The organism is Lutaonella thermophila (genome assembly GCF_055387725.1).
In genome coordinates, this window is record NZ_AP043783.1 from 518,889 (window position 1) to 576,559 (window position 57,671).

Genomic DNA, 57,671 nt, shown 5'->3' on the forward strand with positions numbered 1-57,671 from the left:
CAAGCCAAAACCGTACAAAACCAGCTAGAACGCTTAGGGTACGCTACACAACTTGTTCCCGTTAAATCTGATGGTGATTTAGAGCTTAACAAGCCATTATATGAGTTAGGTATAACAGGCATTTTTACTAAAACACTAGATATAGCAATGCTAAACGGTACTGTAGATATAGCCGTGCACTCTATGAAAGATGTTCCTACTAAGCTACCTAAAGGTATTGTACAAGCTGCCGTTTTAGAACGAGCCTCTAATCAAGATATTTTAGTTTTAAAAGAGCATCAAAATATTCCCGAGAACGCTGTCATTGCAACCGGTAGTTTACGCAGAAAAGCGCAATGGCTTAACAAGTACCCAAACCATCAAGTTGTAAATTTAAGAGGTAACGTAAACACCAGACTACAAAAACTAAGCAATAGTAATTGGCTTGGTGCTATTTTTGCAAAAGCAGGATTAGAGCGCATTAATATTTTACCAAAAAATTATGTAGCGTTAGACTGGATGATTCCTGCTCCGGCGCAAGGTGCTATGATGGTTGTAGCACTAGAAAAAGATTCTTATTGTTTAGAAGCGCTTAGTAAATTAAACCATATAAATACCGCTATTTGTACCCAAGTAGAGCGTGATTTTTTACGAACTTTAGAAGGTGGTTGTACTGCTCCCATTGGTGCAGAAGCCACCATAAAAAACAACATGCTTTACTTTAAAGGAATATTATTAAGTGTTGATGGTAAAAAGAAAGTAACTATAAACAAACACACACCGTTACAGGCTTATACAAACTTTGGCAAACAATGTGCAGAAGAAGTTTTAGCAAATGGAGGAAATGAAATTATGAACGAATTACAAAACCAATAGCCATGAATGTTCTGTCTACTAAAATATTAACCCCGCTTCAAAAAAATTTATTAAAAAACAAAAATATTACGCTTACTACTTACGATGCCATAAATGTATCGTTACTACCGTTTGTACTTTCAGATAAGTACGAAAATATTATTATAACCAGTAAAAATGGTGCCTTAGCCTATTTAAAAGCATACGCAAAACAATACTTAACAACACCTTACAATATTTTTTGTGTGGGGCAGAAAACTAAAGAGCTACTAGAAAAAAACAATCAAAAAATTGTAGCGTATGCTAATTATGCCGAAGAGTTGGCTAAAATTATTGTAAATAATCACAGTGATAAATCATTTTTATTACTATGTGGTAATATGAGGCGACCAGAGTTGCCAGACACCTTACAAAAACATAATATTAGTTTTAAAGAGCAACAAGTGTATACCACCAAATTACATCCTAAAACTTTTAAACAGCATTTTGATGTTGTGCTATTTTACAGCCCCAGCGGAGTTCAAAGTTATACCTCTTGCAATAACCTAAACAATACCATGGCTGTATGTATAGGCACAACAACTGCTAACGAAGCAAAAAAACATACACAACATATAGCAATTGCAGCAGAACCTACCATAGAAGATGTACTAATAGAAGCTGCCAAACAAGTTAAAAAATGATAAAGAACGATTTATTTTTAAGAGCTTTAAAAGGAGAAACTGTAAACAGACCTCCGGTTTGGATGATGCGTCAGGCGGGCAGATATTTACCCGAATTCATGGCCCTTAGAGAAAAGTATGATTTTTTTACTCGTTGCCAAACACCAGAATTGGCCAGCGAAATTACAGTACAACCTTTAAGACGCTTTGATCTTGATGCTGCAATTTTGTTTAGCGATATTTTAGTAATCCCACAAGCCATGAATATAGAGGTGCAAATGAAACCTAACTTTGGCCCCTATATTCCTAACCCAATAGACAGTGAAAAAGCTTTAGAAACCGTTATAGAGCCCGATGTAAACGATGCTCTGAACTATGTAATGCAAGCCATTAAGGCAACTAAAGAGCTTTTAAACAACAGTGTTCCGCTTATTGGATTTGCCGGTTCTCCATGGACAATCTTATGTTATGTAGTACAAGGGCAAGGAAGTAAAACGTTTGATAAAGCTAAGGCTTTCTGTTTTACACACCCTGAGTTAGCACACGAGCTTTTACAAAAAATAACCAATACTACCATTGCCTACTTAAAAGCAAAGGTTAAAGCAGGTGTTAATGCAGTTCAAATATTTGATTCGTGGGGAGGAATGTTATCGCCCACAGATTACCAAGAGTTTTCATGGCAATACATCAATCAAATTATAGAGGCTTTAAAAGATGATGTCCCGGTGATTGCTTTTGCAAAAGGCTGCTGGTTTGCTTTACCGGAAATGGCAAAATCTAATGCTTCGGCCTTAGGAGTAGATTGGACATGCTCTCCAAAAAATGCCCGTTACTTAACAGGAGGCAACATCACGCTTCAAGGAAATTTTGATCCTGCCAGACTTTTATCTCCTCCGGATACTATTAAAAAAATGGTGCATACTATGATTGATGAATTCGGAAAAGATAAATACATTGTAAACCTTGGGCACGGTATTCTGCCTAACATTCCGGTAGATCATGCTAAGGCTTTTGTAGATGCAGTAGTATCATATAATGCTTAGAGAAGAATGGGAGTAAAAAACCTGATTTTCTCGTTACAATTTACACATTTGTTAAAGCTTGCCGGTGTTTTTTTAAAACATCCGCTTAAAATGTACCCTACAATAAAAGCAACTTTAGATTGCTTGCGCATTGCTAACAAATTGTACCCCAAAAAACACCACATTAATACAAAAGCCAATGCATTTAGGCATGCCCTCTGGAATATGCTTATAACTAAAGAGTGTCTTACCAAAAAAAATGATTTGAATAAGGCACTTGATTGGGCAAAAAAAATAACAGATTGGCACGAAACATTTTCGCCCAATAATGCTTTAGAAAGGGCTATGGATTTGCATAACAATGCCATAGGAAGAGCTATTATAAAAAAAATGATTTTAGAAAACTGGCCCTTAAGTGAATACAATTTTATTACCATATTACAACAAGAGTTAGAAAACAGTAAATTGGTAACAAGCATACAAGAAATAGAAGCAGCAAAAAACCAATTGTTATATTTAATAGAAGACCATGAAAAATAAGTTTTACAACTACATACAACAGCTTCAAGACACCATAACAACTGCTTTAGAAAAGGTAGATGGCAAAGCTGCTTTTAAAGAAGATTTATGGGAGCGTGCAGAAGGAGGTGGGGGCCGTACACGTGTAATACAAAACGGAGCTGTTTTTGAAAAAGGCGGTGTAAATATTTCGGCTGTTCATGGTGAACTTCCGGAGTCATTGCAAAAACATTTTAACGTTTCTCATGGTAATTTTTTTGCTTGTGGGCTGAGCTTGGTTTTACATCCGGTTAGCCCTATGGTGCCCACTGTTCATGCTAATTGGCGTTATTTTGAGTTGTATGATGATAAAGGAGAGCTTGTAGACCAGTGGTTTGGTGGCGGACAAGACTTAACTCCGTATTATCTTTTTGAAGAAGATGTAATTCATTTTCATCAAACTTGTAAAACTGCTTGCGATAAGCATAATGCATCATTTTACAATACCTACAAAAAAAGGTGCGATCAGTATTTTTATAACACACATCGTAATGAAGCTCGTGGTGTAGGAGGATTGTTTTTTGATTATTGCAGACCTACTTCAGATTTTTCTATAGAGCAATGGTACAGTTTTGTAACAGAAGTAGGTAATAGTTTTTTAAATGCCTACTTGCCAATTGTAGAGCGCCGAAAAAATATTCCTTATAATCAAGACCACAGAAATTGGCAAGAAATTAGAAGAGGCAGATATGTAGAGTTTAACCTTGTTCATGATAAAGGAACTTTATTTGGTCTTAAAACTAATGGCCGAATAGAAAGTATTCTTATGAGCCTTCCACCACACGTACAGTGGGTGTACAATTATGAGCCTGCACCAAACACAGAAGAAGCAAAGCTTTTAGCAGTATTAAAACAACCTAAAGATTGGGTTTAAAAAAAGAAAACTATGTATCCGTTACTCAGAAACAGAAGACTTAGAACCAATAACGCTATTAGAAATTTAGTTAGAGAAACCTCTATAACACCACACGATTTTTTAGTGCCTTTATTTGTAGTAGAAGGCAAAAATGTAAAAGAAGAAATCCCTTCTATGCCCAACTATTACAGGCTAAGCCTTGATTTATTAGAAACCGAGGTGAAAGAGCTTTACAAAATGGACTTACAATCTGTTTTACTTTTTGTTAAAGTACCGGATGTATTGAAAGATAATACCGGAAAAGAAGCGCTAAATCCAAACGGATTAATGCAAAAGGCTATAAAAACCGTTAAAAATGCTTGTCCGGATATGCTGGTTATGACCGATGTTGCCTTAGACCCTTATTCTTCGTTTGGGCATGACGGCATTATTTCTAACGGTAAAATTAGCAATGACGAAACTGTTTCTGTACTGGCAAAAATGAGTTTATCGCATGCGCAAGCAGGTGCAGATTTTGTTGCTCCGAGTGATATGATGGATGGCAGAATTTTAGCTATACGCAATACTTTAGAAGAAAATGGTTTTCACGATACCGGAATAATGAGTTACAGCACTAAATACGCTTCAGCTTTTTATGGTCCGTTTCGCGATGCCTTAGATTCTGCTCCGGTTGAAGCCCAAAATATCCCGAAAGACAAAAAAACCTATCAAATGGATCCGGCTAACAGAACCGAAGCCATAAAAGAAACCATTATGGATATAGAAGAAGGAGCCGATATTGTAATGGTAAAACCCGGGCTCTGCTATTTAGATATTGTTAGAGAAATAAAAGATACTGTATCTGTTCCGGTTGCTGTTTATCAAGTAAGCGGAGAATATGCTATGGTTAAAGCAGCTGCAGAGAAGGGTTGGTTAGACCATGATGCTGTTATGTTAGAACAAGTTACGGCAATTAAACGTGCAGGAGCAGATATAATAGCCTCTTATTTTGCTAAAGATATTGTTAATTTGATTTCGTAGTTTTATAGAATACTTCTGTTATTCTATGAGTTTACTACATAAATATGTTCTTGTTAGTTTTATAACCGGTCTTTTAGCATTTACAGCTTTTTCACAAGAAAACAATTTAAAGTACACCACTTTAAACCAAGTCGGCTTAGACACCGTATTTATTTACAAAAAGGTAGATTCACTTATAACCTTAGGAATAAAAGAAAAAGCATTCCCCGGAGCTCAATTACTTGTTGCTTACAAAGGGGAAGTAGTTTTTTTTGAAACTTATGGTTATCATACCTACGATAGCATTAGGCCTGTTTTAAAAACAGATTTGTACGACTTAGCTTCTGTTACCAAAATTTTGGGTCCGTTACCTGCTTTAATGAAACTATATGAAGAGGGAAAACTTAACTTAGATGTTCCGTTTAGTACCTATTGGCCTTCCTGGAAACACAAAAAAAACAAAAAGCAGTTAACACTAAGAGAAATTCTGGCGCATCAGGCTGGGCTTGAACCGTATATTGTTTTTGCAAAAAAAGTTAAACCCAGAAAAAGATTAAAAAAACGTTTTGTTAGGCCTTATAAACATAAAAACTTCTCAATACAAGCCTATACTAACTTATTTGTAAGCAAACGCTTTAACAAAAAAATTTACAGGAAAATAAAACGCTCTAAGGTTAGCAAAAACAAAGAATACAAATATTCTGGTTTGAGCTTTTTAATATACCCTAAGCTAATAGAGAATCTTACCGGAAAATCTTACGAAAATTATATAACCGAAAATTTCTATAAGCCTTTAGGGTGTAATACATTAGTTTACAATCCGGCACAGAAAGGGCTGTTAAAACATGTTGTTCCTACAGAAATAGACACTCTTTTTAGAAATACTCTTGTAAAAGGTTGGGTGCACGATGAAAATGCAGCACTTATGGGCGGCTTATCTGGTAATGCAGGATTGTTTGGCAATGCACAAGATGTGGCTAAAATTATGATTATGTACGTTCAATATGGCAAGTATAATACCAAACGGTATTTAAAAGAGCAAACCGTTAAAGAATTTACCAAAATACAGTTTCCGGAAAATAAGAACAGAAGAGGTTTAGGCTTTGATAAGCCTCTAATTAATAATGATACATTGCCTTTGCAAAAAGCCTACCCTGCACCAGAGGTTAGTCCGGAAAGTTTTGGCCATGCAGGTTTTACAGGGACTTTTGTTTGGGCAGACCCAAAATACCAATTGGTATTTGTGCTCTTGTCTAATAGGGTTTACCCGTACAGATCACACAGAAAATTATACGAGTTAAATTTGCGTCCGGCTTTACAGCAGGTATTTTACAAAGCCTTATTACATACAAGTAATTAGTAAATAATTGCTACATTTAAACCAATTAAAAATTTGCTATGGGTTTATTGGTGTTTTATGCATTAATTTCGATTCTCTTTTCTTTCATATGCTCTATTTTAGAGGCTGTATTGTTGAGTGTTACACCTACTTTTATAAATGTTAAAAAGCAAGAAGGGAAATCGTATGCAAACGCTTTAGAATTGCTTAAAAAAGATGTAGACAAGCCTTTAATCGCTATCTTAACACTTAACACTATTGCGCATACCGTTGGTGCTATCTTAGTGGGGGTGCAAGCCGAAAAGGTTTTTGGCAATGGTAATAATGCCATTATGATTGTCTCGTCGGTTATGACTTTTTTAATTTTAGTAGTTTCAGAAATTATCCCAAAAACAATTGGTGCTACCTACTGGAAACAACTAGCTCGATCAGCTACCATTTTACTTAATGGTTTAATTTTCTTTTTTAAATGGACCGGCATTATTTGGATAATGCAATGGTTTACAAAACTCTTTGGTAAAGCACATCACGGAAGCGTGTTAAGTCGTGAAGACTTTTCGGCAATGGCTGAAATAGCAGAAGAAGAAGGTGTTTTTCAAGGATCTGAGAGTACCGTAATTAAAAACTTGCTAAAATTTGATGAGATTTTAGCAAAAGATGTTATGACTCCCAGAACCGTAATTAAAATGGCTCCGGAAAATCAAACAATTCAAGAGTTTTTTGATAAAAACCAAACTTTGCGATTTTCTAGAATCCCCATTTACCAAGATGTAAGAGACAACATTACCGGTTTGGTTTTAAAAAACGAAGTATTACAAGAAATTATAAACGGTAATGGTAAAAAACCCTTATCTGAAATTAAACGCAACGTAATTTTAGTTCCAAGAAGCTTACCAATTCCTAAACTGTTTGAGCAACTTGTAGAAACTAAAAACCATATGGCATTAGTTGTAGATGAGTTTGGCGCCATTAGTGGTTTGGTAACTATGGAAGATGTTATTGAAACTCTTTTAGGTTTAGAAATAATGGATGAAAGTGATAATGTAGAAGATATGCAAGCTCTCGCACGTAAAAGATGGGAAGATAGAGCAAAACGCCTTGGCCTTTTAGACGAGTAAGCATCATGGAAGAGGCCTACATACATACACCATTAGGAATTGCTAAATTAATTGGCAATAAAGATGGTTTACAAAGTATTACCATTTTAAACAGTGCTTCTAGAACTGTGGTAACAGATGTTATACCCGATGTTTTAACCGATGCCGTTTACCAATTAAATGAGTATTTTTTGGGTACACGAAAAACATTTTCTTTAAATCTTAATCCGCAAGGCACAAGTTTCCAACAAAAAGTTTGGCAAGAATTACAAAATATACCGTTTGGTACAACCATTTCGTATCTTACCCTTTCTAAGCGCTTAGGAGATCCTAAAGCAATTAGAGCAGTGGCTGCAGCAAATGGTAAAAACCCGTTATGGATTGTTATACCATGCCATAGGGTAATTGGCAGTAATGGAGACCTAACAGGTTATGCAGGAGGCATTTGGCGTAAAAAATGGCTGTTAGAACACGAAAGTCCGCATAAACAACAAACACTATTTTAAAAATTTAACTATATTTAAGTGCTTTCTTACAAATTAAGCTATGTTACAAAAACTTAACCTAGAGCACATTTTATTTATAGATATAGAAACGGTTCCTGAAAGCAAAGAGTTTGCAGCACTAACCGATGAAAAAAAACTTTTGTGGGAACAGAAAACAGCCTACCAACGTAAAGAAGATTATACCCCGGAAGAATTTTACGAACGTGCCGGGATTTGGGCAGAATTTGGTAAAATTATCTGTATTTCGGCCGGTTTTTTTGTGTTAAAAGGCGATCAAAGACAATTTAGAGTTACATCGTTTCACGGTGACGAGAAAACGATTTTGTTAGAATTTAAAAACCTCATTGAGAGCTATTTTAATAAACCATACCATTTGCTTTGCGCTCATAATGGTAAGGAGTTTGACTTCCCTTTTATTGCTCGACGAATGATTATAAATGGAGTGCCTTTACCCGGTAAACTAAATTTATTTGGTAAAAAACCATGGGATGTGCCACATTTAGATACACTTGAGTTATGGAAATTTGGTGATTACAAACATTATACTTCATTAAAACTACTTACTAATGTACTTAACATTCCGTCGCCCAAAGAAGATATAGATGGTAGTATGGTTAGAGATACCTTTTACGAAAACGAAGACTTAGATGCAATTATACAATATTGTGAGCGCGATGTGATTGCTGTTGCTCAAATATTTTTGCGCTTTAGAGGAGAAGATATTTTAGATAATTCTGAAATTTTAAGCGTGTAGTATTAAAAAGTATTTCGGTGTAATTGTACGTATACCGGAAAATGATCACTATAACCACCTAAATATTTTTTCCCTACATAGGTTCTAAACGGATTACCTTTGTATTTGCCTTTCCATTCAGATAAAAAACGCTTATCAAAAATATCAGCATGTGCAAAAGAAAGTTTGCCGGATTTGTTTTGTAAAAAATTATCGGTAAACATTATCTGATCAAACAAATTCCAATTCCCTTTATGGTTTAGACTACCGCGTTTGTAGGGGTTTAAAATGGTTTGCATTGGGTTAAACAAACCTGCATCATTTACCAATGTTTGTATGCTTTCAGAAAAAGGATCATCGTTAAAATCGCCCATAACAATAATATGAGCATTCGTCTCTTTCTCTTTTATGTTGTTAACAATATCTACAACCTTCTTAGCAGCCGTAACCCTTTTATATGATGTGGCTTCTGCTCCTTGTCTTCTTGATGGCCAATGGTTAACCAAAATGTGTAACATTGCTCCGTTTAACCAGCCCGACACTTCTAAAATATCTCTCGTATAATCGCGCTCTCCTTCTTCATTATACACCAAAACCGTATGTACCTCTGTGGTGTTTACCTTAAAATGTTTTTTACAATACAGTAGTGCTGTATCTATACCTCGCTCATCAGGAGAGTTAAAGTGCACCCATCCAAAATTATGTTTTCGTAAGGCTTTAGAGGCAACCAAATCGGCTATAACACGTTTATTTTCTACTTCGGCTATACCTACCAAAGAGGGTGGTTTTTTTGCACTATCAAAAGCAATATTAGCAATGGCCTTACCCAGTTTATGTATTTTCTTTTCGTACCTTTTTTTATTCCATTTCTTTTTACCGGAAGGCGTAAAATCATCGTCTAAAATAGTTGGGTCGTCTTCTGTGTCAAATAAATTCTCGAGATTGTAAAAAGCAACCGTAAAAATTTTATTATCTAACTGAACTACAGGTTTGGGTTTGTTAAAAAACGATAAATTCATGAAGTAGTTTGTGTGGATTACGTTAAAAATACAAAACCAAAAACAAAATCTTATTTTTTACCTTTGCAATTAATTTATTACTATGCTTGAGAAGAAGACGATAGATTATGAAAAAGCAGTGTTAATTGGGGTTATAAACAAAGAGCAAAGTCAAGAAAAGGTAAACGAATATTTAGATGAGCTTGAGTTTTTAACCTATACTGCCGGTGGTGAAGTTATAAAGCGATTTATACAACGTGTAGATACTCCCAACCCTAAAACCTATCTTGGTTCTGGTAAAATGAAAGAGGTAGAGACCTTTGTTAAAGAGCATAATGTAGGAACGGTTATTTTTGATGATGAGCTTTCTCCGGCGCAACAAAACAATATAGAAAAACTGCTTCGTTGTAAAATTTTAGACAGAACCGGACTTATTTTAGACATTTTTGCACAACGAGCACAAACCAGCTATGCAAGAACACAAGTAGAGCTTGCTCAATACGAATATTTATTACCAAGACTTACAGGACTTTGGACTCACCTTGAGCGCCAACGTGGTGGTATAGGAATGCGTGGTCCCGGTGAAACAGAAATAGAAACAGACCGCCGTATTGTTAGAGACCGCATTGCTTTGCTTAAAAAGAAACTTCAGAAAATAGATAAGCAAATGGAAACCCAGCGAGGCAATAGGGGCTCATTGGTACGTGTGGCGCTTGTTGGATATACCAACGTAGGGAAATCTACCCTAATGAACGTAATTAGTAAAAGCCACGTTTTTGCAGAAAACAAGCTCTTTGCAACATTAGATACCACTGTTAGAAAAGTGGTGATTGGCAACCTTCCCTTTTTGTTAAGTGATACGGTTGGATTTATTAGAAAACTCCCTACACAACTGGTTGAAAGTTTTAAAAGCACGTTAGATGAGGTTAGAGAAGCCGATTTATTGCTTCATGTGGTAGATATATCTCATCCTAATTTTGAAGAACATATAGAGTCTGTAAATAATATTTTAGCAGAAATAAACAGCATTAACAAGCCTACTATAATGGTGTTTAATAAAATAGACCAGCACACACATGATGAAATAGATGAAGACGATTTAGTTACCGAAAAAACCAAACGTCATTTTACGTTAAAAGACTGGAAACAAACCTGGATGAATAAACTGGGCGATAATGTATTGTTTATTTCGGCACTTAACAAAGAAAACTTAGAGCAGTTTAGAAACAGAGTTTATAAAGAAGTTAGAAAAATACATGTAACAAGATTTCCTTACAATAATTTTCTCTATCCAGAGATTATTACAGAGGAAGAAGAAACCAACGAATAAAAAAAAGCCCTCAAACTATTTTGAGGGCTTTTTTTAATGTGCTATGCTTTTATCTATAAATTAAAATTTACCCCTACTCCTAAAATTTCGCGTGTTTGAAACCCTTTAAACGCATTATCATCATAAATTGTTTGGAAGGTTAGATTAGTAGAAAGATATTTATTTATAGCCATCACTATATTTAAGGTATAATCTATATCTACATTTTGAGGGTCTTCTAAATAATTAGTGTATAAATTTAATATATTCTCCATAGTTACATTAGGCATTAAAGGCAACTTGTAATACGCATTTACGGCAGCACCCAGCTCAAAACGCATTGTTTTATTTGCCTTTACGCCAAAATACCTGTTGTCTGCATCTAATTGATTTCTTGGATCGTTTGGGTCTGTAAATTCACCATGCACAAAAATAAAACGTGAAGTTGCCGGTGCTAAGTTTATTTTAAGATTGTCGTTTTTTTTCCAGAGCATACCAGGACCGGCTTGTAAATAGGCCGGAGAGAAAAAGTGTGAAAATTGTTCGCCGGTTTCACTATCAAACCCTGAATCCATTTGGGTTTTAAAATTTAAAAAAGCCGAGTAAAACCAATTACCGTTTGCTTTTTTTCCGGCTAAAGAGTTAACCTCTAACCTATCGTCTGTTTTTTGCAAATCGCGACCTTCAACTTTTGTTATTCCGTACGATGCTATTAGTTTATTATCCCACGTCCAATCGTCTTTAACATAATTAAAATCATAATTAACCGATAGGTTTCCGGCAATATTATCTTCTCCGCCTGCTACCCAATTAGAGAAGGCAGACTGGTTAAATAAAAAGGTGACGGTTCCGCCCTTTTTCCATCCTTCTTTACTTTCTTCGGTTGTATCTTGTGCATATGTCAAAACAGAAAAACTTACTGCTAAAGCAAAAAATAATTTCTTCATAATGTGTTACTTAGGTTTTAGTTAAAGGTACGTAATTAATAAAACAACAAAGGGTTCTTTGCACTAGAACCCTTTATGCTTATTAGATGTAATTGTTATTTTTTTCGTTTAAATAAAGGTACAGATGAGCATGCTTCGCCATACATAACACTTTTTGCAACTTCTTGAATTTTTGCTGTGAGCATTACATAAGCATTTTGTGGTACGGGTTTGTTGCTACAACCTTTAATGATAATAGGTTTATTTATGTATTCAGAAACATCTAAATTGGCAATAACGTCTTGGTAAATAGCTGTTTCTAATTGCTCTAAATCTCCTATAATTACTCTTTTGGCATAAGGCGCTAATTTTGTTGTTATTAGCATGTAGGCCCAAGCAGGAATAATGGCTTCTGTAGAGCACGTTAAAGCCACGAAGGCATCTTTATACTGCTCCCAATTATGTTGCTCTACGGCTGCTCTGAACTCTTTTTCTCTTAAAACCAGGCCTTCAAACAACCAAGGTTTAATATCAAGTAAAATACGGCTACCTTCCGGATAAAATTCTTCCAGATTAACCGTAATTAATGGGCTTTTAGCAACTCTATTTACAATTTCGTCTGCCATATATTCTAAAGTAAACCAAGTTCAAGTTTTGCTTCTTCGCTCATAAGGTCTTGGCTCCAAGGAGGATCAAAAGTTATTTCTACTTCTACGTTTTTTACCTTATCTATGGTTCGCACTTTTTCTTCGACCTCTACCGGTAAGGTTTCTGCAACCGGGCAGTTTGGCGACGTTAGTGTCATAAGTATTTTAACGTCGTAATCTTCGTTTACAAACACATCATAAATTAACCCCAGTTCGTAAATGTCTACCGGAATTTCTGGATCGTATATAGTTTTTAAAACTCTAACTATTTTTTCTCCTAGCTCTTGTGTATTTATTGTGGTTTCGCTCATTTTTATTCAAATAATTGTTTTTGCTTAGTTTTCTTTTACTTGAGTTTGATACGCAATGGCATACAATTTTAACTGCTTAATCATACTTACCAAACCATTAGCTCTGGTTGGTGAAAGGTGTTCTTTAAGACCAATTTCATCTATAAAAGACGTATCGGCCTCAATGATATCTTGAGGTCTTTGGTTTGAAAATACTCTAATTAAAATAGCAATTATACCTTTTGTAAGTATGGCATCACTATCTGCCGTAAACACTACTTTATCGTCTTTAAGTTCTGCGTGAACCCATACTTTACTCTGGCAACCTTTAATTAAATTATCGTCGGTTTTATATTGTTCTTCAATTAATGGAAGAGATTTTCCGAGCTCTATTATATACTCATAGCGCTGCATCCAATCATCAAACATAGAAAATTCATCAACAATCTCTTCTTGAATTTCTTGTATTGTCATACCTAAATTTTTTTTGCAAAAATACAACAACTGTTATTGGTTATCAATACTTTCTGCTAATGATAGTATTTGATTTACCAATGGTTGTAAAACTTTAGGCGGATTACCGTGATCAAAATTATTTGATATGTAAGTATTGCCATTTTTTACAATAGTTATATGTGCCGATGCAGCTCCGTCATAACTATTTTTATTAGAAGGAGCTTTTATTGTTGCTATTTCTTTAAGTTTAATAGCGTTTATTGTATTTCTTAGAGCTTTCCAATCTTTCTTTGAGCATTTTCTTTGTACAGCAGTTGCACTTCTGTTCGGAATAACCTCAATTGTTTTTTGAGTGATGTTTATTTGATAATTAATCTCTCTCGAAACAGCCGTGTAAGTTATTTTACTTACGTCTTCTTGTGAGCAGGTTTTCACCGAAAACAACAAACAAAAACTAAGTAATACAAATTTCATTTTTACAGTTTACAGTAAAAGTATACAAAAAAGACGCCAAAAAGGCGTCTTATGCATTTTAGTTAGCTTTTATTTAACTAAGCATCTGTTTTGCTTGTTTTACTGCATCAACAAAAGCATCTACTTCTTCTATTATATTGTAAAAAGCAAAGCTTGCCCTTACAGTACCTGGAATTTTATAAAAATCCATTATGGGTTGTGCACAATGATGGCCGGTTCTAACGGCAATTCCTAATTTATCTACTATACTACCAATATCGTACGGATGTATTCCTTGTATATTAAACGACAATACTGAGGTTTTTTTACTTAAATCTTTCGGACCGTAAATTTCTACCCCTTCTATTTCTAAAAGACGTTTGGTAGCGTATTCTAACAATTCTTGCTCGTAATTTGCAATAGCATCAAAGCCTATGCTATTCATATAATCTATAGCTGCACCAAAAGCAATGCCTCCACAAATATTGGGTGTTCCGGCTTCAAACTTATGAGGCAAATCGGCGTACGTGGTTTTCTCAAAAGTAACCTCAGCAATCATTTCTCCACCTCCTTGATAGGGGGGTAGTTTTTTTAACCAATTTTCTTTTCCATACAAAATACCCACGCCGGTAGGCCCACACATTTTATGCGCAGAAGCCACATAAAAATCTACATCTAATGCTTGTACATCTGGTTTTAAATGCGGACAAGCCTGTGCGCCATCTATTAAAACAGCAGCTCCAACGGCATGAGCGCTATCTATAATTTCTTTTATAGGATTTATAGTGCCTAACGCATTAGAAATATGGTTGCAAAAAACCAATTTTGTTTTTGGGCTAAGTATTTTTTTATACGTATCTAAATCTAACTCCCCTTCTGTTGTCATAGGGATTACTTGTAGTTTAGCGCCGGTTTTTTGGCAAAGCATTTGCCATGGTACAATATTAGAATGGTGTTCTAAAGCAGATACTATTACTTGGTCGCCTTCTTTTAAAAATTCTGCAAAGCCCGATGCAACTAAATTTATTCCGTGAGTTGTACCACTGGTAAAAATTATTTCGTGTGATTTTGCAGCATTAAAATGATGCTGAATTTTTTGGCGTGCTTCCTCGTAAGCATCTGTTGCTTCTTGGCTTAGCGTATGCACTCCTCTATGAATATTAGCGTTATAATAACTGTAATAATGCACAATAGCATCTATTACAACTTGTGGGGTTTGCGAGGTAGCAGCATTATCTAAGTACACCAACGGCTTACCGTTAACTTTTCGGTTTAAAATAGGAAAATCTGCTCGTATTTTTTGTACATTAAACATCTTACAAATTTAAAGTTACAAAGGTACTAACTATTTGTATTTTGATATCTTTATAAAGACAACAATCTTAATTTATGAAATTACTTAAACGCTTACTCCTTGTTCTCTTCTTGGCATTTATTGGTATTGTAATTTATAATTATCCGCGCTTAAATATTATTTCGGGTTATTCGGCTAAAAATATGGCTTCTTCTGTTTTTATTGCCGGAAGAACACCTGATTTTACTGATGCTAACGACAATAATTTTTCTCCCGTTAATATTGCAAAAGACGAAGTTAATTTTGAAGAACAATACGCAACCGCTTCGGTTTACGGTTTTATGAAACGAAAAGCCATTTACAGAGATGGTTTAGGTTGTGTATTAATTAATGATGATTTTGATGTTAATGCTCCTTATTTAAAACCCGTTAGAAATCAACAAGTTGCAGATAGTTTACCATATCCGTACGGAACACTTGCCCAAAAAGACACTGTTTTTGCTGCTATAGATTATAATAAGCTTACAGCTGCAGTAGCAGATGCTTTTACAGATAACCATATAAAAAAAACACGGGCTGTTTTAGTTTTTTACGGTGATTACCTAATTGCCGAAAAATATGCAGAGGGTTACAATAAAGATTCTAAATTTTTGGGGTGGTCTATGACCAAGAGTGTTTTAGCCACACTGTACGGCGTATTACAACATCAAGGAAAACTCTCTGTAGATGAAACTGCTCCTATTGCAAAATGGCAAGACGATAGCCGTAAAAACATTACCCTGCACAACTTACTGCAAATGAATAGCGGTTTAGAATGGGACGAAGATTACAATACCATTTCTGATGTTTCTAAAATGCTTTTTTTGGCTGAAGATATGACGCAAATTCAAGCCGAAAAGCCGGCTGAATATGCTCCTAATCAACATTGGAATTACTCTTCCGGCACCACAAATTTATTATCGGGTATTTTGAGAAAGCAATTTAAAACGCATCAAGAATATTTAAACTTTCCGTACAAAGCTCTTATAGATAGAATTGGAATGCACAGCATGATTTTAGAGGCAGACATGGCCGGTAATTATGTTGGCTCATCGTATAGCTGGGCTACCGCAAGAGACTGGGCTAAATTTGGGTTGTTATACTTACACAAAGGCAACTGGAACTGCGATCAAGTTTTTGCTAAAGAATGGGTAGATTACATAACTACACCCGCTCCAAATTCGGGTGGGCAATACGGAGCACATTTTTGGTTAAATAAAGGTCCGCAAAACCATATGCCGTTAGTGCCAAACGATGCTTTTATGGCTAACGGATACCAAGGACAGCGTATTACTATAATCCCTTCTAAAAATTTATTGATTGTTAGGTTTGGTCTGGTAGAATATCCTGATTTTGACTTCAATACTTTTTTAGGAAATATTGTTGCTGCTGTTAAAAACTAAGTAAACTGTATAAGAAAAACTTATTTACTTAGCATTGTATTGCTAATTACTTCTTATGCAGTACAAAAAAACACTTCTGCAGAAGATTATAAAAATAATAAACCAATACTTCTCTTATTTTACCGGAGATGAAAAAGCAATTAATAAAAAGTTATATAATTATTATAAAAATAAACAAAGCTATTCTGATATTGTAGCTAATAATCTTACTCAACATGAATTTATGTCTCAATGTAGAATTTTTTTCATAATCGCTTGCCACATGGGATAATCATTCACATTCTAACGAATATTATAAAATATTATCTTGGGGAGGGTTAGAATCTTCTCCTAATTACAATAATTTACCAAATAAAACCGAAATACAAAATGCAATACGAAACGAAAGATTTGGGCGTAATAATGCTAAGGGTATCAAGTGTAATTAGTTTTATTATATTATTTTTATTTTTTTTTACAAGTTGTCTGCCTACTCAAAATTTAGTTGAAAAAAATAGTGGTAGCATAGATATAATTAAACTAAAAACTAAACGAGGTGGACAACATCTTTTAGTAAACTGCTTTGATTTTGAAACTAAAAAAAATATTCCCGCAACAGTAATTACAAACGGTATTTTTTTAAACTCCCTAAGTTTCCTTGTTTATCCTGGAACTTATTCCATTGAAGGTATTTATCCTATGAAAAAAAGTATAAAAAAAACCATCCAAATTAAAAAGGGAGATTCTATTGTAGTTAATTTATATTTCAAAGATTTAAAAGAGGGTATTCACTAACAAGAATTAATTTTATAAATTATTATATCTCTGAATGAAATCAAAAAAATTAAAAAGTTTGCCGGAGATTATATCTTAAAAACAGATAAAAAGGATTTAACAATCAACACACAAATTATTGAATCAAATTCACTCGCTAAATTAGATGCTGAATTGAAAAAACTAAACGTAGAATGGAACTGAATACATTTATTTTATGTAAAAAAGATGATAAATGAAATGTTGTTTATACATACTATGATTAGTTGTATTAATACTACAAAAAACCAAACAAAAAAAAGCAGCTTAAAAAGCTGCTTTTTGTTCTTTTTATAAATCGGCAAAGCCTAAACTAACGCCCAGTTTCATGGCAATTAGTTTATTAATTCGCGCTTTAATTTCGGGTATTTTAACGCTTTCTAAAACATTGTTTGCAAACGCATACATAAGTAATGCTTTAGCCTCTTTTTCGGGTATTCCACGAGCACGTAAATAAAACAGTGCCTCGCTATCTAATTGCCCTACGGTACACCCGTGCGAGCATTTTACATCGTCTGCAAAAATTTCTAATTGCGGTTTAGTATTAATGGTAGATTTATCGCCAATTAAAATATTATTGTTTTGCTGGAAAGCATTTGTTTTTTGCGCTTCTTTTTCAACTATAATTTTACCATTAAACACTCCGGTGCTTTTATCGGCATAAATACCTTTATAGTCTTGGTGGCTTTCACAATTAGGTTCTTTATGATGCACTAAGGTATAGTGATCTATATGTTGTTTATCGCCAATAATTGTGATGCCTTTTAAAGTAGACTCAACATGTTGATCGTTCTGATAAAAATTTAAATTATTACGCACTAAGTTTCCGCCAAAAGAAAACGTGTGAACGCTTGCATGGCTATCGCGTTGTTGCGATATGTAGGTATTGTCTATTAACGAAGCCGAAAGCGTATCGTTTTGAATTTTGTAATAATCAACAATAGCCTTTTTGTTAGCAAAAATCTCTGTTACAGAGTTGGTTAACACCGGATTATTAGTTAAGCTTTGATGGCGCTCTATTATTTGTACATGCGCATTCTCACCAACTACTATTAAATTTCTGGGCTGTAACATTAAAGCCGATTCTGTTCCGGTAGCAAAGTGTATAATTTGTATTGGCTTGCTAACTACTTTCCCTTTAGGTATATAAATGTATGCTCCTTCTCTGCTAAATGCAGTGTTTAACGACGTTAAACTATCGTCTTTTTTGGCTGCTTTGTTAAAGTAAGCATCTATTATTACTTTATATTTTGGTTTGGTGAGTGCCGCACTCATTAAGCACACATCTATACCTTCGTGTGTAGTTTCAGAGAGGTAAGAACTATATACACCGTCTATAAATACAATTTTATACGAATCTATATCGTGAATAAAGTATTTTTTTACCTCTTTAAACTCTAAGGCTGTTTCTTGCTTTGGAAAAACACTATAATTATTTTTTAAGATGCTGTTAAGCGATGTGTATTTCCAGGCTTCTTCTTTTTTAGTAGGAAAGCCTTTGCTTTCAAAAAACTTTATGGCTTCGGTTCTAATATCATGTACAGGAGAATCTACATCTACCTGATCTTCAAAAGCCATAAAAGATGATATTAATTTATCTTTTAAATCCATTTCGTAACGTTTCGTAATTGGCTAAATATTAACTATTAACCTCTTCTTTAATCCAATCGTACCCTTTTTCTTCGAGCTCCATGGCCAATTCTTTACTGCCGGATTTTACAATTCTACCGTTGTGTAAAACGTGTACAAAATCCGGAACAATATAATCTAACAAGCGTTGGTAGTGTGTAATTACAACCACCGCATTGTCTTTGCTTCGTAATTTATTAACTCCGTTTGCAACAACTTTTAAAGCGTCTATGTCTAATCCTGAGTCTGTTTCATCTAAAATGGCTAATTTAGGTTCTAACATAGCCATCTGAAAAATCTCGTTACGCTTTTTCTCTCCCCCTGAGAATCCTTCGTTAAGTGAACGCGATAAGAATTTACGGTCTATTTCAAGCATGTCGGCTTTTTCACGTATTTTCTTAAGCATTTCGTTTGCAGGCATCTCTTCTAAACCTTGCGCTTTACGAGTTTCGTTTATCGCTGTTTTAATAAAATTAGTAACGGTAACCCCCGGAATTTCTACCGGATATTGAAATGACAAGAAAATACCTTTATGCGCTCTTTCTTCTGGAGCTAGCTCTGTAATATCTTCTTCGTTAAAAATAATTTCGCCTTTAACTACTTCATACTCTTCGTTCCCGGCAATCACACTAGAGAGTGTACTTTTTCCAGACCCGTTTGGCCCCATAATAGCATGTACCTCGCCCGGTTTAACCTCAAGGTTAATCCCTTTTAGTATCTCTCTTTCTTCTACTGCTGCGTGTAAATTGTTAATTTTTAACATCTTGTATGTGTTGTGTATTTACTGTTTTATTAATTCTTGTAATTTTTTAAAATCTTCCGGTGAATGCTGTATAATTACATGTGCATTCGTTTTTTGGGCAAACTCCTCAAAAAGCTCCATACTTTCTTTGGTTTGCTCAATATTATAATTAAAGCTTGGCGCTACTTTATTATCTCTGTTTTCTTTAAAATGATATAAATCTCCCGTTAACAAAATTGGGCGTTCTTTACCTATGTCTATAAATAACACTTGATGCCCAATGGTATGCCCCGGCATGTATTTTATAACCACTTTGCCATCACCAAACACATCGTAATCACCATCTAGTTTTATTACCTTTTTAAGATTTTTAACTGCATTGTAGCTATCCGGAGCTTGTGTTTTTGCGTCATCTGATGTTATAAAATCGTACTCATTTTTTTGAACCAGCCATGTTGCATTTGTAAAGTTGGCTGCTGCTCCAACATGATCAAAATGCGTATGCGAAAGTGCCAAGTAATCTACATCGTCTAAGCGCAATCCTATTGATTGTAATTGGTTTACTAAAGAGTCTTTTCTTGAAACTGTAAAATACCCACCTTTGTCTGTAAATGGCTCGGGCATACCTACTAAGTTTTCAGGCAATCCGGTGTCCCAAACTAATATTCCTTTGGGATGTTTAACCACATAAAAAGCATTTGCAAATGTTTTTTGTTGCCCTTGGTACAGTTGCCCTTCTTCAGAAAAAATTTCTAGCTTGTTGGCAATAACCGTCCCGCCATCCAGCACATATAGTGTAACTGTTTGGTTATTATTAATGCTCTTTTCTTGCTTTTTTTGCTCCTTACAGGCCAAAAAAGTGAAAGCCAGTAAGAAAACCACAACTTTTTTCATGTTGTTTTCGTTTATCCTACAGAACCTTCCAGCGAAATTTCTAATAGTTTTTGCGCTTCTACAGCAAACTCCATAGGAAGTTTGTTTAATACCTCTTTACTAAATCCATTTACAATTAATGCAATAGCCTTCTCGGTATCTATCCCTCTTTGGTTACAGTAAAATATTTGGTCTTCACCAATTTTACTCGTTGTTGCTTCGTGCTCTACTTGAGCTGTTTTATTTTTTGCTTCTATATACGGAAAAGTATGTGCTCCGCATTCGTTGCCCATTAAAAGCGAATCGCATTGCGAAAAGTTTCTGGCATTTTCTGCACGTGCATTAATTTGTACTAATCCGCGATAACTGTTTTGAGACTTACCTGCCGAGATACCTTTAGAAATAATGGTTGATTTGGTGTTTTTACCCAAATGAATCATTTTGGTTCCGGTATCTGCCTGCTGGTGGTTGTTTGTTACTGCAATAGAGTAGAACTCTCCAATAGAGTTATCTCCTTTTAATATACATGAAGGATATTTCCAGGTAATAGCAGAACCTGTTTCTACCTGAGTCCAAGAGATTTTTGCATTTTTCTCGCACAGTCCTCTTTTAGTTACAAAGTTAAAAACGCCTCCTTTGCCTTCTTTATCTCCCGGGAACCAGTTCTGAACAGTAGAGTATTTTATCTCTGCTCCTTCTAGGGCAATAAGCTCTACAACTGCAGCGTGTAACTGGTTTTCGTCTCTTTGTGGTGCTGTACACCCTTCTAAGTAACTCACATAACTACCTTCGTCTGCAATTACCAATGTACGCTCAAACTGTCCAGTTCCTGCTTGGTTAATTCTAAAATAGGTTGAAAGTTCCATAGGGCATTTTACACCCTTTGGAATATAACAGAACGAACCATCTGAAAATACAGCTGAGTTTAATGCTGCATAAAAATTATCTTTTCGTGGTACAACTGTACCAATGTATTTTTTTACAAGTTCTGGGTGCTCCTGAATGGCTTCGGACATAGAGCAGAAAATAATTCCTTTTTCTGCTAAGGTTTTTTTAAAGGTTGTTGCTACAGAAACTGAGTCCATAACCACATCTACAGCAACCCCGGCTAATTTTTTTTGCTCTTCTAAAGAAATTCCGAGCTTGTTAAACGTTTCTATTAACTCAGGATCAACCTCATCTAAACTATTGTATTTAGGTTTCTTTTTAGGTGCCGAGTAATAGGATATGTCTTGAAAGTTAGGCTTTTGGTATGTAACGTTAGCCCACTCCGGCTCTTCCATTTTAGTCCACGCTCTAAACGCTTCTAAGCGCCATTCGGTCATCCATTCCGGTTCGTTTTTCTTTGCCGAAATTGCACGCACAATATCTTCGTTAAGGCCTTTAGGTAAGGTATCGGCCTCAATATCTGTATAAAACCCGTACTGGTATTCTTTGGTTTCTAACTCTTTCTTTAATTCTTCTTCTGTATAGGCCATAAACTTGGTTTTAAATTGGCTTGAGCCAAGTATTATAACGAAAAACTTTCACCGCAACCGCAAGTGCGTTGCGCATTTGGGTTGTTAAAAACAAACCCTTTACCATTTAATCCTCCCGAGTATTCTAAGGTTGTACCAACTAAATACAAAAAGCTTTTTTTATCTACCACTATTCGTACTTGGTTATCTTCAAAAACCTTATCGTCATCAGAATAGGTGTTGTCAAACTTTAATTCGTACGAAAGCCCACTGCATCCTCCGCTTTTAACACCTACGCGCACAAAGTCTTTAGTAGCATCAAAACCTTCTTCGGTCATGAGCTCTACTACTTTTTTGCGAGCTGTATCTGAAACTTTTATCATCTTTTTAATTAAATTAAATCTAATTAACTGCAAAAATACTACATAGAATGCTAATTACCACACTCTGCAGTATTATTATACCCAATAGATTAATAAGTTTTGATTATTGTAGGTGTGTTGTATTACTTTAATTTAACAATTAAAGCATCTTTTTTGCCCTTATTGGTTTGTGAATGATTATCGGTGCTTTCTGTTGTGCCAACAAAAAGTACTTTGTTTGTTTGAGTTTGAATACTGTGAAAACCAAAGTCTAAACTACTCCCTCCAAATGATTTTTCCCAGACTAAATTACCATTGGCATCTGTTTGTATAAGCCAGGCGTCATTTTCTCCAAAAAATTCTTCTCTGTTTGTGGTGCTTTTAGAGTTCCCTGAAATTAAAAACCCTCCGTTTCTGGTAATTGAAACTCCTCTGGCATCATCAAAATCTGAACCTCCAATAGTTTTCTCCCACAATAACTCTCCTTTATCGTTTATTTTAATCATCCAAATATCAGAGCCTCCATTATTGCTTTTTACTTGCTTATCTGAACTAAACGTATTACCAACAATTACATAGGCATTATCTGGTGTTGCTGTCATGGCATAAGCAATATCTATTTGGCTGCCTCCAAAAGATTGCTCCCAGACTTTGTTCCCCTCTGCATTTACTTTTACTACCCAAAAATCGTAGCTTCCTTTACTGTTAGAGATATCAAAATCTTCGCTTTCAGAAAACCCTGCAATAACAAATCCTCCGTCGGGTGCGGCAGCAACAGCATGAGCTCTATCGTTATTGCTGCCTCCAAAGTATCGTCGCCATTCTAAATTTCCGTTGGCATCTACTTTTGTACCCCAAAACTCCCCAACGCCATGTGCAGTAATGTTACTTGATTTGCCTTCCGAACCTAAACCTCCGGATGCTGTTACATCTAAAAAACCAACAAAAAAGAATCCGCCATCTTGCGTTTGTAATAAATCGTACGCATGATCATGACCTGCAAATCCATAACTTTTTTCCCATTGTAAATTGCCTGCCGCATCTAATTTTAGCAACCAATTATCATGAAACCCTTCATTGTTAGAGGCATCACCATCACTACTCATGCTATAGCCAACTACTGCAAACCCTCCATCTGAAGTTTCTACAATAGCTTGCCCTTTATCATCACCACTACCTCCGTATGTTTTGCTCCAAATAATATTGCCTTGAGCATCTATTTTGGTTACCCAAAAATCATTTACAACTACATCTTTATCTTTTATATCTCCATCTGTGCTACTGGTGTAACCTACAATAGCGTAGCCACCATCTGAGGTTTCTATTATTTTCTGCGCCACATCGTCTTCACTACCTCCAAGTAGTAAAATCCAATCTATTTCTCCTGCAAAGGGTTGTATAAAAGGTAAATTATCGTCTTTATCTGAACACGAAAAGAGAGTTATAACAAAAGTTATGATTGCTAAGATATTTTTGCGCATGCGTTAATCTTTCTTTTTTATGATAAAAAGACCGCTATTGATATCACTTACTACTATGTTTCCGCTACTAAAAAAAGGATACACGCTCCAAACACCATTAAAATTAGATAAATCATCTTGCGGGTAGGTATCAAAAAAGCCTATTTCGGTTATATTATTAATGTCAGAAACATCTATCATTCTAACGCCGGCTGTGTAGTTTGCCAAATAAAAAGTATTGCCGTTTATGTAACCGTTGTGATCTATAGCATTGGTAGGGCCTAAATACGTGTTGTGTAGTTGAGGATTGTTTAAATCTGAAAAATCAAAAACAAGTGTTCTGCTTCTAAAGCCATCACTAATTTCATCAAACTCGTCTCCTAATAAAAAGTATCTGTGGTCTGGTGTAAACCAGCCTTGGTGGGTGTACCCTACGTTACCATATGTTAACGTGGTTATAGTTTGCGGATTACTTTTGTCAGTTACGTCTACAATTACAACTTGACTCTCGTTTGCTCCTACAAAAATTTCTCTTCCCTGATACGATGTGTCCGGTCCGTTATAGGTTATAACTTGAGCATCATGTGTGTACCCTAACGCTCCAAAACCACCTTCTGCTGTTGGGTTTAGCGGGTCTTGAATATTTATAAAATGTACTCCACCGTTATAGGCATCGTTAGTGTCTGTGCCCACAACATAAGCGTACCCTGTGTCTTCGTTAATAACTATATTATGTGCATTACCAAAACCGGTATAGTGAGTAGCTGCTGTAAAAGTAACCGGCGGATTTGTAACATTATTAAGTTGCGACAAATTAAAAACTTGCATTCCGTGTCCGGGAGCTTCACTTACAATAAAAGCATGGTTGTTGTATACTTTTATATCTCTCCAACCACTATTGCTGGTTGCTGTAGGTAGTTTTCCTAAATAAACCGGATTGAAAGGGTCTGAAATATCTACAAATACGGTTCCGTTATTAACTCCCATAATAGCATATTCTTTCCCATTAGCAGGGTCAGTCCAACCCCAAGAATCATTCCCTCCAGTTGCATTAAACTCATTTAATGTTATGTGAGATTGTAAATTATAATCATTGCAAGGATAGTTTTCTGCAAAACCATTTTCGCAAACTATAGCTTGATCATCTGTTGGATCTGGGTCTGGGTCCGGGTCTGGGTTTTCTGTGCCTTGTTGCATTGGGGCATCATCATTACTTGAACACGAAATTATAAGCACCGGTAAGCATACTAACAGGATTGTTAAAAAAAGAGGTTTCTTCATCTTTTACATTTATCTTATAAAGGTACATATTATATAAACGAACAGCTTTTTAATTTAATATAAAGGCTTTTAAAATAACCTATTATTTAACAGAAGCGTGTATTTTTGCAGCATGATAGAAGATAAAAACCAAAAACGAACTTCGTTGTCTGAGTTAGGTGAATTTGGATTAATAGAACACCTTACAAAACATTTTGAACTCAAACAAAAATCTACTATAAAAGGTGTTGGGGACGATGCTGCAGTAATTGACCACAAGAGTAAGCAAACACTTGTTTCTACAGATTTGTTAATAGAGGGCGTGCATTTTGATTTAAGCTATATGCCTCTTAAACATTTGGGTTATAAATCTGTAATGGTTAACCTGTCTGATATTTATGCCATGAACGGCAATCCAACCCAAATTACGGTTTCTATTGCTGTTTCTAACCGTTTTCCGTTAGAAGCTATAGAAGAACTTTACAGTGGTATACAACTGGCTTGCAAACTTTATGATGTAGATTTAGTGGGTGGTGATACTACCTCATCTAATAAAGGATTACTTATTAGCATAACCGCCATAGGAGAAGCTAATAAAACCAATATTGTTTACAGAAACGGTGCTAAACCTAATGATTTATTAGTGGTTACCGGAGATATTGCCGGGGCTTACATGGGATTGCAAGTGCTTGAGCGCGAAAAAGAAGTTTTTAAAGTTAATCCTAACAATCAGCCCGATTTAACTCCTTACGATTATATTATTGAAAGACAGCTTAAACCGGAAGCCCGAAAAGACATTGTTAAGCTATTAAAAGATTTAAAGGTAAAGCCGACGGCTATGATAGATATTAGCGACGGGCTATCGTCTGAAATATTGCATATCTGTAAACAATCTAATGTTGGATGCAGGTTGTATGAAGACAAAATACCTTTAGACCCACAAGTTATAAGAACTTGCGAGGAGTTTAACTTAGATAGCACCACAATTGCATTAAGTGGCGGAGAAGACTACGAGTTATTATTTACAATAGCACAAGACGATTACAACAAGATAAAAGGCAATCCAAACCTAACGGTTATTGGCCATATGACACCTCCTGAAGAAGGTGAAAATTTGGTAACAAGAGCCAATACCTTAGTGCCTCTTAAAGCAAGAGGTTGGAATGCATTACAAGACTAGGCAACTAAGCTGCCGTGTGTTGGTGTGCCATTTTTTTTTGGTAAATCATTGCCAACGTTTCGTTAATTTCTTTTAAACGAGGTGTTAGCTTAGAGAGGTTACCACTAACATCTGTGGTAGCTTGCTCGTGGCAATGTAAACATTTATACTCTTTAATGTGAGAAGTAACTCGTTTAGTTACTACATAACGATGGCCAAATAACATGCAATACCATTTGCCCATCTTTAAACCGGAAGTTTTTTGGGGTGATTTCATAGCAAAAATTTAGGTTTAAAAGATTCATAATTAAGATTGGGTATTACTAATGTATTGATTTTTGTGTAACCATCAAACTTTCAGCCGGTTAAGTCGATTAACTACAGCTTACTCCTTTAAAACATCAATAAACAATAACTTTAGTGTACATTACATAACTTATTTTGTTACAGATTATTGCGCTTTTATTGTGCTGTTTATCGATTTTTATAAACTATTTTTCGATTATCACATTTAAAATTTGGTTAACTTACGCCCAGATTTTTTTAGATGAAGAAAACTAAAGAAACTTTTGTAGCCGGATTTGCACTTTTTGCCATGTTTTTTGGCGCCGGAAACCTTATTTTACCTCCGTATCTTGGTTTTCAGGCTGGCGAAGATTGGAGTTGGGTAGTAGTAGGTTTTGCAATTACAGCAGTAATAATTCCGATGCTTGGAATTTTTGCGCATGCAAAACTACAAGGCACTATGTTTGACTTTGCTAAGAAAGTTTCTCCGCTCTTTAGTCTTTTTTACTGTGTAATAGTTTACCTTATATCTGTTGCTTTACCGGCTCCCCGAACTGCATCGGTTACACACGAAATGGCAATAGCTCCCTTTTTCCCCGAAGTTAGTTCTTGGGTAACCAGCTTGGTATATTTTTCGTTAGTTTTTGTTTTTGTTATAAACCGCTCTAAAGTTCTTACGCTAATTGGCAAATACTTAACCCCTTTAATTGTTCTTATTTTAATTGCAATAATTTTTAAAGCAATTAATATGCCTCACGATGCAATGGCAAAATCGTTGTTTGACGATGCTGTTGTTGCAGGTTTGTTAGAAGGATACCAAACTTTTGATGCAATTGGCTCTATTGTAGTTGGAGCAGTTATTATAGTTTCTTTAAATATTGATGGTAGGTATAACTACCTTCAAAAAAAACAATTAATAAGAAACTCAGGCATTATTGCTGCTTGTGGGTTATTATTAATGTATGTTGGCTTAGTATTATGCGGAGCGCTTTTTAGTGCAGAATTTTTAGAAGACACCACCAGAACGCAACTACTATCAAGACTTAGCTTTGCTACACTTGGTGCTTTAGCCAACAGTTTTTTAAGTATTTTAATAGCATTGGCTTGTTTTACAACAGCAGTTGGTATAATTACGGGTACTGCAGATTTTATGAAAAGCATTTTTAATAATTCTAAAAAAGCTTATCTCATAACAGCAATTATAGCTTGTGTTTTAGGTGTTTTGGTTGGGCAGTTTAATGTACATTATATTATAGATATTGCATTGCCTGCACTAATGTTTATTTACCCAATTACTATTGTTTTAATCTTGTTAAACATTTTACCTTCCGGATATAAAACTAAGCTGGTTTTTAGAACTGTTATTTTGGTAACTTTTTTATTTAGTATCCCAGACTTTTTAAACTTTTTATTACCGGCGGGCTCATTAAATAGCATAATTAATCATATCCCTTTTTCGCAATTTAATTTAGGGTGGGTTTTTCCTGCATTAACAGCTTTTATAGTGGTAATGCTAATAGAAAAAAATAAAAAACCAGTCGGTTAAGACTGGTTCATTAATTCTTCGATTTCGTCGGCTTCAATCGGAATGTTTTTCATGAGATTTAGTGGTTCTCCTGATTCTTGAATAACCACATCATCTTCAAGCCTAATTCCAAATCCTTCTTCCGGAATATAAATACCGGGCTCTACCGTAAACACCATATTAGGTTTCATGGGTTCGTGTAGTAATCCGTAGTCGTGAGTATCTAACCCAATATGATGGCTAGTGCCATGCATAAAGTATTTTTTATAGGCAGGCCAATCCGGATTTTCGTTTTGTACATCTGCTTTATCTAACAAACCTAATCCTAACAGCTCTGACGTCATTATTTTACCAACCTCAACATGATACTCTTCCCATAGAGTTCCCGGCACTAACATTTTGGTAGCTTCATTTTTAACTCTGTTAACAGCATTATACACTTCTTTTTGGCGTTTGGTAAAACGTCCTGAAACGGGAATGGTTCTACTCATATCTGATGAGTAATTAGCATATTCTGCCCCAACATCCATTAGTAAAAGATCGCCTTCTTTACACTGTTGATTGTTTTGAATATAGTGCAAGACATTGGCATTTTTACCCGATGCAATTATTGGAGTGTAAGCAAATCCTCTTGATCTGTTTCTTAAAAACTCGTGCATGTATTCGGCTTCAATTTCGTACTCCCACACACCCGGTTTAACAAAATTAAGTACACGCCTAAAACCTTTTTCGGTTATGCTGCAAGCATGTTGCATTATAGCTAGCTCAATCGGATCTTTTACGGCGCGTAATCTTTGTAAAATAGGATTACTCTTAGCAACGCCATGTGCCGGATATTTTTCTTTTAACCATTTTGTAAAACGGTCTTCTCTGGTTTCGGTCTGTACGTTTGCCCTGTAATGTTCATTTGTGTTAATGTAAACCGTGTCACACTGGGTCATCATTTCAAAAAGTACTTTCTCTAAATCTTGAAGCCAGTACACCGTTTTTATACCTGAAATCTCAAAAGCTTTCTCTTTAGTAAGTTTTTCTCCTTCCCAAACAGCTACATGCTCATTAGTTTCTCTTAAAAATAATACCTCTCTGTGTTTTTCTTTAGGGCAATCCGGAAATAACACCAATATACTCTCTTCTTGGTCTACACCACTCAAATAAAAAATATCGCGATGCTGCTGAAAAGGCATTGTGCTATCTGCACTAATTGGGTAAATATCGTTACTATTAAATACCGCCAGACTGTTTGGCTTCATCTGAGCCATAAAGTTTTTACGGTTTTTTATAAACAAGTTGCTATCAATTGGATCGTACTTCATGGTTATGATTTAAATTTTCCCAAAAATATAACTTTACAAGCGCTACTCAAAAAATACAAAGCTCCCATATGTTAAACTTGAATTAATTTTTTTGACGTTTTTTTAACAATTGATACCTTCACAGAAGCTAACTCAACACATTCTTAAATTATGAAAACGCGTCTTTTAGTTGCTTTTTTAAGCACTACTCTTTGGCTTTATGCACAACAACCTGCCTCACCGGCTCAAGAAGTTATAAAAGCTGTTTCTAACAAGCTTGAATTAGAGCAAAACTCACTTGTAAAAAACATTCCGTTTAAAAATATTGGTCCGAGTATAATGAGTGGCCGTGTGGTAGATTTTGCTGTTAACCCAGATAATCCAACCGAGTTTTACGTAGGTTATGCTTCTGGAGGTGTTTGGCATACTAATAATAATGGCACCAGCTTTACCCCGATATTAGATAATGCTCCTACACAAAATGTTGGAGATATAGCGGTAGATTGGAAAAACAATACCATTTGGGTGGGTACCGGAGAAAATAATTCGTCCAGATCATCGTATTCGGGAATAGGTATTTTAAAATCAACAGACGGTGGTAAAACTTGGCAAAATATGGGCTTGTTTGATTCGCACCATATTGGCGAAATTCTTATAAACCCTAATAACCCGGATGAAGTTGTAATTGGAGTTATCGGACATTTATACTCACCTAATGCAGAACGCGGAATTTTTAAAACTACCGATGGTGGTAAAACCTGGAAACAAACACTCTTTATTAATAAAGATACCGGAGTTATAGATGTAGCACATGTTCCGGGAAATTTTAATGTTATGTATGCTGCTGCATGGGAGCGCGAACGTAAAGCATGGAATTTTACCGGCAACGGTAGTAATTCTGGAATTTACAAAAGCACCGATGCCGGAGAAACTTGGGAGCTGCTCTCTACTCCCGAAAGCGGTTTCCCTACCGGTGAAGGTGTGGGCAGAATTGGTTTAGCCGTTTTTGATAATAATACTATTTATGCAGTTCATGACAGCCAGTTTTTACGCGAAAAATCTGCTAAAAAATCCGATAGCAACGAACTTATTAGTAAAGACGATTTTAAAAGCATGAGTGTAGATGCTTTTTTAGAATTAGACGACAAAAAGCTTAATAACTACTTAAAAAACAACGGCTTTCAAGAAAAATACCGTGCTGCCAACGTAAAGCAAATGGTTAGAAGCGGGGCGGTAAAACCTGCAGATTTAGCTAAATATTTAGAAGATGCCAACGCAATGCTTTTTGATACTCCTGTTGTTGGAGCTCAAGTTTTTAGGAGTGATGATGGCGGCAAAACCTGGAGTAAAACTCACGAAGGCTATTTAGACGATCTGTATTATTCTTATGGATATTATTTTGGAGAGATAAGAGTAGATCCGCAGAATAAAGATGCCATTTATGTATTGGGAGTTCCTTTAATTGCATCTAAAGATGGCGGTAAAACATTTACCTCAATAGGCAAAGAGAATGTGCATGCAGACCATCAGGCACTTTGGGTAAACCCAAAACAATCCGGACACTTAATTAATGGTAACGATGGCGGGGTTAATATTACCTATGATGATGGTAAAACATGGATTAAAAACAACTCTCCTTCTGTTGGACAATTTTATGCAATAAACGTAGATAACCAAAAGCCTTATCATGTGTATGGCGGTCTGCAAGACAACGGTGTTTGGGTAGGCGCAAATAATGCCAGAGAAGATAGAGCATGGCATCAACAAGGAAAATATCCTTGGGAAATGATAATGGGTGGAGACGGAATGCAAGTTCAAATAGATGCCAGAAACCACAATATTGTTTATACTGGATTTCAGTTTGGAAATTACTTCAGAATTAATCGTGAAACGGGAGAACGAAAGTACATTCAGCCAAAACATGAATTAGGAGAAAGTCCGTACCGATTTAACTGGCAAACGCCTATTTTGTTATCATCACACAATCAAGACATTTTATATTTAGGCAGTAATAAATTGCATCGTTCATTAGATAAAGGAGATACTTGGACAGCCATTTCTCCGGATTTAACTACCGGTGGAAAAAAAGGAAATGTAGCATACGGAACACTCACAACAATCTCTGAATCTCCTTTTCAGTTTGGATTTATTTATGTTGGTAGTGACGATGGTTTGGTTCATGTAACTAAAGACGGTGGTGCTACGTGGACTAAAATTTCTGATGCTTTCCCAAAAGATTTATGGGTAAGTAGAGTAATTGCATCAACCCACAAAAAAGAAAGAGTTTACGTTACGCTTAACGGCTACCGTTGGGACGATTTTACTCCGTATGTTTATATGAGTGAAGATTATGGTAACACCTGGAAAAACATAAGCAGTAACTTACCGCTATCTCCGGTAAATGTTATAAAAGAAGATCCACAGAACGAAAATATTTTATATCTGGGTACAGATAACGGTCTGTATGTATCGTTCAACAATGGTGCATCATGGGAAGCTTTCAGCAAAAACCTGCCTCGAGTAGCCGTACACGATTTGGTAATACAACCCGATGCCAAAGATTTAGTTGTAGGCACGCACGGCAGAAGCATTTACAAAACTAACATTAGTACATTACAACAATACCATGATATTAAAAACAAACCGTTACATGTTTTTAACTTAGAAAACGTAAGACACTCAACCCGATGGGGTAGCTCTTGGAGCCAATGGGGAGAACCTTTTGAGCCCGAATTAAATATTGCTTATTATACCAACCAGGCAGGTGAATATACTGTTACGATAACCGATGAAAGCAACAACATAACTGTTGCTTCTTTTACAGTTACTGCAGATAAAGGGTTTAATTTTAAAACATATCATTTAACTGCTATAGATTCTGGAGTAAGTGCTTACAATAAAAAACAACCAAAAAACAAGCTTAAAAAAGCCAAAAACGGTAACTATTACTTGCCAAAGGGTAAATACACTATTACTGTTAGTGGTAATGGTAGTAAAGCGCAGAGTGGCTTTGAGATTAAGTAAGCTAGCTTTTTGCTTTACAATATTATAAGTTTTTTCTTTATTTTTGTTTTTTAACTTATAAAATAATACCCTATGAAACTTAAAAGAAAAACCTTACTTAATTGCTTTTTTGTTTTGTCTTTACTGATTGTTGGTTGTAGCGATAATACCGAAGACAATTTTGAGAACATAAATGAGGTCACTGCAAAAAAAGTGCTTTCAAAAGTAGAGGCTTCTGATTATGAAGACGGTGGTATATACACAGCTAGTGTAAATTATGATTCAGAGGGAAAAATTACTAGTGCTAGCGATTTTGATGGAGATGTTGCTTTTTTTAATTACGATCAATCTGAAGATTTAACATCTATTTCATCAGAACACAGCACCAGAATAATGGCAGATTTATACAAAGCTCCTTTTGATGCTTCTAATGTTGGTGCGGTTCTTGATTATGACAACAATGGCAACCCCACCGAAATAATGTTCTACGATGAAAAATATAGCGATGAATATCCATACGAAGAAACAACAGTTGTATATTATGCTGAGTTAAGTTATGATAACAAACCTAATGCCTTTTTTTATACACTGCAGTCAACAGGGTTAATAGATGTGTTAGATAAAATACAGATAAACTTTAATATAAATCCACAAAATGAAGATTTAGTAAAAGCTAAAATGCTTTTACCTGTTAACAATCTTAAGTCTTTAATTGTAAAAGACCCCGAAACAAATCAAACTGTTTATGAGGTTCAAGTAGAATATGAATATGACAGTGATAATTTTCCAACAGTTGCAAATATTATTGCTTTAGATGCTTCAGGAGTAGCTACCTCGACTGTTAAATTCTACTACAAAACTATAGAATAAAGGCCTTGAATGAAAAAAACTTAAAGCGCAAAGAATCAACTCTTTGCGCTTTTTTCTTTAAATCCATTCTAAATATGCTTAAAAAAATTGCAAAGTTTGTGCAAAATGCAGTTGTACCTTACTTTTGCACTGTTTAACTAACTACAACATAATGAGCAGAATTCTAAATTCTTCGATTGGTAGAAAGTTTGCCATGGCACTTTCGGCATTCTTTTTAATGATTTTCTTGTTACAACATTTTGCCATTAACGTTACCTCGGTGTTTAGTGCCCAGACTTTTAATGAGCTTTCTCATTTTATGGGAACTAACTGGCTAGTACAATTTGTGCTTCAACCTATTTTGATTTTCGGGGTTGTTTTTCACTTTGTAATGGGCTTTATTTTAGAGATTAAAAACCGTAAGGCCCGTAATGTAAAATACGTTAAAAACAATGGTGCAGCTAATTCAACCTGGATGAGCCGAAACATGATTTGGAGTGGTTTGGCGATTTTAGGATTTATGGCGTTGCACTTTTACGATTTCTGGTTTCCTGAAATTCATACAAAATTTATTGAAGGTGATTGGTCTGGCTTAAATCATGACGGTAGCGGTTATCGTTATTTTGAAGAATTGCAACACAAATTTGTAAGTCCGGTTAGAGTGGGGCTCTACGTACTTGCTTTTGTGTTTTTAGCGCTTCATTTGCTACACGGATTTAATTCGGCTTTTCAATCTGTTGGTGCTAACAATAAATACACCAAAGGATTAAAAGGTTTTGGCAAAGCCTATGCTATACTTATTCCGTTAGGATTTGTAATTATAGCATTGTACCATCATTTTAATCACATTTCTTAATCTTCAACGAGCATGGCTACATTAGATTCTAAAATACCAAAAGGACCACTTGCTGAAAAGTGGACTAATCATAAAAACAATATTAATTTGGTAAGCCCTGCCAACAAACGTTTAATAGACGTTATTGTTGTTGGTACAGGTCTTGCCGGAGCTTCTGCTGCAGCTACTTTAGCAGAGCTTGGTTATAATGTTAAAGCTTTTTGCTTTCAAGATTCACCCAGAAGAGCACACTCTATTGCTGCTCAAGGAGGTATAAATGCAGCTAAAAATTATCAAGGAGACGGAGACTCTACATACCGATTATTTTACGATACCATTAAAGGTGGTGACTACCGCTCAAGAGAAGCAAATGTTTACCGCTTAGCAGAAGTTTCTGCTAATATTATAGACCAATGTGTTGCACAAGGAGTACCTTTTGCACGTGAATATGGCGGATTGTTAGATAACCGTTCTTTTGGAGGGGTTTTAGTTTCACGTACTTTTTATGCTAAAGGACAAACCGGCCAGCAATTATTGCTCGGAGCTTATTCTGCTATGAACCGCCAAATTGGTCGTGGTAAAATAAAAATGTATAACCGCCACGAAATGTTAGATGTGGTAATTGTAGACGGTAAAGCTCGAGGAATTATTGCCAGAAACTTAGTTACCGGAGAAATTGAGCGCCATGCTGCACATGCTGTAGTATTGGGTACCGGTGGTTACGGTAATATTTTCTTCTTATCTACAAACGCTATGGGTAGCAATGTTACAGCTGCCTGGAAAGCACATAAAAAAGGTGCTTATTTTGCAAACCCTTGCTTTACTCAAATTCACCCAACTTGTATTCCGGTTTCGGGCGATCATCAATCTAAACTAACCTTAATGTCAGAATCGTTACGTAACGATGGAAGAATTTGGGTTCCTAAAAAGAAAGAAGATGTAATTGCTGTTAGAGAAGGTAGATTAAAACCAACCGATATTCCTGAAGAAGACAGAGATTATTACTTAGAGCGCAGATATCCGGCTTTCGGTAACTTAGTGCCACGTGATGTTGCCTCTAGAGCTGCTAAAGAGCGTTGTGATGCCGGTTATGGTGTTAATGCAACCGGAGAAGCTGTTTTCTTAGATTTTGCATCAGCTATAGAGCGCTACGGTAAAGAACAAGCAAGAGTTAAAGGATTAGATGTAAACGATAAAGCACTTGTTAAAAAATTAGGGCAAGAGGTAATTAAAAGCAAGTATGGTAACCTCTTCCAGATGTACGAAAAAATTGTAGATCAGAACCCTTACGAGACTCCTATGATGATTTACCCTGCTGTTCATTACACTATGGGTGGTTTATGGGTAGATTACAACTTAATGACAACTGTACCGGGGCTTTATGCAATTGGTGAAGCTAATTTCTCAGATCACGGTGCAAACCGTCTAGGAGCATCGGCTTTAATGCAAGGTCTTGCAGATGGTTACTTTGTGTTACCTTATACTATTGGAGATTACTTAGCTAACGATATTAGAACCGGACCAATTTCTACAGATTCTCCTGAATTTGAAGAAGCAGAAAAAGCCGTGAAAGAGCAAATAAATTTCTTTGTTAATAATAACGGTAAGCATTCTGTAGATTATTTCCACAAGAAACTCGGAAAAGTAATGTGGAACAAAGTTGGAATGGCCAGAAACAAACAAGGTCTTGAAGAGGCTATGGACGAGATTAGAGCCATTAGAGAAGAATTCTGGAGAGATGTAAAAGTTCCGGGAGGTGCTAACGAATTTAACGAAGAATTGGCAAAAGCAGGAAGAGTAGCCGATTTCTTAGAGTTAGGAGAACTATTTGCTAAAGACGCTCTGCACAGAGAAGAATCTTGTGGAGGTCACTTTAGAGAAGAATACCAAACTGAAGAGGGCGAAGCATTACGCCGTCCGGAGTTTCAGTATGTAGCAGCTTGGGAATATAAAGGAGATCCAAGAGAGGCGGTTCTTCACAAAGAAGAACTTAACTACGAATACATAGAAGTTAAAGAAAGAAGTTACAAATAATAAGGAAAGCTATGAATCTAACACTTAAAATTTGGCGTCAAAAAAACGCTAACGATAAAGGGAAAATGGTTGAGTACAAGATTAGCGATGTTTCTCCCGATATGTCTTTCCTTGAAATGCTAGATGTCCTCAACGAGCAACTTATTGCCAAAGGCGAAGAGCCCGTAGCTTTTGATCATGATTGTAGAGAAGGTATATGCGGAATGTGTTCCCTATACATTAACGGCGAAGCTCATGGGCCTGATAGAGGTGTAACCACTTGCCAGCTTCATATGCGTAAATTTAAAGATGGAGACACTATTTATATAGAGCCTTTTAGAGCAACAGCTTTCCCTGTTATTAAAGACTTAGTTGTAGATAGAAGTGCTTTTGATAGAATTCAACAAGCTGGAGGATTTATATCTGTAAACACCTCGGGAAATACTATAGATGCTAACGCAATTCCGGTAAATAAGCATGATGCTGATGCTGCTTTTGATGCTGCAACTTGTATTGGTTGTGGTGCTTGTGTGGCAAGTTGTAAAAACTCTTCGGCAATGCTGTTTGTAGGAGCAAAAGTATCTCAGTTTGCTTTACTACCTCAAGGTAAAGTAGAAGCTACAGAGCGTGTTTTAAACATGGTTAAGCAAATGGATGAAGAAGGGTTTGGTAATTGCACCAATACCGGAGCTTGTGAGGTAGAATGCCCTAAAGGCATTTCGTTAGAGAATATTGCCCGAATGAATAGAGAATACTTAAAAGCTGCTTTAAAAGGATAGTTTTTAATGTGTTTGTGTTTTTCTATACAAAAAGCCCCGAGCGTTGCTCGGGGCTTTGTTTTGTTAATTAGCGTTGGTTTTAGTATAAAAATTTATAATTTTAATAACATCTGATTCATCTTTATAAGATAGGCTATTTTCTTTAATAAAATTAAGAGTTGAAGGATCTTTGTTTATTAATTTTTGTATGCTCTTTTTTGATAATCTTAGTGGGGTAAAATTCGATGTTGGCGTTTTAACATATAATGTTTCTTCAATAACAATTTTATCTTTAGGTTTCTCTGTTTGAATTCCTGGCTTAAATACAGCTTTCTTTATTTTAGCAGAAAACTTTTTTACTAAACCTATTTTTCCATCAACCAAAACCTCAACTAAACTATTACTCTTGTCAATTGTTTTATATCTAAAGATTCTATTATTTACTTCAACCTTATCTATTTTGTCAGGCAAAAGTGCTTTTGTTTCATTCTTGTCTAATATTTCAACTTCTTGAGAAAAAGTATTTATTTTGGTGTTTATTTTTACGAAAGTATCTTCAGTTAAATAAACTTTAGCCATTTTCCACTCTGGAAACAAATATTCACTTCCTACCAATTCACTATTGTTAGCTCCTAAATTTATCCTCATTGGATTCCCCCCGCGAGTAATATTTCCTAACGTGCCCAAGCCACTTTCAATACCTGTTGTCTGAGCTTTAATTGGAACTCCAAAAAATAGAGAAAGTACAGCAAAAGCAATAATATTTCTTATTTTAAAACTAAAGTTCATAGTAATTTTTTTTAAATCATTGTTTGCAACAAGGTACAAAATTTAAAATGGCTTTACAGCACTTATTTTATTCTGATACTAACTTATTTTTAGGATGTACCAACTTCATTTCGTTAATTAAATGTTTTGCTCCGGCATATTTATCTATTATAAATAAAATATAGCGGGCATCTACCATAATGTTTCGGCAAATTTCAGGATCATAATTCATATCGCTCATAGTTCCTTCCCATACTCTGTCAAAATTTAATCCAACTAAATTTCCATGTGCGTCTATAGCAGGGCTCCCAGAGTTGCCTCCGGTTGTATGATTAGTACCTAAAAAGCATACGGGCATTTTTCCGTTTTTATCTGCATAAACTCCATAATCTTTTTCATTGTAAAGCTCAATAAGTTTCTGTGGTACATCAAACTCGTAATCTCCGGGCACATACTTTTCTATTACTCCTTCTAAATAGGTTTTAGGTAAATAATACACTCCGTCTCTGGGAGAATATCCTTTTACCTGACCGTATGTTACACGTAATGTACTATTTGCATCCGGATAATACCTTTGGTTTGGTAAAACCTCCATCAAAGCCTTCATATATTGTTTTTGGAGTGCATTAATTTGTAATGTGAGTTCCTGATATTTTGGTTCTATAGCATTATAAAACTCTACTAAATAAGGTTTGGCATACTGGTATGCTTTATCTTCATTTAGTGTATTAACAATATGTTCTGCACTTTGTTCTAAAAGGCTAAGCGTTTTCTGTTTATTTGTTAAAAGTGTTTCATTATATAAATTGCTTTTAACTTTTTCTGTGTACAATGGCATTACAGCTTGGTATACCTGCTCATCTACTGTTGGGTTAAAATCTTTATAAATTCTATTAAGCCTTGATAAAACAGATTTTTTAACTTTTGTAAATGCTTGTTCTCCTTTCCCTGATGCTTGTTCTAATTGGTATAAAAGAGTTATTATTTGAAGTAGTTCTATATTTCTGGTGAAAACTTCTCTAAAATTAGATCGTTTTACCGCTATTGGCTCTATTATTTTGTATAATTCTTCGAAGTTTGGTAGAATATGACCGTACTTTTGTTCTAATCCTTTTTGGTTAAGTGTTGTAGTAAATTCTTTTTCGAATGATTTCTTTTTTGCAATTGCATTGCTCTTTTTAATTCCTTGGTTCTCACCAATCCATTTTTTCCATGCATTAGCAATTCTGGCTTGTTTAGATGCATACTGAATTCTAACTGCATCACTTGCCTTCATTTCAGCATCAATTACATTGAGTGCTGCTTCTCTGATAGCTATGTTACTCGGATTTATTTTTTCTACAATTTGTTCTACTGCAACGGCCGGCAAGTATTCATTTGTTCTACCCGGAAATCCAAAAACCATTGTAAAATCTCCTTCCTCAACCCCATCTAAAGAAATTGGTAAAAAGTGTTTGGGCTTATACGGCACATTATCTTTACTATATTTTGCAGGACGATTATTTTTATCGGCATAAATTCTAAATAAAGAGAAATCTCCGGTATGTCTGGGCCACTCCCAATTATCTGTATCACTTCCAAACTTACCTATACTGCTGGGTGGAGCTCCTACTAATCTTACATCTTCAAAACGTTCTGTTACAAACAAAAAATACTGATTGCCGTTAAAAAATGCCTTTATTTTTGTTCCTTGCCATGCTTCTTTAGGTGTGCTTTTTTCTATAGCATTACTGTTGGCAGTAATAAGAGCCTGCTTTTCTTTTTCACTCATCTGGTCTGTAACTCCTTCTAATACACGCTCGGTTACATCTTCTATTCGTACTATAAACTCTACATATAAGCCCGGGTTAGGAAGTTCTTCTTCTAATGATTTTGCCCAGAATCCATTTTTTAAATAATCATTTTCTAATGATGAATGTGATTGTATTTGGCTATATCCGCAATGATGATTTGTTAATAATAAACCTTTAGGAGAAATAACCTCGCTTGTACATCCTCCGTTAAAATGCGCAATAGCATCTTTTAAACTAGATTGGTTAACATCGTAAATATCTTTTGCTGTTAATTTACTGCCCAGAGCTTGCATTTCTTGCTCGTTCATTCCGGCAAGTAATGAAGGAATCCACATTCCTCCTTGTTGTGCAGTAACTTGTATGGTAACCAACAATAAAAGTAATCGTACTATTCTCATAATTATGTGTTTTTTAGCAATCGCTCAAAGATATAAAAGCTGTTATTTATTTAGTATTTTACCCAAAATTAGTTTCTATGCAGCACATATCTAAACTACCCAATGTTAAAACCACTATATTCTCTGTAATGAGTGCGTTGGCTAATAAACATAATGCCATAAACTTATCGCAAGGCTTCCCTGATTTTGAAAGCGACAGTAGATTGTCTGAACTTGTTTGCAAGGCTATGAAAAGTGGTTACAACCAATATGCGCCAATGCCCGGAAACATTAAGTTGTTACAAGCAATAAGTAATAAAATAAGTAAACTACATAATACCTTTTATCACCCTGAATCTGAAATTACCGTAACGGCAGGTGCTACTCAAGCTATTTTTACAATTATAACCGCTTTTATAAAGCAAAATGATGAAGTAATTGTGTTTAAGCCAGCGTATGATTGCTATGAACCTGCTATTTCTCTTAATGGCGGTAAGCCAATACTCGTTCAACTTAGAGCTCCTGAATATAAAATTGACTGGGATGAGGTAAAAAAGCTCATTAACAAAAACACTAAAATGATTATTATAAATACACCTCATAACCCAACCGGAACAGTGCTTTCTGATGCTGATATGCAACAATTAGAAAAGCTGGTAAAAAACACAAATATTATTGTTTTAAGTGATGAAGTTTACGAACATATAATTTTTGATGATTTACAACATTGTTCTGCATCGAGGTATACAACGTTAAAAAAACATAGTTTTATAGTTGCCTCGTTTGGCAAAACGTTTCATAATACCGGATGGAAGGTTGGTTATTGTTGTGCTCCTAGAGAATTAATGGATGAATTTAGAAAAGTACACCAGTTTAATGTGTTTTCTGTTAATCATCCTACCCAAATAGCGTTAGCCGAATATTTAGAAAATGAGAAGCACTATTTACTGCTGGCAGACTTTTTTAAAGAAAAAAGAGACCTATTCTTATCGTTAATTAAAGATTCTAATTTTAAGTTTACACCGGCTAAAGGAACCTATTTTCAGGTATTAGATTATAGTAATATTACTGCAGAAAATGATGTTGATTTTGCAAAACGCTTAACCAAAGAATTTGGTATTGCCTCCATACCTATGTCTGTATTTAACCTAAACCAGCAAGATTATAAAGTTTTGCGCTTTTGTTTTGCCAAAAAAAACGAAACACTACAAAAAGCTGCCCGCATTTTACAACAAATATCATAAAAAATGAGCTTGTGCTACACAAACGTAATACAAGCTCACTCTTTGTTTGTAGGTTGATTACTGCCTAAAGCATGCACACTTTTTTTGCAAGTACTAAAAGTGTTTTAGCAAAAGCCATCGAAGCTTTTATACTTGCTGCAACCTTTTTAGTAAATGGTTGTTTTGGTTGTGTGTTAGCATAGGCCATCATGCTAATTGTACTCATGGCATAAGTAAGTTTTGGTTAATTTGGTTTGTAATAATACACTTTTACGTGCAATCTCACCACAATTTGTTGTAAAACAACATTTTTTTGTGGTTAACCTTCTGTGCTAAAAAAATCTACCCATCAAAAAAAATATATTTAAGATAGATAGATTTTAAATCTTAGCTTTAAATGCTACAAAGTAAGTTTGGGGCCTTACCTTGTATCAAAATTAAAAAAATTGTTAAATCAGTCGATAAAAAGTTTTATTTTTTCGATGAAATGCATTTTATATGTTCATCTCAGGAATATCTCCTTCTACAATTAAGGTACCTTCTGTTGCTTCTTTAATTTCTTGAATACTAATACCAGGCGCACGCTCTAAAAGTTTAAACCCTTTAGAAGTAATTTCTAACACTGCTAAATTGGTAACTATTTTTTTTACACAATTTACTCCGGTTAAAGGAAGTGTACAGCGCTTAAGCAATTTAGATTTTCCGGCTTTATTAGTATGCATCATTGCAACAATAATATTATCTGCAGAAGCCACTAAATCCATAGCGCCTCCCATACCTTTAACCATTTTTCCCGGGATTTTCCAGTTGGCTATATCGCCATTTTCTGCAACTTCCATTGCGCCCAAAATAGTTAAATCTACATGTTGCCCTCTAATCATACCAAAGCTCATGGCAGAATCAAAAAAAGAAGCTCCGGGTAAAGTTGTAATGGTTTGTTTTCCGGCATTAATAATGTCTGGGTCTTCTTCTCCTTCATAAGGAAACGGGCCCATGCCTAAAACCCCATTCTCACTTTGAAACTCTACCGATATATCGTTGCGCACATAATTAGCTACTAAGGTTGGAATACCTATCCCTAGGTTTACATAATAACCGTCTTTTACCTCTTTAGCTATACGTTGTGCTATTTGTTCTTTCGTTAAACTCATACCTTAATTTCTTTTTCGAACAGTACGCTGTTCTATTCGTTTCTCGTAGTTTTCTCCTTTAAAAATTCGTTGTACAAAGATTCCGGGAATATGAATCTGATTAGGATCTAAACTTCCTGCCGGAACCAGCTCTTCTACTTCTGCTACAGTAATTTTAGCTGCTCCTGCCATACAGGGATTAAAATTTCTGGCGGTACCTTTAAAAATTAAATTACCGGCCTCATCTCCTTTCCAAGCTTTTACGAAAGCAAAGTCGGCTTTAAAGGCATGCTCTAAAACATACATTTTACCATTAAACTCTCTTGTTTCTTTACCTTCTGCTACTTCCGTACCATATCCGGCGGGAGTGTAAAAAGCCGGAATACCATGTTGTGCCGCTCTACAACGTTCTGCTAGCGTTCCTTGCGGTATTAGTTCTACTTCAAGTTCTCCGCTTAACATTTGTCGCTCAAACTCATCATTTTCGCCAACATAAGACGAAATCATTTTTTTGATTTGATGTTTTTGAAGTAATAAACCCAAACCAAAATCGTCTACACCGGCATTATTAGAAATACAGGTAAGATTATTAACACCAAGACGCACTAACTCGGCAATAGCATTTTCGGGAATACCACATAAACCAAATCCGCCTAACATGAATGTCATACCACTTTTAACGCCTTGTAGTGCTTCTTGAGCATTAGCTACCGTTTTACGTATCATTTTTATAAGTTTTTAAAAGTCTATCTCTTCTAACGTATCTTCTTTGTTTTCTTCTTTGTTTGTTTCGGGTATTGCACTACAATCTAAATTTATAGTTAGCTCTTCCGGAGCTTCAAAATCTTCTTTAGACACGTTTAACTCTTGGTCTGCATAACATTTTTTCATGTACAAACCCCAAATTGGTAACGCCATTGCTGCTCCCTGGCCATATATTATACTTTTAAAATGTGTTGCTCTTTCTTCGCCACCAACCCAAACACCTGTAACTAAATTAGGCACCATTCCCATAAACCAACCGTCACTTTGGTTTTGTGTAGTTCCGGTTTTTCCAGCTATTGGATTGGTTAGTTTATAAGGATACCCAGTAATAATTTCTTTATACTCTGTTCTGTTTGCTGCAAACTCGTGTTTTAGTCTTTCACCAGAACCACTTTCTGTAACTCCTTTAAGTAAATCTACCATTACATACGCAACTTCTTTACTTAAAACATCTTTTGTTTCCGGTACATACTCGTAAAGAACCGTACCGTTTCTGTCTTCTATACGGGTTACCATAACCGGTTTTACGTATACCCCTTGATTGGCAAATGTACCGTAAGCTCCAACCATTTCGTACACGGTTAAATCTGGTGTTCCTAAAGCTATAGAAGGGACTGGTGGAATTTCGCCTTTTATCCCCATGTTTTTTGCAATTTTGATTACCGGCTCCGGACCAATCCTATCCATTAAACGCGCTGTAATTGTGTTTACAGAGTTTGCAAGCGCATACTTTAATGTCATTTTTTTTCCGGAATATTTACCATTAGAGTTTTTAGGGCACCATGGCTCCGGATTACCATATTTGTTTGCTTCTATACAGTGTAATACATCCGGCAAACTATCGCATGGTGAAAGCTGTAACTGATCAACTGCTGCTGCATAAACAAAAGGTTTAAAGGTAGAGCCAGCTTGGCGTGCTCCCTGAATAACCTGATCGTACTGAAAATGTTTATAGTTAATACCTCCAACCCACGCTTTTACATGTCCGGTTTGTGGCTCCATAGACATTAGTGCGGCACGCAAGTAAAACTTATAATGTCTAATAGAATCTAGCGGAGTCATTATAGTATCTTTTTCACCGTCCCAGGTGAAAATTTTCATTTCGGTTTTTTTCTTAAAAGATGCTTCTATTTCTTTTTCTGATTTGCCCATGGCTTTCATTTTTCGCCAGCGTTCAGATTGTCGCATCGCTCTTCTGTAAATCCTATCTATTTCATGTTGCTCTAATCCAACAAATGGTGCTGTTGGATTGCGTTGTGGTGTGTTTTGTACAAAAAATTCTGCTTGAAGCCTTTTCATGTGTTCTGCAACAGACTCTTCGGCATATTTTTGCATACGAGAATCTATGGTTGTATAAACTTTTAAACCATCTAAATATAAATTGTATTTACTACCATCCGGCTTAGGATTTTTAGCGATCCAATCGTTTAAAAAACCTTGCAAATACATTCTAAAATAAGTAGCTAAGCCTTCTTTGTGAGACTCCAGATTGAAGTTAATTTCTAACGGAAGGGCTTGTAAAGAATCTTTCTCTTTCTCGGTTATAAAATCGTTACGCTCCATTTGCCTAAACACCACATTTCTTCGTTGGGTAACTAATTCAGGCCTTTTAATAGGGTCGTACAACGATGAGTTTTTAAGCATGCCAACTAAAACGGCTGCTTCTTCTATTTTTAAATCTTTGGGCTCTTTACCAAAATATATTCTTGATGCCGAGCGTATACCATCTGCAAAATAATTAAAGTCGTAAATGTTTAAATACATCGCTATAATTTCTTGCTTGGTATAGCTTCTTTCTATGCGTGTGGCAATAATCCATTCCTTAATTTTTTGGGTGTATCTGCGCCAACCTCTGGTGCTTGTACCGTGAAAAAGTTGTTTTGCTAATTGCTGTGTAATGGTACTTGCCCCTCCTTTTTTTCCTAAAAAAACTATCGCTCTAAGGGTTCCTCTGGCGTCTATACCGGAATGCTCAAAATAACGCTCATCTTCTGTAGCAACTAAGGCTTGTACTAAATGCTCGGGAAGGTCTTTGTAGGCTACAGGAGTACGGTTATCATCTAAATAATATTTTCCTAAAGTAACACCATCCGAAGAGATTATTTCTGTAGCTAAGTTAGTTTGTGGATTCTCTAAGCGTTCAAACGTTGGCATCTCACCAAAAACTCCCCAAGAGGCGAGTAAAAAGATAAATGCTACTAATAGAATTCCGCCAAAAAAAGCTCCCCAAATCCATTTAAGATATTGGGTGAACGATGTTGTTGTTTTTTGTTTTTTTTTTCGGGACATAGTTTTAATCTATTCTTCTGATTTTTCTATTTCAAAACCTACATCAGTAATACCTTGTAACGCTTCTATACCTTTAACCGCACCCTTTTTTCGCATAGCATGTCTAATAGATACTTTGTATTCTCCTTGAGTAGGGAAGATAATATTTTCTTTGTACCAAAGTTTATTTTCTTTAACCGAAGTAACTCCGGTGCCCAACCATTCTCCATTGGGTTTAGCCATGGCGTACTCTAAGGTATCTACAACGGTATTTCCGTCTGGAAAATTCATGCTCACAATTAAAAATAAATTGCTGTAAGCATAGGTTTCATTATTTCTAATATGTACGAATAAATTATGGTGTTGGATGGTGTCTTTTGGTGTTATTGTAAAAGACACCACGCTATCTTTATGCCATTGTGCCTTTGCAATAGGCTTATAAGCTGTGTAAACCGTATTGGTGTTACAAGCTGACAAAACTATAAATAAAAGGCTTAACAATGCTTTTGCTCTCATTATTTACGTTTAGGTTTGCGTTTTGTTCTACGATGTTTGTTTTTGGTTCTTCGTTTGTTTTTAGGCTTATCAAAACGCGTTAAACTATCTTGACCAACCACATTTTCAAAGTCGGTTTTACTTTGTTCTGCCATAAGATCTGATGCGTATTCTTCTAAGCTGGCAATTTTCTTATTTTTTTTGTTTAACTCCTGAATTTCTTTTACCTGCTCTACGGTAAGCTTATGCCAGTTTGCGCTATTTTCATCATACGCATACCAAAGTAACCCTTTAAAAATATCTATCTTCTGACAACTTGCTTCTCCTTTCTCGGTTAATAATTTAACATCTTGATTTGGGAAGTGAGCCAACGCATCTAAATACGTGTCGAGCTCATAATTTAAACAGCATTTTAACTTACCACATTGTCCCGCCAATTTTTGTGGGTTTAACGAAAGTTGTTGGTAGCGAGCCGATGCTGTGTTAACCGATCTGAAATCTGTTAACCATGTAGAGCAGCAGAGCTCTCTTCCGCAAGACCCTATTCCGCCTAATCTTGCTGCTTCTTGACGATACCCTATTTGGCGCATTTCTATTCTAACACCAAAGGCTTTAGCCATGTCTTTTATAAGCTGTCTAAAATCTACCCTGTCTTCTGCTGTATAATAAAATGTAGCTTTAGAGCCATCTCCTTGAAACTCTACATCAGAAATTTTCATTTCTAAATTTAAACGCAAGGCTAACTCTCTGGCTTCCTTTTGCACAGCTTTTTCTCTATCTCTAGAGGCACTCCAAACGTCAATATCTTTTTGTGTTGCCTTTCTGTAAATTTTAGGAAGTGCATCGTCTTTCCAATCTACATTTTTCTTGCGCATTTGCACTTTAACCAGCTCTCCGGTTAGGGTTACAATACCTACATCGTGCCCCGGTGAAGCCTCTGTTGCAACAATATCACCTATAGAAAGTGATATGTTTTCCGGCACACGATAAAAATGTTTTCTACTGTTTTTAAACCGTACCTCAACACAATCAAATGGTTTTTGCCCATTGGGCAAAGACATGTTTGAAAGCCAATTAAAAACAGTTAATTTATTACAGCTGTCGGCACCACAAGTACCGTTGTTTTTACATCCTTTAGGTAACCCGTTCTTTCCGGAAGTACAACTTGTACAACCCATATTTATTATATATTGAACCAGCATTAAGTAATGCCGGTAAAGGTTCGTAATTAATTATAAAAAGTAAAGATACTATTAATTATCTATAACTAAAACCTAAACTTTGCACCTTGTTTTTAGCACAAATTAGGTTTTGCAAAAGTAGTAAAAAGTAAAGGTCTCTAAAGAGACCCTTACCTTGCTTTTTGTAAATTATAACGCTATTATATTTTTTTGGTGGTAATTATTTTAACCGGACAAGCTTTTTGGGCTTGATCACATTCATTAAATACAGATTCATCGTTTATTTTTACGGTGTAAAACCCTTTTTTTTCTTTTGACCCCAGCAAAACACTTTTACCGTCTTTTTTAGACATCCTAAAGTGTGCAGGTGCAAGCTCTACACAGTAATTACAACCTATACATTTGTCTCTTTGCAGTGTAACAATTACCATTAGGCCGGTACTATTTTATATAGTTTGTCTGATGGTCTGACTCTAAATCCGGTTGGCACAGTTACAGAGTCTCCTTTGGTAGCTTTTTCTAGCTGCTGGTCGTTTACAAGCATCTCTGTAAGCTCAAGCTCTTTAACTCCGGTTGTTGGGCCTGTAATTAAAATTTTATCGCCAATCTTAATATCAAATGCTTCTATTTTAAATTCTGCAATTCCGGCTTTAGGGAAATAGTGCATCCCTTTACCAATGTACACTTTCTTTTGTGTTGCTTGAGAACCCGGACCATCACTCCACTCGCCAAGTTTTTGCCCTAAATAATAACCGCTCCAGAATCCTCTATTGTAAACCGTTTTAAGTCTGTTCATCCACTCATCAACACGCTCCTTCGTAAAATTGCCTTCGTAGTAAGCATCTATTGCTTCACGATATGTTTTTATTACTGTAGCCACATACTCGGGAGCACGTCCTCTTCCTTCTATTTTTAACACTTTAGCCCCTGCATCAATTACTTGATCAAGAAAATCTAACGTACATAAATCTTTTGGAGACATCATGTACTCATTATCGATTTCAATTTCAAAACCACTTTCCTGATCTATCACAGTATATTTTTTACGGCAATTTTGCTTGCAAGCCCCTCTGTTTGCAGATGAGTTATGCGAGTGTAAGCTTAAGTAGCACTTACCTGATACCGCCATGCATAATGCTCCGTGACCAAAAATTTCTATTTCTACCAGATTACCGGAAGGCCCTTTAATTTCTTCTTTTTTAATCTGTTCGCAAATTTGTTTTACTTGGCGTAAGCTTAACTCACGGCTCAACACCATTGTATCTGCAAACATTGCATAAAACCTTACGGTTTCTATATTGGTAATGTTTACTTGAGTAGAAATATGCACTTCCATTCCAATTTGTCTGGCATAGGCAATTACTGCTTGGTCCATTGCAATAACAGCTGTAATTCCTGCATCTTTAGCAGAATTCAACACTGTTTTTATAACAGACAAATCGTGATCGTAAATAATAGTGTTAAGCGTTAAGTATGTTCTAATCCCTTTCTCAGAACATCTTCTTGCTATTTCGGGTAAATCGTCTATTCTAAAGTTTATGCTGGCTCGAGCACGCATATTTAACTGCTCTACACCAAAATACACCGAGTCGGCTCCGTTATCAATTGCTGCTTGTAACGCCTCGAAATTCCCGGCAGGAGCCATTAATTCTATTCTTCCAGTTGGTGTCATGATAAAAGCCTGTTTTTGAGGGTGCAAAGATAGGGTTTTTAAACAAAAAGCGCTTCAAAAAAAATTGAAGCGCTTTTCGTAGCTAATTCGTTGTTAATACTAATTTTAAAAAATTAATTTTCATCATTGCGTATTACAACGAAGTTAGCCACCATCTAGTCGTCTCTTGCTAAGCAAAGAAACAACAGATAGTTGATTTTTTACAATCATATAAATGGGTGAAAATTTCACTTTTATTGTGTGTCTTTGTTCTATAGATGCAAAAAACCAAAAAAGGTTGCGTGAGCATTGCTTGCTGATGAAAGAAATAGTATTTTAGCCCTATATGTAAACTATTATTACCATACTTATGAGTTCTGAAAAAGAAGCAAAATTAAAAGCCTTAAAACTTACGTTAGACAAACTAGATAAAACCTACGGCAAAGGAGCCGTTATGAAGCTTGGTGATAGCGCTGTTGATGAAGTTGAAGTTATTCCTACCGGTTCTTTAGGGTTAGATGTTGCCTTGGGTGTTGGAGGATACCCAAGAGGCAGAATTATAGAAATTTTTGGTCCGGAATCTTCCGGTAAAACAACCCTTACTTTACATGCAATTGCTGAAGCTCAAAAAGCAGGAGGAATTGCAGCTTTTATTGATGCCGAACATGCTTTTGATAGGTTCTATGCAGAAAAACTTGGGGTAGATATAGATAACTTAATTATATCTCAACCAGACCACGGAGAGCAAGCATTAGAAATTGCCGATAATTTAATTAGATCTGGTGCTATAGATATTATTGTGATTGACTCTGTTGCTGCTTTAACTCCTAAGAGCGAGATAGAAGGAGAGATGGGAGATTCTAAAATGGGGTTACATGCTCGTTTAATGTCTCAGGCATTAAGAAAGCTTACCGCTACTATTAACAAAACAAGGTGTACAGCTATTTTTATTAACCAATTACGTGAAAAAATTGGAGTAATGTTTGGCAACCCAGAGACAACTACAGGTGGTAACGCCCTTAAATTCTATGCTTCGGTTAGGTTAGATATTAGGCGCTCTACCCAAATTAAAAATACACAAGGTGATGCAGCCGGAAACAAAACCCGTGTTAAAGTGGTAAAAAACAAAGTAGCACCTCCGTTTAAATCGGCAGAATTTGATATTATGTATAACGAAGGAATCTCTAAAGTAGGCGAAATAATTGACCTTGGTGTTGATTACGAAATTATTAAAAAGAGTGGTTCTTGGTTTAGTTATGGCGACACTAAGCTGGGGCAAGGTAGAGATGCCGTTAAGGCACTACTAAAAGATAATCCGGAGTTATTAGAAGAGTTAGAAACTAAAATTAAAGAAGCTATAAAAACCGTAACTGCCTAATCCCGGAAATTACTCCGGGATTTTTTTTTCATGCTACGCAACCTTTTTAAAAAAGTTGCATCTTACTAATGGCTTTTATTTACAATCATGAAAAAATAGGCTTTTGCCTACAACTAACTAAAATCAAAGCAGTTAACATTAGTTTTGAAAATGGTTAAATGTAAGCATGCAACTTGTTTACCCCTAAAACAAACAGCATGAAAAAGTATATTGGTTTTTTAGGTTTCTTATTACTTATGCTCATGGCATCGTGCGACTTTGATGACGACGGTGCCAATGTGCGTTTTGTGGCACTGCAAACTGTAGATGCTGTTTTTCCGGACAGCTTTGAGCGTGGTAACTTTTATCAAATTCAAGTTACTTATTTGCGCCCTAACGGTTGCACTTTTTTTGAAGGTTTTGATTTTAAAAAACCTGACCTTACAGAACGAGAAGTTGTTATTATTGGTTCGGTTTTTGAAGACATGGTTTGCACGCAAGCCGTAGAAGAAGCAACTGCCACATTTAATTTTGAAGTTTTATACGAAGATGTATATTACTTTAAATTTTGGGCAGGAACAGATGAACAAGGAAATGACATTTATTTAGAGTACCAAGTGCCCGTAACACCTTAAAAACTAATAAACCTAAGCCATAAGTGAGTTTACAACAACTCATACATGATTGTAAAAAGGGGGAACGAAAAGCACAAAAACAACTGTACGAGCGCTATAGTAGTCTTTTGTACAGCATTTGCTTAAAGTATTCCCGTAACAAAGCTGAAGCAGAAGATAATCTGCAGGATAGCTTTTTGACTATTTTTAAAAAAATAGAGCAGTACAATTTTAAAGGTTCTTTTGAAGGGTGGATTAGAAGAGTTACCATTAATACGGTACTACAAAAATACAGAAAAGAGAAAGAACGAGTTTTTGATATTATAAGCGAAAGTCATGAAAACTCGGTTTCTGTATCGGTTACCGAAAAAGAAGCTCAAGGCTTGTCTTTAGATTATTTACTAAAGCTTATACAAGAGCTTCCGGATAGGTACAGATTAACTTTTAATTTATATGTGTTAGATGGCTATTCGCATAAAGAAATAGCCGAATTGTTGAACATAACAGAAGGCACATCAAAATCTAATTTAGCAAGGGCAAGAGCGTTATTAAAAAAACGAATAGAAGAAGACAACATTAAAAAAAAAGTGAACTCAATTTAGACAATGAGTAGTAAAAAAAACATAGACCGTTTATTTCAGGAGCAGTTTAAAAATTTTGAAGCTACTCCAGATGCTCACGTTTGGCAACACATAGAGCAAAAACTTAATAAACAAAAGCGTTCCAAAAAAAGATTTTTACCATTGTGGTGGAAAGCCGGGAGTGCTGCTGCCATTTTATTAATAATGTTTGCTGTGGGTTACTCATTACTGGATAGCTCTTCTAATAGTATTCCTAATACTCCAACAATTACAAATACAGATGCTCAGCCCGAGAATAACTCTAATAATACCGAAGAAACCATAAATGATTCTAAATCTAACATTATAAAAGAAGTAGACAACAAAATAATCCATCAAAGCAAAAATAAATTGGGGGTTGCGCAAAAGAAAACACCAACACAAAACAACTCTAAAAATACAGTAACTAAAACTAACAATAGTTTACTGGCAAAAAACATCCAAACACCAGATACTAAAACAAATCAAAAAAATAACCCTATAACTAACCCAAATACAACAGGGGAATCGGTTGAGGCTTCTACTACTTCGCAGCAAAATGCTGTATCAAATTCTAAAAAATCTCTTTTAGAGATTGTTAATGAGCAACAAAGTTTAGAAGAAGATGATGCAAAAAAGCTGGCTAACTCAAAAAAATGGAGTATTAACCCAACCGTAGCCCCTGTTTATTTTAATGCCTTTGGCAGTGGCTCTCCTATAGATGCTTCTTTTGTAGATAATAGTAAATCTGGTAATGTTAACCTTAGTTATGGCGTAAATGTTGCGTACCAAGTGTCTAAGCGCCTAAGTGTTAGATCTGGTATTAATAAGGTAGATTTTGGTTACACCACCAACAACATAACTTTTTCTCCTTCTGTGCAGGCACTGGGCTATGATTTTGTAACTCCATCTGGAGATGTGCCGATTCAGGTTTTTGACAGTAATGAGAAAGCTCCTTTAAATGGCAACTCAGAGTTTTCTGCCAGAAGCGCACAATTTACAGGAGAGATGGTTCAGCGATTAGGATATATTGAAGTGCCTCTTGAAGCTAAATACAGACTTATTAACAAGAAAATTGGAGTGAACTTAGTTGGCGGTATTAGCTCATTATTTTTAACAAATAATAGCGTTACGCTAACCTCAGAAAACATAACCACAATGTTGGGCAAAGCCAACAATGTAAACAGCATAAATTTTAGTACAAACATAGGATTAGGAATAGACTATAAGTTCTCTGAAAGTTTATTGCTAAATATTGAGCCTATGTTTAAATATCAGTTAAACACATTCTCTAACGAAATAGGAAGTTTTTCTCCTTATTCGTTAGGAATTTATACAGGATTCAGTTTTAGGTTCTAATATATCCCGATACTTCCTAAAATCGGGAGTTTTTAGTTGGTTAGGTTGAATTATTGCTTGGTTGAGCAATAATTTAAAAAGGCTGCCGGAAAATCGGCAGCCTTTTCCTTTTATTTAAGCTTCTAATGAATTTAATATTACCGTTCTTGCTTGTTCTCTTAACTCTTTTTTATGCGCAGAAGTAAGACCTTTTGTTTGAATAAACTCATGTACAATCACTCTCATTCTCCCAGGGGATCCTTTTAAAAATGTGTATGGATATCTTTTTTTATTATCTAAAAAACTCATTGGCACAATAGGTATTTGGTATTCTATTGCCAAGTTAAATGCTCCGTCTTTAAAATTATCTAACACAACAGATTCATCATCAGGCACTCCTCCTTCAGGAAAAATACAAATGCTTAATCCTTGTGCTAAACGCTTTTTGGCTCTTAAATACACTGCCGTTCTGCTTTTAGGATTGCTTCTATCTACCATAATACATACGCGCTTGTAAAAAAAGCCAAAAACCGGAATTTTTACTAACTCCTTTTTCCCCACAAAAACAAAAGGGTTTTTAGAGATTTTAAGCATCAGCATTATATCTATCATACTGGTGTGGTTAGCTATAAGCATATAACTTTTTCCTTTTTCCAGTTTTTGATGCCACTTTATTTTAGGCCAAAAGCCCATTCCGAACAAAATAGTATTTGCCCAGATATTTCTGGCTAGCCAAAAAAACTGAGGATACCATTTTTCTCTCGATGTAAAAAGGAGTAAAAAAGGAAACATTACCAAAATTGGTAATGCTACAAGTATGTAAAACCATATTCTCCAAAGGGTTTTACCAATAGCCTTTAGTAAGAAAATCATACCTCCAAAAATATAATTTTAAATAATTATTTATATTAAATGGGTAAAAAACAACACAAAAACTTTTAATTATGGGACTTTTATATGCATTACTTATTGGAGGTGTAGCCGGATGGCTAGCCGGTAAAATTATGAAAGGAGGAGGCTATGGCGTCCTCGTTAATATTATTTTAGGTATTATTGGAGGTATTGTTGGTAATTGGGTTTTTAGAGCTTTAGAGATTTCTGTTAGTGATGGTATTTTGGGAGACCTAATTACCGGAGTTATTGGAGCCTTAGTTGTTCTGCTAATTGCAGGTCTTTTTAAAAAATAGCACCTTCAAGTAACTAAAAAACTAAGCGGCTTTGCCGCTTTTTTTATTTGCTGGCTATCGCTACATTTGCAGTTGATTAAAATAAAGCTGTATGGCAAGAATATTAACAGGTATTCAAAGCACCGGAACACCACATCTAGGTAATATTTTAGGAGCTATTATTCCGGCTATAGAAATGGCGAACGATCCTAATAATGAATCGTTTTTGTTTATTGCCGATATGCATTCGCTTACTCAAATAAAAGATGGTGAGCAATTGTATAATAATACCCTTGCTACAGCTGCCGCATGGCTCTCTTTTGGCTTAGACATAAACAAAACTGTTTTTTATAAACAAAGTGATGTGCCACAAGTTACTGAACTTGCCTGGTACTTAAATTGTTTCTTTCCATACCAACGTTTAACCTTAGCACATTCGTTTAAAGATAAGGCAGATCGCTTAGAAGATGTAAACGCCGGCCTATTTACATACCCAATGTTAATGGCTGCCGATATTTTATTATATGATGCAGAAATTGTTCCTGTTGGAAAAGATCAGTTGCAACACTTAGAAATTACACGCGACGTTGCAGCAAGATTTCATAATAAAATGGGAGAAACATTTGTAATGCCAGAAGCTAAAATTCATGAAGATACACAATGGATTCCCGGCACCGATGGTGAGAAAATGAGTAAGAGTAAAGGGAATATTATTAATATTTTCTTACCCGAAAAGCAGCTCAGAAAGCAAATAATGAGCATTCAAACAGATAGCACGCCTTTAGAAGAACCTAAAAACCCTGATACAGATAATGTATTTGCCATTTATAAGCTACTAGCTACTAAAGAAGACACCGCTAAAATGCGTGAAAATTATTTAAAAGGCGGTTATGGCTATGGGCATGCCAAACAAGAATTATACCAATTGGTTTTAGAGCGCTTTGAAGAGGAACGAGCTAAGTTTAGCCACTATATGAATAACCCTGAAGAAATTGAAAAGGCTTTAAAAATAGGAGCAGACAAAGCAAAGGTTGTTGCAGACCAAGTATTAGAACGTGTTAGAAAAAGGCTAGGCTACTAAAATACCTTTTGGTATATTAGATAGCTTCAAATATTTTACCGGGTAGTGGTCTAACAGCTCCTTTTAGCTCCATTTGCAATAGTAGAGTTGTTGTTTGGTGTATTGGTATTTTACATTCTAATGCAATTACATCCAACAAACTCTTACCGTTTTCAACTAAATAAGAATGTATTTGAGACTCTATATCATTTAATGAAACAAAAAGCTTTTTTTGTGTATTCTTAACCGTCGTATTTAATTCCCAGCCTAACATATATACTATATCTGCAGCTTGCGTTATCATATGGGCTGCTTGTTTTTTTATTAAATTATTACATCCTACACTATGCGAATCAGTTGCTCTGCCAGGTAACGCAAACACTTCTCTATTGTAACTGTTTGCTATGTTTGCTGTTACTAAACTACCTCCTTTCTCGGCAGATTCAATCACAATTGTAGCTTCAGAAAGTCCTGCAATTATTCGGTTACGCTTTAAAAAATTCTCTCTATCAGGCACTGTGGCTGTCCAAAAATCTGAAACAAATCCGCCATTATTCAAAACATCTTTAACATAAACAGCATGTGTTTTAGGATAAACAGAATCCAATCCGTGTGCCATACAACCAATCGTTTGCAATCCGTACTTTATGGCTAGTTTTTGTGCTGTGATATCTACTCCAAAAGCAAATCCTGAAACAATTGTAGGGTTTAATGGTGCTAATTCTGATATGAGTTGCTCTAAAAAACTCTTTCCATACGAAGTTATTTTACGTGTTCCAACAATGCTAATACATTTTGGTGCATTTAAATCTGCATTACCTTTATAAAACAAAAGTATGGGGCTATCTACGCAATGTTTTAAGCGTTTGGGATAATTATCTTCTAAAAAATAAACTGCCCTAATATTATGAGAATGCATAGCATGTAGCTCTCTTTCGGCTGCTTTTAAATGTGCTGGATTATAAAGCTCTTTAATAGTATAAGTGCCTATTCCGTCTATATTTAAAAGTTGATGTTTTGGTGTTTTATAAACTGCTTCTATACTATTATTGCAGGCAGCAATTAATTTTTTTGCTGTGATATCTCCAATATGTGGGGTACGTTGTAAGGCAAGAGCATAAAGTAATTCGGTATGAGTCATTTACCTGTTTTTCTTCAGATTTCATCTCTAAAGTAACACAAAATGTTAATAAATTATGTAGATTTGAAAGTAAACCTTACATATTTTTTTTGAATATTTGTCTTAATGAGACTAGAGCGTTACATAAGCGAGTTATTATATAGATATCAATGTGTTACTGTGCCCGGGCTAGGTTCATTTTTAGCACAACACCAATCAGCACAGATAGACGAAGGCACTTATACCTTTGTTCCTCCTTCAAAAAAACTATCGTTTAATGCTCAGTTAACTTCTAATGATGGTTTGCTGGTAAAACACATTGCTGCTCATCAAAAAAAAGCATATGAATCTGTTTTAGAAGAAGTAGAAACTCAAGTAGACGAGTGGAAACGTCTTCTACAAAACCAAGAAAAAGTAACGCTTAAAAACATTGGAGTTCTTTGGCAAAACGAAGAAGAAAAAATACAGTTTCAGCCTGCCGAAGAAATTAATTACTTAACCAGTTCATTTGGTCTTTCGGCTTTTGTTTCTCCGGCTGTTGTTAGAGAAGAGTTAAAAGAGCAAGTGGCTGCCTTAGAAGAAAAAGCTCCAATACTTTTTACCCCTGAGAAAAAAGAAGCAGCTGTAAAAGAGCGTTTTCCTTACTTAAAATACGCTGCTGTATTTTTATTAGCAATTTCTACAGGGCTTACGGGTTACACTTATTTAGAAGACCAAAAATTGCGTACTGAGCAAATGGTTTCTGAAGACGCCCAGCGCCAAATTGAACACGCCATACAAGAGGCTACGTTTTTTAATACTACACCGTTAGAGATTCCAACAATAAAACTTAACATAAACAAAGCTCCTGAACGTTACCATATTATTGCCGGTGCCTTTAGGGTAAAAGCAAATGCACAAAAGAAAATTAAGCAATTACAGGCTAAAGGATATAGTGCGCGTGCCGTTGGCGTTAATAAATACGGGCTACACCAAGTAGCTTATGGTAGCTTTGCCGATGTAAACCAAGCACTTTCTTTTTTGCAAGAAATAAAAGCTACAGAATCTGCAGACGCATGGCTTTTAGTTGCCGATTCTGAATAAATCTTTAAACTTTTTCACATTACTTTTTTAGGCTGTATCTTTGCCAAAATTTTTTTGCATGCAACCTAAAACTCCATCTGAGTCTAAAACAATCATGACAGATATGGTTTTGCCAAGCGAAACCAATCCGTTAAACAATTTATTTGGGGGTGAATTATTAGCAAGAATGGACCGCTGTGCCAGTATTGCTGCCAGAAGACACTCAAGACGTATTGTTGTTACCGCATCGGTTAATCATGTTGCTTTTAATCGGACCATTCCGGTTGGTAGCGTAGTTACCGTAGAAGCATCAATTTCTAGAGCTTTTAACAGCTCTATGGAGGTATATTTAGATGTTTGGATAGAAGATAGAGAGAGCGGTGTTAGAAGCAAAGCTAACGAAGCCATATATACTTTTGTTGCAGTTGATGAAACCGGTCGTCCTGTGAAAGTTCCCGAAGTAATTCCGGAAACCGATTTAGAAAAAGAGCGATATGCAGCTGCTTTACGCAGAAAACAATTAAGCTTAGTATTAGCCGGAAAAATGAAGCCGGATGAAGCTACCGAGCTTAAAGCACTGTTTTTTGATACCAGTAAGTAGTTTTACATTCTATAAATCCAATTAGAAGGGTTTACCACTTTGCTATTTTGGTACATACTAAATTTTAAAATGGTATCTCCGGTAGTTGGGTTGGTAAACACTTTCCCTACGGGCTGTTTAGTTTTTACTTTATCGCCTTCTTTAACATAAACCCTACTTAAATTATTATATGCTGTTATGTAGTTACCATGCTGAATTAAAACAACTTTGTTGCCTCCTTTAACAACAAGCACTGCTAAAACCTCACCGTCATAAACTGCGCGTGCATCTGCATCTTTTTCGGTAGCAATGCGCAAACCATTACTCTGTATAGTAACCGATTTAACTATTGGATGCGGCTGTCTGCCAAAACGCATTACTACAATGCCTTTTTCTACCGGGCTTGGTA

58 protein-coding genes (2 of these 58 cut by a window edge) are annotated in these 57,671 nt (G+C 35.5%); 29 read left to right on the top strand and 29 right to left on the bottom strand.

Features of this window, described 5'->3' with window-relative positions:
- The 10 genes in view from hemC to ACZ5CF_RS02400 are tightly spaced (at most 40 nt apart) and all read left to right on the top strand, a layout consistent with a single transcriptional unit that may run on beyond the window.
- Positions 1-855: the 3' portion of a hydroxymethylbilane synthase gene (hemC, locus tag ACZ5CF_RS02355; RefSeq protein WP_464580123.1), read on the top strand. Its footprint begins 51 nt before the window's first position; the window shows 855 of its 906 coding nt (coding positions 52-906); its start codon lies beyond the left edge, outside the window; it ends in the stop codon at positions 853-855.
- Positions 856-857: 2 nt separating this feature from the next.
- Entirely contained in the window at positions 858-1,517 is a 660-nt protein-coding gene (locus ACZ5CF_RS02360; protein WP_464580124.1) for a uroporphyrinogen-III synthase, read from the top strand.
- Complete coding sequence (gene hemE, locus ACZ5CF_RS02365; protein WP_464580125.1) at positions 1,514-2,539, top strand: uroporphyrinogen decarboxylase; 1,026 nt, start codon at positions 1,514-1,516, stop codon at positions 2,537-2,539. Before ACZ5CF_RS02360 ends, hemE begins: the two co-directional genes overlap by 4 nt.
- Before the next feature lie 6 nt (positions 2,540-2,545).
- Positions 2,546-3,058 carry a DUF6973 domain-containing protein gene (locus ACZ5CF_RS02370; RefSeq protein ID WP_464580126.1) on the top strand — a complete coding sequence of 171 codons (513 nt, stop codon included), beginning with the start codon at positions 2,546-2,548 and terminating at the stop codon, positions 3,056-3,058.
- The gene (hemF, locus tag ACZ5CF_RS02375; RefSeq protein ID WP_464580128.1) at positions 3,048-3,950 is read left to right on the top strand and encodes an oxygen-dependent coproporphyrinogen oxidase; all 903 of its coding nucleotides are present in this window, start codon (positions 3,048-3,050) and stop codon (positions 3,948-3,950) included. Before ACZ5CF_RS02370 ends, hemF begins: the two co-directional genes overlap by 11 nt.
- A 12-nt stretch (positions 3,951-3,962) precedes the next feature.
- A complete protein-coding gene (gene hemB, locus ACZ5CF_RS02380) occupies positions 3,963-4,952 on the top strand; it encodes a porphobilinogen synthase (protein WP_464580129.1) in 990 nt (329 codons plus the stop codon).
- Positions 4,953-4,977: 25 nt separating this feature from the next.
- Entirely contained in the window at positions 4,978-6,291 is a 1,314-nt protein-coding gene (locus tag ACZ5CF_RS02385; RefSeq protein ID WP_464580131.1) for a serine hydrolase domain-containing protein, read from the top strand.
- Positions 6,292-6,329: 38 nt separating this feature from the next.
- On the top strand, positions 6,330-7,388 hold the full coding sequence (locus ACZ5CF_RS02390; RefSeq protein WP_464580132.1) for a CNNM domain-containing protein: 1,059 nt from the start codon (positions 6,330-6,332) through the stop codon (positions 7,386-7,388).
- Between the two features lie 5 nt (positions 7,389-7,393).
- Positions 7,394-7,873, top strand: coding sequence for a methylated-DNA--[protein]-cysteine S-methyltransferase (locus tag ACZ5CF_RS02395; RefSeq protein WP_464580133.1), 480 nt, complete (start codon positions 7,394-7,396; stop codon positions 7,871-7,873).
- A gap of 40 nt (positions 7,874-7,913) precedes the next feature.
- Positions 7,914-8,627: a 3'-5' exonuclease gene (locus ACZ5CF_RS02400; protein ID WP_464580134.1), complete on the top strand. Its 714-nt coding sequence runs from the start codon at positions 7,914-7,916 to the stop codon at positions 8,625-8,627.
- A gap of 2 nt (positions 8,628-8,629) precedes the next feature.
- On the opposite strand, the gene ACZ5CF_RS02405 is transcribed toward ACZ5CF_RS02400, so the two are convergent.
- Positions 8,630-9,625: an endonuclease/exonuclease/phosphatase family protein gene (locus ACZ5CF_RS02405; protein WP_464580135.1), complete on the bottom strand. Its 996-nt coding sequence runs from the start codon at positions 9,623-9,625 to the stop codon at positions 8,630-8,632.
- Between the two features lie 82 nt (positions 9,626-9,707).
- Between ACZ5CF_RS02405 and hflX the strand changes: the two genes are divergently transcribed.
- On the top strand, positions 9,708-10,934 hold the full coding sequence (hflX, locus tag ACZ5CF_RS02410) for a GTPase HflX (RefSeq protein WP_464580136.1): 1,227 nt from the start codon (positions 9,708-9,710) through the stop codon (positions 10,932-10,934).
- Positions 10,935-10,987: 53 nt separating this feature from the next.
- On the opposite strand, the gene ACZ5CF_RS02415 is transcribed toward hflX, so the two are convergent.
- The 6 genes from ACZ5CF_RS02415 to ACZ5CF_RS02440 form a co-directional block, all read right to left on the bottom strand.
- Positions 10,988-11,860 (bottom strand): DUF3078 domain-containing protein, encoded by an 873-nt coding sequence (locus ACZ5CF_RS02415; RefSeq protein WP_464580137.1) that lies wholly within the window; start codon positions 11,858-11,860, stop codon positions 10,988-10,990.
- Between the two features lie 95 nt (positions 11,861-11,955).
- On the bottom strand, positions 11,956-12,465 hold the full coding sequence (locus tag ACZ5CF_RS02420) for a DUF2480 family protein (protein WP_464580138.1): 510 nt from the start codon (positions 12,463-12,465) through the stop codon (positions 11,956-11,958).
- Between the two features lie 5 nt (positions 12,466-12,470).
- Entirely contained in the window at positions 12,471-12,797 is a 327-nt protein-coding gene (locus tag ACZ5CF_RS02425) for an SUF system Fe-S cluster assembly protein (RefSeq protein WP_464580139.1), read from the bottom strand.
- Between the two features lie 24 nt (positions 12,798-12,821).
- Positions 12,822-13,250 (bottom strand): SufE family protein, encoded by a 429-nt coding sequence (locus ACZ5CF_RS02430; RefSeq protein WP_464580141.1) that lies wholly within the window; start codon positions 13,248-13,250, stop codon positions 12,822-12,824.
- Positions 13,251-13,283: 33 nt separating this feature from the next.
- A complete protein-coding gene (locus ACZ5CF_RS02435) occupies positions 13,284-13,706 on the bottom strand; it encodes a hypothetical protein (protein WP_464580142.1) in 423 nt (140 codons plus the stop codon).
- Positions 13,707-13,779: 73 nt separating this feature from the next.
- A complete protein-coding gene (locus tag ACZ5CF_RS02440; RefSeq protein WP_464580143.1) occupies positions 13,780-15,000 on the bottom strand; it encodes an aminotransferase class V-fold PLP-dependent enzyme in 1,221 nt (406 codons plus the stop codon).
- A 74-nt stretch (positions 15,001-15,074) separates the two neighbouring features.
- Between ACZ5CF_RS02440 and ACZ5CF_RS02445 the strand changes: the two genes are divergently transcribed.
- The gene (locus ACZ5CF_RS02445; protein ID WP_464580144.1) at positions 15,075-16,421 is read left to right on the top strand and encodes a serine hydrolase domain-containing protein; all 1,347 of its coding nucleotides are present in this window, start codon (positions 15,075-15,077) and stop codon (positions 16,419-16,421) included.
- A 369-nt stretch (positions 16,422-16,790) separates the two neighbouring features.
- Positions 16,791-17,195: a hypothetical protein gene (locus ACZ5CF_RS02450; RefSeq protein ID WP_464580145.1), complete on the top strand. Its 405-nt coding sequence runs from the start codon at positions 16,791-16,793 to the stop codon at positions 17,193-17,195.
- Positions 17,196-17,504: 309 nt separating this feature from the next.
- Here ACZ5CF_RS02450 and sufD read toward each other — a convergent pair whose 3' ends face one another.
- The 7 genes from sufD to ACZ5CF_RS02485 all read right to left on the bottom strand — a co-directional run bounded on the left by sufD (position 17,505) and on the right by ACZ5CF_RS02485 (position 25,017).
- Positions 17,505-18,824: a Fe-S cluster assembly protein SufD gene (sufD, locus tag ACZ5CF_RS02455; protein ID WP_464580146.1), complete on the bottom strand. Its 1,320-nt coding sequence runs from the start codon at positions 18,822-18,824 to the stop codon at positions 17,505-17,507.
- Between the two features lie 28 nt (positions 18,825-18,852).
- Entirely contained in the window at positions 18,853-19,605 is a 753-nt protein-coding gene (sufC, locus tag ACZ5CF_RS02460) for a Fe-S cluster assembly ATPase SufC (protein WP_464580148.1), read from the bottom strand.
- Between the two features lie 18 nt (positions 19,606-19,623).
- Positions 19,624-20,478, bottom strand: a complete 855-nt coding sequence (locus ACZ5CF_RS02465; protein WP_464580149.1) for an N-acyl homoserine lactonase family protein — start codon at positions 20,476-20,478, stop codon at positions 19,624-19,626.
- 11 nt (positions 20,479-20,489) lie between these two features.
- Positions 20,490-21,935: a Fe-S cluster assembly protein SufB gene (gene sufB / locus ACZ5CF_RS02470; protein WP_464580150.1), complete on the bottom strand. Its 1,446-nt coding sequence runs from the start codon at positions 21,933-21,935 to the stop codon at positions 20,490-20,492.
- A 32-nt stretch (positions 21,936-21,967) separates the two neighbouring features.
- Positions 21,968-22,297, bottom strand: coding sequence for a HesB/IscA family protein (locus ACZ5CF_RS02475; RefSeq protein ID WP_464580151.1), 330 nt, complete (start codon positions 22,295-22,297; stop codon positions 21,968-21,970).
- Positions 22,298-22,419: 122 nt separating this feature from the next.
- Complete coding sequence (locus ACZ5CF_RS02480; RefSeq protein ID WP_464580152.1) at positions 22,420-23,757, bottom strand: hypothetical protein; 1,338 nt, start codon at positions 23,755-23,757, stop codon at positions 22,420-22,422.
- Positions 23,758-23,760: 3 nt separating this feature from the next.
- Entirely contained in the window at positions 23,761-25,017 is a 1,257-nt protein-coding gene (locus tag ACZ5CF_RS02485; protein ID WP_464580153.1) for a choice-of-anchor B family protein, read from the bottom strand.
- A gap of 112 nt (positions 25,018-25,129) precedes the next feature.
- Between ACZ5CF_RS02485 and thiL the strand changes: the two genes are divergently transcribed.
- Positions 25,130-26,176 carry a thiamine-phosphate kinase gene (gene thiL / locus ACZ5CF_RS02490; RefSeq protein WP_464580154.1) on the top strand — a complete coding sequence of 349 codons (1,047 nt, stop codon included), beginning with the start codon at positions 25,130-25,132 and terminating at the stop codon, positions 26,174-26,176.
- Positions 26,177-26,180: 4 nt separating this feature from the next.
- On the opposite strand, the gene ACZ5CF_RS02495 is transcribed toward thiL, so the two are convergent.
- Entirely contained in the window at positions 26,181-26,432 is a 252-nt protein-coding gene (locus tag ACZ5CF_RS02495) for a hypothetical protein (protein WP_464580156.1), read from the bottom strand.
- A 270-nt stretch (positions 26,433-26,702) separates the two neighbouring features.
- On the opposite strand from ACZ5CF_RS02495, the gene brnQ reads away from it, so the two are divergent.
- The gene (gene brnQ / locus ACZ5CF_RS02500) at positions 26,703-27,986 is read left to right on the top strand and encodes a branched-chain amino acid transport system II carrier protein (RefSeq protein ID WP_464580157.1); all 1,284 of its coding nucleotides are present in this window, start codon (positions 26,703-26,705) and stop codon (positions 27,984-27,986) included.
- On the opposite strand, the gene ACZ5CF_RS02505 is transcribed toward brnQ, so the two are convergent.
- Positions 27,983-29,278: an aminopeptidase P N-terminal domain-containing protein gene (locus ACZ5CF_RS02505; RefSeq protein ID WP_464580158.1), complete on the bottom strand. Its 1,296-nt coding sequence runs from the start codon at positions 29,276-29,278 to the stop codon at positions 27,983-27,985. The two genes, brnQ and ACZ5CF_RS02505, sit on opposite strands and share 4 nt — an antisense overlap.
- Before the next feature lie 150 nt (positions 29,279-29,428).
- On the opposite strand from ACZ5CF_RS02505, the gene ACZ5CF_RS02510 reads away from it, so the two are divergent.
- The 5 genes from ACZ5CF_RS02510 to ACZ5CF_RS02530 all read left to right on the top strand — a co-directional run bounded on the left by ACZ5CF_RS02510 (position 29,429) and on the right by ACZ5CF_RS02530 (position 36,736).
- Positions 29,429-32,281: a VPS10 domain-containing protein gene (locus tag ACZ5CF_RS02510; RefSeq protein WP_464580159.1), complete on the top strand. Its 2,853-nt coding sequence runs from the start codon at positions 29,429-29,431 to the stop codon at positions 32,279-32,281.
- A gap of 72 nt (positions 32,282-32,353) precedes the next feature.
- Positions 32,354-33,130 carry a hypothetical protein gene (locus ACZ5CF_RS02515; RefSeq protein ID WP_464580160.1) on the top strand — a complete coding sequence of 259 codons (777 nt, stop codon included), beginning with the start codon at positions 32,354-32,356 and terminating at the stop codon, positions 33,128-33,130.
- Between the two features lie 151 nt (positions 33,131-33,281).
- On the top strand, positions 33,282-33,965 hold the full coding sequence (locus ACZ5CF_RS02520) for a succinate dehydrogenase cytochrome b subunit (RefSeq protein WP_464580161.1): 684 nt from the start codon (positions 33,282-33,284) through the stop codon (positions 33,963-33,965).
- A gap of 12 nt (positions 33,966-33,977) precedes the next feature.
- Positions 33,978-35,978, top strand: coding sequence for a fumarate reductase/succinate dehydrogenase flavoprotein subunit (locus tag ACZ5CF_RS02525; RefSeq protein WP_464580162.1), 2,001 nt, complete (start codon positions 33,978-33,980; stop codon positions 35,976-35,978).
- An 11-nt stretch (positions 35,979-35,989) separates the two neighbouring features.
- The gene (locus tag ACZ5CF_RS02530; protein WP_464580164.1) at positions 35,990-36,736 is read left to right on the top strand and encodes a succinate dehydrogenase/fumarate reductase iron-sulfur subunit; all 747 of its coding nucleotides are present in this window, start codon (positions 35,990-35,992) and stop codon (positions 36,734-36,736) included.
- A 63-nt stretch (positions 36,737-36,799) separates the two neighbouring features.
- On the opposite strand, the gene ACZ5CF_RS02535 is transcribed toward ACZ5CF_RS02530, so the two are convergent.
- Positions 36,800-37,504, bottom strand: a complete 705-nt coding sequence (locus ACZ5CF_RS02535; protein WP_464580165.1) for a hypothetical protein — start codon at positions 37,502-37,504, stop codon at positions 36,800-36,802.
- 67 nt (positions 37,505-37,571) lie between these two features.
- Positions 37,572-39,674: a S46 family peptidase gene (locus ACZ5CF_RS02540; protein WP_464580167.1), complete on the bottom strand. Its 2,103-nt coding sequence runs from the start codon at positions 39,672-39,674 to the stop codon at positions 37,572-37,574.
- Positions 39,675-39,751: 77 nt separating this feature from the next.
- Between ACZ5CF_RS02540 and ACZ5CF_RS02545 the strand changes: the two genes are divergently transcribed.
- Positions 39,752-40,897 (top strand): methionine aminotransferase, encoded by a 1,146-nt coding sequence (locus tag ACZ5CF_RS02545; RefSeq protein WP_464580168.1) that lies wholly within the window; start codon positions 39,752-39,754, stop codon positions 40,895-40,897.
- A 64-nt stretch (positions 40,898-40,961) separates the two neighbouring features.
- Here the strand turns inward: ACZ5CF_RS02545 and ACZ5CF_RS02550 are convergent, their stop codons facing one another.
- The 8 genes from ACZ5CF_RS02550 to ACZ5CF_RS02585 all read right to left on the bottom strand — a co-directional run bounded on the left by ACZ5CF_RS02550 (position 40,962) and on the right by ACZ5CF_RS02585 (position 48,387).
- Positions 40,962-41,102, bottom strand: coding sequence for a hypothetical protein (locus ACZ5CF_RS02550; RefSeq protein ID WP_464580169.1), 141 nt, complete (start codon positions 41,100-41,102; stop codon positions 40,962-40,964).
- 268 nt (positions 41,103-41,370) lie between these two features.
- Complete coding sequence (locus tag ACZ5CF_RS02555) at positions 41,371-42,027, bottom strand: CoA transferase subunit B (RefSeq protein WP_464580170.1); 657 nt, start codon at positions 42,025-42,027, stop codon at positions 41,371-41,373.
- A gap of 3 nt (positions 42,028-42,030) precedes the next feature.
- On the bottom strand, positions 42,031-42,732 hold the full coding sequence (locus ACZ5CF_RS02560) for a CoA transferase subunit A (RefSeq protein ID WP_464580171.1): 702 nt from the start codon (positions 42,730-42,732) through the stop codon (positions 42,031-42,033).
- A 12-nt stretch (positions 42,733-42,744) separates the two neighbouring features.
- A complete protein-coding gene (locus ACZ5CF_RS02565) occupies positions 42,745-45,060 on the bottom strand; it encodes a penicillin-binding protein 1A (protein WP_464580172.1) in 2,316 nt (771 codons plus the stop codon).
- Positions 45,061-45,069: 9 nt separating this feature from the next.
- A complete protein-coding gene (locus ACZ5CF_RS02570; protein ID WP_464580173.1) occupies positions 45,070-45,555 on the bottom strand; it encodes a gliding motility lipoprotein GldH in 486 nt (161 codons plus the stop codon).
- Entirely contained in the window at positions 45,555-46,712 is a 1,158-nt protein-coding gene (locus tag ACZ5CF_RS02575; RefSeq protein WP_464580175.1) for a PSP1 domain-containing protein, read from the bottom strand. Before ACZ5CF_RS02575 ends, ACZ5CF_RS02570 begins: the two co-directional genes overlap by 1 nt.
- A 203-nt stretch (positions 46,713-46,915) precedes the next feature.
- Positions 46,916-47,146 carry a ferredoxin gene (locus ACZ5CF_RS02580; RefSeq protein WP_464580176.1) on the bottom strand — a complete coding sequence of 77 codons (231 nt, stop codon included), beginning with the start codon at positions 47,144-47,146 and terminating at the stop codon, positions 46,916-46,918.
- Positions 47,146-48,387 (bottom strand): peptidase U32 family protein, encoded by a 1,242-nt coding sequence (locus ACZ5CF_RS02585; protein ID WP_464580178.1) that lies wholly within the window; start codon positions 48,385-48,387, stop codon positions 47,146-47,148. The genes ACZ5CF_RS02580 and ACZ5CF_RS02585 overlap by 1 nt, the downstream gene beginning before the upstream one ends.
- A 349-nt stretch (positions 48,388-48,736) precedes the next feature.
- On the opposite strand from ACZ5CF_RS02585, the gene recA reads away from it, so the two are divergent.
- From recA to ACZ5CF_RS02605, 4 genes are all read left to right on the top strand, one after another.
- Positions 48,737-49,744, top strand: coding sequence for a recombinase RecA (gene recA, locus ACZ5CF_RS02590; protein ID WP_464580179.1), 1,008 nt, complete (start codon positions 48,737-48,739; stop codon positions 49,742-49,744).
- 197 nt (positions 49,745-49,941) lie between these two features.
- Positions 49,942-50,358 carry a hypothetical protein gene (locus ACZ5CF_RS02595; protein ID WP_464580181.1) on the top strand — a complete coding sequence of 139 codons (417 nt, stop codon included), beginning with the start codon at positions 49,942-49,944 and terminating at the stop codon, positions 50,356-50,358.
- A 23-nt stretch (positions 50,359-50,381) separates the two neighbouring features.
- Complete coding sequence (locus tag ACZ5CF_RS02600) at positions 50,382-50,939, top strand: RNA polymerase sigma factor (protein ID WP_464580183.1); 558 nt, start codon at positions 50,382-50,384, stop codon at positions 50,937-50,939.
- Positions 50,940-50,942: 3 nt separating this feature from the next.
- A complete protein-coding gene (locus tag ACZ5CF_RS02605; protein ID WP_464580185.1) occupies positions 50,943-52,295 on the top strand; it encodes an outer membrane beta-barrel protein in 1,353 nt (450 codons plus the stop codon).
- A 114-nt stretch (positions 52,296-52,409) separates the two neighbouring features.
- Here ACZ5CF_RS02605 and ACZ5CF_RS02610 read toward each other — a convergent pair whose 3' ends face one another.
- Positions 52,410-53,147, bottom strand: coding sequence for a lysophospholipid acyltransferase family protein (locus ACZ5CF_RS02610; protein ID WP_464580186.1), 738 nt, complete (start codon positions 53,145-53,147; stop codon positions 52,410-52,412).
- A gap of 71 nt (positions 53,148-53,218) precedes the next feature.
- Here ACZ5CF_RS02610 and ACZ5CF_RS02615 point away from each other — a divergent pair, with 71 nt between their 5' ends.
- Both ACZ5CF_RS02615 and trpS read left to right on the top strand, forming a co-directional pair.
- A complete protein-coding gene (locus tag ACZ5CF_RS02615; RefSeq protein ID WP_464580187.1) occupies positions 53,219-53,461 on the top strand; it encodes a GlsB/YeaQ/YmgE family stress response membrane protein in 243 nt (80 codons plus the stop codon).
- Between the two features lie 91 nt (positions 53,462-53,552).
- Complete coding sequence (gene trpS, locus ACZ5CF_RS02620) at positions 53,553-54,521, top strand: tryptophan--tRNA ligase (RefSeq protein WP_464580188.1); 969 nt, start codon at positions 53,553-53,555, stop codon at positions 54,519-54,521.
- Positions 54,522-54,537: 16 nt separating this feature from the next.
- On the opposite strand, the gene dprA is transcribed toward trpS, so the two are convergent.
- Positions 54,538-55,641, bottom strand: a complete 1,104-nt coding sequence (gene dprA, locus ACZ5CF_RS02625) for a DNA-processing protein DprA (RefSeq protein ID WP_464580190.1) — start codon at positions 55,639-55,641, stop codon at positions 54,538-54,540.
- Between the two features lie 105 nt (positions 55,642-55,746).
- Here dprA and ACZ5CF_RS02630 point away from each other — a divergent pair, with 105 nt between their 5' ends.
- Both ACZ5CF_RS02630 and ACZ5CF_RS02635 read left to right on the top strand, forming a co-directional pair.
- Positions 55,747-56,703 (top strand): HU domain-containing protein, encoded by a 957-nt coding sequence (locus tag ACZ5CF_RS02630; protein WP_464580192.1) that lies wholly within the window; start codon positions 55,747-55,749, stop codon positions 56,701-56,703.
- A gap of 58 nt (positions 56,704-56,761) precedes the next feature.
- The gene (locus ACZ5CF_RS02635) at positions 56,762-57,283 is read left to right on the top strand and encodes an acyl-CoA thioesterase (RefSeq protein ID WP_464580193.1); all 522 of its coding nucleotides are present in this window, start codon (positions 56,762-56,764) and stop codon (positions 57,281-57,283) included.
- A gap of 2 nt (positions 57,284-57,285) precedes the next feature.
- Here ACZ5CF_RS02635 and ACZ5CF_RS02640 read toward each other — a convergent pair whose 3' ends face one another.
- On the bottom strand, positions 57,286-57,671 hold the 3' portion of the coding sequence (locus ACZ5CF_RS02640) for a murein hydrolase activator EnvC family protein (protein WP_464580194.1). Its footprint extends 835 nt past the window's final position; the window shows 386 of its 1,221 coding nt (coding positions 836-1,221); its start codon lies off the right edge, out of view — the gene reads right to left on this strand; the stop codon is at positions 57,286-57,288.

Bases quoted from the DNA above. Each gene is read 5' to 3' on its own strand.
- ACZ5CF_RS02525 (WP_464580162.1), top strand. From the start codon at position 33,978: ATGGCTACATTAGATTCTAAAATACCAAAAGGACCACTTGCTGAAAAG.
- ACZ5CF_RS02545 (WP_464580168.1), top strand. From the start codon at position 39,752: ATGCAGCACATATCTAAACTACCCAATGTTAAAACCACTATATTCTCT.
- ACZ5CF_RS02480 (WP_464580152.1), bottom strand. From the start codon at position 23,757: ATGCGCAAAAATATCTTAGCAATCATAACTTTTGTTATAACTCTCTTT.
- ACZ5CF_RS02615 (WP_464580187.1), top strand. From the start codon at position 53,219: ATGGGACTTTTATATGCATTACTTATTGGAGGTGTAGCCGGATGGCTA.
- trpS (WP_464580188.1), top strand. From the start codon at position 53,553: ATGGCAAGAATATTAACAGGTATTCAAAGCACCGGAACACCACATCTA.
- ACZ5CF_RS02630 (WP_464580192.1), top strand. From the start codon at position 55,747: ATGAGACTAGAGCGTTACATAAGCGAGTTATTATATAGATATCAATGT.
- ACZ5CF_RS02400 (WP_464580134.1), top strand. From the start codon at position 7,914: ATGTTACAAAAACTTAACCTAGAGCACATTTTATTTATAGATATAGAA.
- ACZ5CF_RS02595 (WP_464580181.1), top strand. From the start codon at position 49,942: ATGAAAAAGTATATTGGTTTTTTAGGTTTCTTATTACTTATGCTCATG.
- ACZ5CF_RS02560 (WP_464580171.1), bottom strand. From the start codon at position 42,732: ATGATACGTAAAACGGTAGCTAATGCTCAAGAAGCACTACAAGGCGTT.
- ACZ5CF_RS02555 (WP_464580170.1), bottom strand. From the start codon at position 42,027: ATGAGTTTAACGAAAGAACAAATAGCACAACGTATAGCTAAAGAGGTA.
- sufC (WP_464580148.1), bottom strand. From the start codon at position 19,605: ATGTTAAAAATTAACAATTTACACGCAGCAGTAGAAGAAAGAGAGATA.
- ACZ5CF_RS02485 (WP_464580153.1), bottom strand. From the start codon at position 25,017: ATGAAGAAACCTCTTTTTTTAACAATCCTGTTAGTATGCTTACCGGTG.
- hflX (WP_464580136.1), top strand. From the start codon at position 9,708: ATGCTTGAGAAGAAGACGATAGATTATGAAAAAGCAGTGTTAATTGGG.
- ACZ5CF_RS02425 (WP_464580139.1), bottom strand. From the start codon at position 12,797: ATGAGCGAAACCACAATAAATACACAAGAGCTAGGAGAAAAAATAGTT.
- ACZ5CF_RS02495 (WP_464580156.1), bottom strand. From the start codon at position 26,432: ATGAAATCACCCCAAAAAACTTCCGGTTTAAAGATGGGCAAATGGTAT.
- ACZ5CF_RS02420 (WP_464580138.1), bottom strand. From the start codon at position 12,465: ATGGCAGACGAAATTGTAAATAGAGTTGCTAAAAGCCCATTAATTACG.
- ACZ5CF_RS02635 (WP_464580193.1), top strand. From the start codon at position 56,762: ATGCAACCTAAAACTCCATCTGAGTCTAAAACAATCATGACAGATATG.
- ACZ5CF_RS02360 (WP_464580124.1), top strand. From the start codon at position 858: ATGAATGTTCTGTCTACTAAAATATTAACCCCGCTTCAAAAAAATTTA.
- ACZ5CF_RS02505 (WP_464580158.1), bottom strand. From the start codon at position 29,278: ATGAAGTACGATCCAATTGATAGCAACTTGTTTATAAAAAACCGTAAA.
- ACZ5CF_RS02520 (WP_464580161.1), top strand. From the start codon at position 33,282: ATGAGCAGAATTCTAAATTCTTCGATTGGTAGAAAGTTTGCCATGGCA.
- ACZ5CF_RS02575 (WP_464580175.1), bottom strand. From the start codon at position 46,712: ATGGGTTGTACAAGTTGTACTTCCGGAAAGAACGGGTTACCTAAAGGA.
- ACZ5CF_RS02465 (WP_464580149.1), bottom strand. From the start codon at position 20,478: ATGAAAAAAGTTGTGGTTTTCTTACTGGCTTTCACTTTTTTGGCCTGT.
- hemF (WP_464580128.1), top strand. From the start codon at position 3,048: ATGAAAAATAAGTTTTACAACTACATACAACAGCTTCAAGACACCATA.
- thiL (WP_464580154.1), top strand. From the start codon at position 25,130: ATGATAGAAGATAAAAACCAAAAACGAACTTCGTTGTCTGAGTTAGGT.
- ACZ5CF_RS02605 (WP_464580185.1), top strand. From the start codon at position 50,943: ATGAGTAGTAAAAAAAACATAGACCGTTTATTTCAGGAGCAGTTTAAA.
- ACZ5CF_RS02565 (WP_464580172.1), bottom strand. From the start codon at position 45,060: ATGTCCCGAAAAAAAAAACAAAAAACAACAACATCGTTCACCCAATAT.
- ACZ5CF_RS02610 (WP_464580186.1), bottom strand. From the start codon at position 53,147: ATGATTTTCTTACTAAAGGCTATTGGTAAAACCCTTTGGAGAATATGG.
- ACZ5CF_RS02475 (WP_464580151.1), bottom strand. From the start codon at position 22,297: ATGATAAAAGTTTCAGATACAGCTCGCAAAAAAGTAGTAGAGCTCATG.
- dprA (WP_464580190.1), bottom strand. From the start codon at position 55,641: ATGACTCATACCGAATTACTTTATGCTCTTGCCTTACAACGTACCCCA.
- brnQ (WP_464580157.1), top strand. From the start codon at position 26,703: ATGAAGAAAACTAAAGAAACTTTTGTAGCCGGATTTGCACTTTTTGCC.
- ACZ5CF_RS02570 (WP_464580173.1), bottom strand. From the start codon at position 45,555: ATGAGAGCAAAAGCATTGTTAAGCCTTTTATTTATAGTTTTGTCAGCT.
- ACZ5CF_RS02385 (WP_464580131.1), top strand. From the start codon at position 4,978: ATGAGTTTACTACATAAATATGTTCTTGTTAGTTTTATAACCGGTCTT.
- ACZ5CF_RS02540 (WP_464580167.1), bottom strand. From the start codon at position 39,674: ATGAGAATAGTACGATTACTTTTATTGTTGGTTACCATACAAGTTACT.
- sufB (WP_464580150.1), bottom strand. From the start codon at position 21,935: ATGGCCTATACAGAAGAAGAATTAAAGAAAGAGTTAGAAACCAAAGAA.
- ACZ5CF_RS02390 (WP_464580132.1), top strand. From the start codon at position 6,330: ATGGGTTTATTGGTGTTTTATGCATTAATTTCGATTCTCTTTTCTTTC.
- ACZ5CF_RS02585 (WP_464580178.1), bottom strand. From the start codon at position 48,387: ATGACACCAACTGGAAGAATAGAATTAATGGCTCCTGCCGGGAATTTC.
- recA (WP_464580179.1), top strand. From the start codon at position 48,737: ATGAGTTCTGAAAAAGAAGCAAAATTAAAAGCCTTAAAACTTACGTTA.
- ACZ5CF_RS02395 (WP_464580133.1), top strand. From the start codon at position 7,394: ATGGAAGAGGCCTACATACATACACCATTAGGAATTGCTAAATTAATT.
- ACZ5CF_RS02450 (WP_464580145.1), top strand. From the start codon at position 16,791: ATGCAATACGAAACGAAAGATTTGGGCGTAATAATGCTAAGGGTATCA.
- hemB (WP_464580129.1), top strand. From the start codon at position 3,963: ATGTATCCGTTACTCAGAAACAGAAGACTTAGAACCAATAACGCTATT.
- ACZ5CF_RS02435 (WP_464580142.1), bottom strand. From the start codon at position 13,706: ATGAAATTTGTATTACTTAGTTTTTGTTTGTTGTTTTCGGTGAAAACC.
- sufD (WP_464580146.1), bottom strand. From the start codon at position 18,824: ATGGATTTAAAAGATAAATTAATATCATCTTTTATGGCTTTTGAAGAT.
- ACZ5CF_RS02580 (WP_464580176.1), bottom strand. From the start codon at position 47,146: ATGGTAATTGTTACACTGCAAAGAGACAAATGTATAGGTTGTAATTAC.
- ACZ5CF_RS02515 (WP_464580160.1), top strand. From the start codon at position 32,354: ATGAAACTTAAAAGAAAAACCTTACTTAATTGCTTTTTTGTTTTGTCT.
- ACZ5CF_RS02405 (WP_464580135.1), bottom strand. From the start codon at position 9,625: ATGAATTTATCGTTTTTTAACAAACCCAAACCTGTAGTTCAGTTAGAT.
- ACZ5CF_RS02535 (WP_464580165.1), bottom strand. From the start codon at position 37,504: ATGAACTTTAGTTTTAAAATAAGAAATATTATTGCTTTTGCTGTACTT.
- ACZ5CF_RS02550 (WP_464580169.1), bottom strand. From the start codon at position 41,102: ATGAGTACAATTAGCATGATGGCCTATGCTAACACACAACCAAAACAA.
- ACZ5CF_RS02415 (WP_464580137.1), bottom strand. From the start codon at position 11,860: ATGAAGAAATTATTTTTTGCTTTAGCAGTAAGTTTTTCTGTTTTGACA.
- ACZ5CF_RS02370 (WP_464580126.1), top strand. From the start codon at position 2,546: ATGGGAGTAAAAAACCTGATTTTCTCGTTACAATTTACACATTTGTTA.
- ACZ5CF_RS02510 (WP_464580159.1), top strand. From the start codon at position 29,429: ATGAAAACGCGTCTTTTAGTTGCTTTTTTAAGCACTACTCTTTGGCTT.
- ACZ5CF_RS02440 (WP_464580143.1), bottom strand. From the start codon at position 15,000: ATGTTTAATGTACAAAAAATACGAGCAGATTTTCCTATTTTAAACCGA.
- ACZ5CF_RS02430 (WP_464580141.1), bottom strand. From the start codon at position 13,250: ATGACAATACAAGAAATTCAAGAAGAGATTGTTGATGAATTTTCTATG.
- ACZ5CF_RS02530 (WP_464580164.1), top strand. From the start codon at position 35,990: ATGAATCTAACACTTAAAATTTGGCGTCAAAAAAACGCTAACGATAAA.
- hemE (WP_464580125.1), top strand. From the start codon at position 1,514: ATGATAAAGAACGATTTATTTTTAAGAGCTTTAAAAGGAGAAACTGTA.
- ACZ5CF_RS02445 (WP_464580144.1), top strand. From the start codon at position 15,075: ATGAAATTACTTAAACGCTTACTCCTTGTTCTCTTCTTGGCATTTATT.